At 66.0% G+C, this 55,858-nt stretch carries 59 protein-coding genes and 1 pseudogene (2 of these 60 cut by a window edge); 20 read left to right on the plus strand and 40 right to left on the minus strand.

Annotated features, from left to right (window positions below; translation table 11 throughout):
* A protein-coding gene (locus tag R3P95_RS24855; RefSeq protein WP_068053785.1) for a LacI family DNA-binding transcriptional regulator crosses the window boundary here: on the minus strand, positions 1–904 show its 5' portion. The gene continues 203 nt to the left of window position 1, outside the view; 904 of the gene's 1,107 nt are visible here — the first part of the coding sequence; its start codon is at positions 902–904; its stop codon lies off the left edge, out of view.
* 142 nt (positions 905–1,046) lie between these two features.
* On the opposite strand from R3P95_RS24855, the gene R3P95_RS24860 reads away from it, so the two are divergent.
* From R3P95_RS24860 to R3P95_RS24885, 6 genes are read left to right on the plus strand one after another with little or no spacing between them, the layout of a single operon-like run.
* Positions 1,047–2,060 carry a metal ABC transporter solute-binding protein, Zn/Mn family gene (locus R3P95_RS24860; RefSeq protein ID WP_068053783.1) on the plus strand — a complete coding sequence of 338 codons (1,014 nt, stop codon included), beginning with the start codon at positions 1,047–1,049 and terminating at the stop codon, positions 2,058–2,060.
* A gap of 31 nt (positions 2,061–2,091) precedes the next feature.
* The gene (locus tag R3P95_RS24865) at positions 2,092–2,925 is read left to right on the plus strand and encodes a metal ABC transporter ATP-binding protein (protein ID WP_094640928.1); all 834 of its coding nucleotides are present in this window, start codon (positions 2,092–2,094) and stop codon (positions 2,923–2,925) included.
* On the plus strand, positions 2,922–3,800 hold the full coding sequence (locus tag R3P95_RS24870; RefSeq protein WP_068053774.1) for a metal ABC transporter permease: 879 nt from the start codon (positions 2,922–2,924) through the stop codon (positions 3,798–3,800). Before R3P95_RS24865 ends, R3P95_RS24870 begins: the two co-directional genes overlap by 4 nt.
* A gap of 10 nt (positions 3,801–3,810) precedes the next feature.
* A complete protein-coding gene (locus tag R3P95_RS24875) occupies positions 3,811–4,569 on the plus strand; it encodes a LamB/YcsF family protein (RefSeq protein WP_317549799.1) in 759 nt (252 codons plus the stop codon).
* The gene (gene pxpB, locus R3P95_RS24880; RefSeq protein WP_317549800.1) at positions 4,569–5,171 is read left to right on the plus strand and encodes a 5-oxoprolinase subunit PxpB; all 603 of its coding nucleotides are present in this window, start codon (positions 4,569–4,571) and stop codon (positions 5,169–5,171) included. The genes R3P95_RS24875 and pxpB overlap by 1 nt, the downstream gene beginning before the upstream one ends.
* Positions 5,168–6,022: a 5-oxoprolinase subunit C family protein gene (locus R3P95_RS24885; RefSeq protein WP_317549801.1), complete on the plus strand. Its 855-nt coding sequence runs from the start codon at positions 5,168–5,170 to the stop codon at positions 6,020–6,022. Before pxpB ends, R3P95_RS24885 begins: the two co-directional genes overlap by 4 nt.
* Here R3P95_RS24885 and R3P95_RS24890 read toward each other — a convergent pair.
* Positions 6,012–6,848 (minus strand): shikimate dehydrogenase family protein, encoded by an 837-nt coding sequence (locus tag R3P95_RS24890; protein WP_317549802.1) that lies wholly within the window; start codon positions 6,846–6,848, stop codon positions 6,012–6,014. The genes R3P95_RS24885 and R3P95_RS24890 overlap by 11 nt on opposite strands.
* Positions 6,845–8,212, minus strand: a complete 1,368-nt coding sequence (shiA, locus tag R3P95_RS24895; RefSeq protein WP_068053766.1) for a shikimate transporter — start codon at positions 8,210–8,212, stop codon at positions 6,845–6,847. Before shiA ends, R3P95_RS24890 begins: the two co-directional genes overlap by 4 nt.
* 144 nt (positions 8,213–8,356) lie before the next feature.
* On the opposite strand from shiA, the gene R3P95_RS24900 reads away from it, so the two are divergent.
* Positions 8,357–9,130, plus strand: coding sequence for an IclR family transcriptional regulator domain-containing protein (locus tag R3P95_RS24900; protein WP_300518764.1), 774 nt, complete (start codon positions 8,357–8,359; stop codon positions 9,128–9,130).
* On the opposite strand, the gene rlmB is transcribed toward R3P95_RS24900, so the two are convergent.
* Genes rlmB through R3P95_RS24925 form a run of 5 tightly spaced genes read right to left on the minus strand, consistent with a single transcriptional unit; the run spans position 9,127 to position 13,183 of the window.
* Entirely contained in the window at positions 9,127–10,116 is a 990-nt protein-coding gene (rlmB, locus tag R3P95_RS24905; protein WP_317549803.1) for a 23S rRNA (guanosine(2251)-2'-O)-methyltransferase RlmB, read from the minus strand. The two genes, R3P95_RS24900 and rlmB, sit on opposite strands and share 4 nt — an antisense overlap.
* The gene (cysS, locus tag R3P95_RS24910; RefSeq protein ID WP_317549804.1) at positions 10,116–11,531 is read right to left on the minus strand and encodes a cysteine--tRNA ligase; all 1,416 of its coding nucleotides are present in this window, start codon (positions 11,529–11,531) and stop codon (positions 10,116–10,118) included. The genes rlmB and cysS overlap by 1 nt, the downstream gene beginning before the upstream one ends.
* A 23-nt stretch (positions 11,532–11,554) precedes the next feature.
* Positions 11,555–12,019: a 2-C-methyl-D-erythritol 2,4-cyclodiphosphate synthase gene (gene ispF / locus R3P95_RS24915; RefSeq protein ID WP_317549805.1), complete on the minus strand. Its 465-nt coding sequence runs from the start codon at positions 12,017–12,019 to the stop codon at positions 11,555–11,557.
* Positions 12,016–12,693 (minus strand): 2-C-methyl-D-erythritol 4-phosphate cytidylyltransferase, encoded by a 678-nt coding sequence (gene ispD, locus R3P95_RS24920; protein ID WP_317549806.1) that lies wholly within the window; start codon positions 12,691–12,693, stop codon positions 12,016–12,018. The genes ispF and ispD overlap by 4 nt, the downstream gene beginning before the upstream one ends.
* 1 nt (position 12,694) lies before the next feature.
* The gene (locus tag R3P95_RS24925; protein WP_027494344.1) at positions 12,695–13,183 is read right to left on the minus strand and encodes a CarD family transcriptional regulator; all 489 of its coding nucleotides are present in this window, start codon (positions 13,181–13,183) and stop codon (positions 12,695–12,697) included.
* 288 nt (positions 13,184–13,471) lie between these two features.
* Between R3P95_RS24925 and R3P95_RS24930 the strand changes: the two genes are divergently transcribed.
* From R3P95_RS24930 to disA, 3 genes are all read left to right on the plus strand, one after another.
* Complete coding sequence (locus R3P95_RS24930) at positions 13,472–14,080, plus strand: copper chaperone PCu(A)C (RefSeq protein WP_068053749.1); 609 nt, start codon at positions 13,472–13,474, stop codon at positions 14,078–14,080.
* Between the two features lie 43 nt (positions 14,081–14,123).
* On the plus strand, positions 14,124–15,521 hold the full coding sequence (gene radA / locus R3P95_RS24935) for a DNA repair protein RadA (RefSeq protein ID WP_068053746.1): 1,398 nt from the start codon (positions 14,124–14,126) through the stop codon (positions 15,519–15,521).
* Between the two features lie 155 nt (positions 15,522–15,676).
* Positions 15,677–16,762 carry a DNA integrity scanning diadenylate cyclase DisA gene (disA, locus tag R3P95_RS24940; protein ID WP_068053740.1) on the plus strand — a complete coding sequence of 362 codons (1,086 nt, stop codon included), beginning with the start codon at positions 15,677–15,679 and terminating at the stop codon, positions 16,760–16,762.
* On the opposite strand, the gene R3P95_RS24945 is transcribed toward disA, so the two are convergent.
* The 3 genes from R3P95_RS24945 to R3P95_RS24955 form a co-directional block, all read right to left on the minus strand.
* Positions 16,759–17,631: an SCO6745 family protein gene (locus R3P95_RS24945; RefSeq protein ID WP_317549807.1), complete on the minus strand. Its 873-nt coding sequence runs from the start codon at positions 17,629–17,631 to the stop codon at positions 16,759–16,761. The genes disA and R3P95_RS24945 overlap by 4 nt on opposite strands.
* 15 nt (positions 17,632–17,646) lie before the next feature.
* Positions 17,647–18,393 carry a hypothetical protein gene (locus tag R3P95_RS24950; protein ID WP_317549808.1) on the minus strand — a complete coding sequence of 249 codons (747 nt, stop codon included), beginning with the start codon at positions 18,391–18,393 and terminating at the stop codon, positions 17,647–17,649.
* A 92-nt stretch (positions 18,394–18,485) separates the two neighbouring features.
* The gene (locus R3P95_RS24955) at positions 18,486–19,112 is read right to left on the minus strand and encodes a carbonic anhydrase (RefSeq protein WP_068053727.1); all 627 of its coding nucleotides are present in this window, start codon (positions 19,110–19,112) and stop codon (positions 18,486–18,488) included.
* A 90-nt stretch (positions 19,113–19,202) separates the two neighbouring features.
* Between R3P95_RS24955 and R3P95_RS24960 the strand changes: the two genes are divergently transcribed.
* Positions 19,203–20,087, plus strand: a complete 885-nt coding sequence (locus R3P95_RS24960; protein WP_317549833.1) for an A/G-specific adenine glycosylase — start codon at positions 19,203–19,205, stop codon at positions 20,085–20,087.
* On the opposite strand, the gene R3P95_RS24965 is transcribed toward R3P95_RS24960, so the two are convergent.
* Positions 19,988–20,686 (minus strand): TetR/AcrR family transcriptional regulator, encoded by a 699-nt coding sequence (locus R3P95_RS24965; protein ID WP_317549809.1) that lies wholly within the window; start codon positions 20,684–20,686, stop codon positions 19,988–19,990. The two genes, R3P95_RS24960 and R3P95_RS24965, sit on opposite strands and share 100 nt — an antisense overlap.
* A 78-nt stretch (positions 20,687–20,764) precedes the next feature.
* On the opposite strand from R3P95_RS24965, the pseudogene R3P95_RS24970 reads away from it, so the two are divergent.
* Positions 20,765–21,238 (plus strand): annotated as a pseudogene (locus R3P95_RS24970) (MFS transporter); the annotation flags it as partial.
* A gap of 91 nt (positions 21,239–21,329) precedes the next feature.
* A complete protein-coding gene (locus tag R3P95_RS24975; protein WP_317549810.1) occupies positions 21,330–22,130 on the plus strand; it encodes an MFS transporter in 801 nt (266 codons plus the stop codon).
* Here the strand turns inward: R3P95_RS24975 and R3P95_RS24980 are convergent.
* Both R3P95_RS24980 and R3P95_RS24985 read right to left on the minus strand, forming a co-directional pair.
* Complete coding sequence (locus tag R3P95_RS24980; protein WP_317549811.1) at positions 22,124–22,933, minus strand: alpha/beta fold hydrolase; 810 nt, start codon at positions 22,931–22,933, stop codon at positions 22,124–22,126. The genes R3P95_RS24975 and R3P95_RS24980 overlap by 7 nt on opposite strands.
* 5 nt (positions 22,934–22,938) lie before the next feature.
* Positions 22,939–23,676: an alpha/beta fold hydrolase gene (locus R3P95_RS24985; RefSeq protein ID WP_317549812.1), complete on the minus strand. Its 738-nt coding sequence runs from the start codon at positions 23,674–23,676 to the stop codon at positions 22,939–22,941.
* 36 nt (positions 23,677–23,712) lie between these two features.
* Between R3P95_RS24985 and R3P95_RS24990 the strand changes: the two genes are divergently transcribed.
* Positions 23,713–24,024, plus strand: coding sequence for an antibiotic biosynthesis monooxygenase family protein (locus R3P95_RS24990; RefSeq protein ID WP_317549813.1), 312 nt, complete (start codon positions 23,713–23,715; stop codon positions 24,022–24,024).
* Positions 24,025–24,030: 6 nt separating this feature from the next.
* Here R3P95_RS24990 and R3P95_RS24995 read toward each other — a convergent pair whose 3' ends face one another.
* Together R3P95_RS24995 and R3P95_RS25000 are read right to left on the minus strand one after the other, a co-directional pair.
* Positions 24,031–26,343 carry a putative bifunctional diguanylate cyclase/phosphodiesterase gene (locus tag R3P95_RS24995; RefSeq protein ID WP_317549814.1) on the minus strand — a complete coding sequence of 771 codons (2,313 nt, stop codon included), beginning with the start codon at positions 26,341–26,343 and terminating at the stop codon, positions 24,031–24,033.
* A gap of 175 nt (positions 26,344–26,518) precedes the next feature.
* The gene (locus tag R3P95_RS25000) at positions 26,519–26,956 is read right to left on the minus strand and encodes an OsmC family protein (RefSeq protein ID WP_068053702.1); all 438 of its coding nucleotides are present in this window, start codon (positions 26,954–26,956) and stop codon (positions 26,519–26,521) included.
* 101 nt (positions 26,957–27,057) lie between these two features.
* Between R3P95_RS25000 and R3P95_RS25005 the strand changes: the two genes are divergently transcribed.
* Complete coding sequence (locus tag R3P95_RS25005) at positions 27,058–28,272, plus strand: lipase family protein (protein WP_317549815.1); 1,215 nt, start codon at positions 27,058–27,060, stop codon at positions 28,270–28,272.
* Positions 28,273–28,447: 175 nt separating this feature from the next.
* The gene (locus R3P95_RS25010; protein ID WP_317549816.1) at positions 28,448–29,773 is read left to right on the plus strand and encodes a serine hydrolase domain-containing protein; all 1,326 of its coding nucleotides are present in this window, start codon (positions 28,448–28,450) and stop codon (positions 29,771–29,773) included.
* Positions 29,774–29,962: 189 nt separating this feature from the next.
* Here R3P95_RS25010 and R3P95_RS25015 read toward each other — a convergent pair whose 3' ends face one another.
* The 19 genes from R3P95_RS25015 to dacB form a co-directional block, all read right to left on the minus strand.
* Positions 29,963–32,503 (minus strand): ATP-dependent Clp protease ATP-binding subunit, encoded by a 2,541-nt coding sequence (locus tag R3P95_RS25015; RefSeq protein ID WP_094640916.1) that lies wholly within the window; start codon positions 32,501–32,503, stop codon positions 29,963–29,965.
* Positions 32,504–32,778: 275 nt separating this feature from the next.
* Positions 32,779–34,302, minus strand: a complete 1,524-nt coding sequence (lysS, locus tag R3P95_RS25020) for a lysine--tRNA ligase (protein ID WP_317549817.1) — start codon at positions 34,300–34,302, stop codon at positions 32,779–32,781.
* Between the two features lie 36 nt (positions 34,303–34,338).
* Entirely contained in the window at positions 34,339–34,761 is a 423-nt protein-coding gene (locus R3P95_RS25025; RefSeq protein ID WP_149406462.1) for a rhodanese-like domain-containing protein, read from the minus strand.
* A gap of 11 nt (positions 34,762–34,772) precedes the next feature.
* Positions 34,773–35,342 (minus strand): cysteine dioxygenase, encoded by a 570-nt coding sequence (locus tag R3P95_RS25030; RefSeq protein ID WP_317534269.1) that lies wholly within the window; start codon positions 35,340–35,342, stop codon positions 34,773–34,775.
* Between the two features lie 137 nt (positions 35,343–35,479).
* Positions 35,480–36,280, minus strand: coding sequence for a type III pantothenate kinase (locus R3P95_RS25035; protein WP_269595900.1), 801 nt, complete (start codon positions 36,278–36,280; stop codon positions 35,480–35,482).
* A 4-nt stretch (positions 36,281–36,284) separates the two neighbouring features.
* A complete protein-coding gene (gene panD / locus R3P95_RS25040; protein ID WP_068053679.1) occupies positions 36,285–36,716 on the minus strand; it encodes an aspartate 1-decarboxylase in 432 nt (143 codons plus the stop codon).
* Between the two features lie 9 nt (positions 36,717–36,725).
* Positions 36,726–37,628, minus strand: coding sequence for a pantoate--beta-alanine ligase (gene panC, locus R3P95_RS25045; RefSeq protein ID WP_094670018.1), 903 nt, complete (start codon positions 37,626–37,628; stop codon positions 36,726–36,728).
* Positions 37,625–38,536 carry a Rossmann-like and DUF2520 domain-containing protein gene (locus R3P95_RS25050; protein ID WP_149406459.1) on the minus strand — a complete coding sequence of 304 codons (912 nt, stop codon included), beginning with the start codon at positions 38,534–38,536 and terminating at the stop codon, positions 37,625–37,627. The genes panC and R3P95_RS25050 overlap by 4 nt, the downstream gene beginning before the upstream one ends.
* A gap of 114 nt (positions 38,537–38,650) precedes the next feature.
* Positions 38,651–39,976 (minus strand): DUF6779 domain-containing protein, encoded by a 1,326-nt coding sequence (locus R3P95_RS25055; RefSeq protein WP_317549818.1) that lies wholly within the window; start codon positions 39,974–39,976, stop codon positions 38,651–38,653.
* A gap of 90 nt (positions 39,977–40,066) precedes the next feature.
* Positions 40,067–40,537 carry a DUF3180 domain-containing protein gene (locus tag R3P95_RS25060; RefSeq protein ID WP_149406707.1) on the minus strand — a complete coding sequence of 157 codons (471 nt, stop codon included), beginning with the start codon at positions 40,535–40,537 and terminating at the stop codon, positions 40,067–40,069.
* Positions 40,534–41,076, minus strand: a complete 543-nt coding sequence (gene folK, locus R3P95_RS25065) for a 2-amino-4-hydroxy-6-hydroxymethyldihydropteridine diphosphokinase (protein ID WP_317549820.1) — start codon at positions 41,074–41,076, stop codon at positions 40,534–40,536. Before folK ends, R3P95_RS25060 begins: the two co-directional genes overlap by 4 nt.
* Complete coding sequence (gene folB, locus R3P95_RS25070) at positions 41,073–41,477, minus strand: dihydroneopterin aldolase (protein ID WP_317549821.1); 405 nt, start codon at positions 41,475–41,477, stop codon at positions 41,073–41,075. The genes folK and folB overlap by 4 nt, the downstream gene beginning before the upstream one ends.
* Positions 41,474–42,322 (minus strand): dihydropteroate synthase, encoded by an 849-nt coding sequence (gene folP / locus R3P95_RS25075; RefSeq protein WP_317549822.1) that lies wholly within the window; start codon positions 42,320–42,322, stop codon positions 41,474–41,476. The genes folB and folP overlap by 4 nt, the downstream gene beginning before the upstream one ends.
* A gap of 19 nt (positions 42,323–42,341) precedes the next feature.
* On the minus strand, positions 42,342–42,941 hold the full coding sequence (gene folE, locus R3P95_RS25080; RefSeq protein WP_037195562.1) for a GTP cyclohydrolase I FolE: 600 nt from the start codon (positions 42,939–42,941) through the stop codon (positions 42,342–42,344).
* A gap of 219 nt (positions 42,942–43,160) precedes the next feature.
* Complete coding sequence (gene ftsH / locus R3P95_RS25085) at positions 43,161–46,052, minus strand: ATP-dependent zinc metalloprotease FtsH (protein ID WP_317549823.1); 2,892 nt, start codon at positions 46,050–46,052, stop codon at positions 43,161–43,163.
* Between the two features lie 298 nt (positions 46,053–46,350).
* Complete coding sequence (hpt, locus tag R3P95_RS25090) at positions 46,351–46,902, minus strand: hypoxanthine phosphoribosyltransferase (protein WP_032395535.1); 552 nt, start codon at positions 46,900–46,902, stop codon at positions 46,351–46,353.
* A gap of 11 nt (positions 46,903–46,913) precedes the next feature.
* Complete coding sequence (tilS, locus tag R3P95_RS25095; RefSeq protein ID WP_317549824.1) at positions 46,914–47,864, minus strand: tRNA lysidine(34) synthetase TilS; 951 nt, start codon at positions 47,862–47,864, stop codon at positions 46,914–46,916.
* Between the two features lie 41 nt (positions 47,865–47,905).
* A complete protein-coding gene (locus R3P95_RS25100) occupies positions 47,906–49,003 on the minus strand; it encodes a zinc-dependent metalloprotease (RefSeq protein WP_317549825.1) in 1,098 nt (365 codons plus the stop codon).
* The gene (dacB, locus tag R3P95_RS25105; protein WP_394855470.1) at positions 48,988–50,391 is read right to left on the minus strand and encodes a D-alanyl-D-alanine carboxypeptidase/D-alanyl-D-alanine endopeptidase; all 1,404 of its coding nucleotides are present in this window, start codon (positions 50,389–50,391) and stop codon (positions 48,988–48,990) included. Before dacB ends, R3P95_RS25100 begins: the two co-directional genes overlap by 16 nt.
* 142 nt (positions 50,392–50,533) lie before the next feature.
* Between dacB and R3P95_RS25110 the strand changes: the two genes are divergently transcribed.
* Entirely contained in the window at positions 50,534–51,025 is a 492-nt protein-coding gene (locus R3P95_RS25110; protein ID WP_068053642.1) for an inorganic diphosphatase, read from the plus strand.
* Between the two features lie 63 nt (positions 51,026–51,088).
* The gene (locus tag R3P95_RS25115; RefSeq protein WP_032395173.1) at positions 51,089–51,538 is read left to right on the plus strand and encodes a PAS domain-containing protein; all 450 of its coding nucleotides are present in this window, start codon (positions 51,089–51,091) and stop codon (positions 51,536–51,538) included.
* Between the two features lie 49 nt (positions 51,539–51,587).
* On the opposite strand, the gene R3P95_RS25120 is transcribed toward R3P95_RS25115, so the two are convergent.
* The 3 genes from R3P95_RS25120 to R3P95_RS25130 form a co-directional block, all read right to left on the minus strand.
* Positions 51,588–52,664 (minus strand): GGDEF domain-containing protein, encoded by a 1,077-nt coding sequence (locus tag R3P95_RS25120; protein ID WP_149406451.1) that lies wholly within the window; start codon positions 52,662–52,664, stop codon positions 51,588–51,590.
* A gap of 78 nt (positions 52,665–52,742) precedes the next feature.
* Positions 52,743–53,207, minus strand: coding sequence for a MarR family winged helix-turn-helix transcriptional regulator (locus tag R3P95_RS25125; protein WP_068053636.1), 465 nt, complete (start codon positions 53,205–53,207; stop codon positions 52,743–52,745).
* A 1-nt stretch (position 53,208) separates the two neighbouring features.
* Entirely contained in the window at positions 53,209–54,036 is an 828-nt protein-coding gene (locus R3P95_RS25130) for a crotonase/enoyl-CoA hydratase family protein (protein WP_149406450.1), read from the minus strand.
* 119 nt (positions 54,037–54,155) lie between these two features.
* Here R3P95_RS25130 and R3P95_RS25135 point away from each other — a divergent pair, with 119 nt between their 5' ends.
* Positions 54,156–54,653: a 2-oxo-4-hydroxy-4-carboxy-5-ureidoimidazoline decarboxylase gene (locus tag R3P95_RS25135; RefSeq protein ID WP_149406449.1), complete on the plus strand. Its 498-nt coding sequence runs from the start codon at positions 54,156–54,158 to the stop codon at positions 54,651–54,653.
* A 36-nt stretch (positions 54,654–54,689) separates the two neighbouring features.
* On the opposite strand, the gene R3P95_RS25140 is transcribed toward R3P95_RS25135, so the two are convergent.
* Together R3P95_RS25140 and R3P95_RS25145 are read right to left on the minus strand one after the other, a co-directional pair.
* Positions 54,690–54,914 (minus strand): DUF6480 family protein, encoded by a 225-nt coding sequence (locus R3P95_RS25140; protein ID WP_068283967.1) that lies wholly within the window; start codon positions 54,912–54,914, stop codon positions 54,690–54,692.
* Positions 54,915–54,942: 28 nt separating this feature from the next.
* Positions 54,943–55,587, minus strand: coding sequence for a TetR/AcrR family transcriptional regulator (locus R3P95_RS25145; protein ID WP_317549826.1), 645 nt, complete (start codon positions 55,585–55,587; stop codon positions 54,943–54,945).
* A 52-nt stretch (positions 55,588–55,639) separates the two neighbouring features.
* Here R3P95_RS25145 and R3P95_RS25150 point away from each other — a divergent pair, with 52 nt between their 5' ends.
* Positions 55,640–55,858, plus strand: partial view of an ABC transporter permease gene (locus tag R3P95_RS25150; protein ID WP_149406448.1) — the 5' portion only. The gene runs 786 nt beyond the window's last position; 219 of the gene's 1,005 nt are visible here — the first part of the coding sequence; its start codon is at positions 55,640–55,642; its stop codon lies off the right edge, out of view.

Genomic DNA, 55,858 nt, shown 5'->3' on the forward strand with positions numbered 1-55,858 from the left:
TGACCGAGAGTTGGCTCGGCACATCGATTCCGGAGACTCGGGCGAAGTTGAGTGCACCGAGGGCGATGACGTCGGTGGTGCACAGCAACGCCGTGGTTTCGCGGTTGGCCTGCAGTGCTTGGGCGGCGGCGGAGTGGCCTGAGCGAACGGTGTGGTCGAAGCGTTCGACCACGGTGAGGGTGTCGGGGTCGAGTCCGGCGTCGATCATGGCGGCCTGAACTCCGGCGATACGTTCGCGTTGGACGTGGAAGTGACTGTCCGCCAACCGCCCCGGGGGTACGACGCCATCGCGGCGGTCGCGTCCGAGCCGCATGCACAGTACCGCGAGGTGTTCGTGACCGAGCGCGATCAGATGTGCAGCAAGCATTTTCATCGCGCCGCGGTCGTCGATGGCGACGAGGGCGGCTTCGGGGATGTTGCGGGGCTGGTCGCACACGACGATCGGGAGGTGGCGTTCGCGCACTGCAGCGAGGTAGGGGTCGTCGTCGGCGACGGAGTAGACGACGAATCCGTCGACTCCGGCTTGTTGGACGACAGCGGCTGCTTGCACGTCGTCGCGTTCGGCTCCGGCGGGGATCAGCAGCAGGCCCTGTCCGGCGGCTTCGCAGGATTCGGCGAGTCCGGCGAGGAAGCTCATCGCGGCTGGGTCGCGGAAGGAGTAACTGAGCGCTTCGGTGAGGAGCAGCCCGATGGCACCTGCTTTACGGGTGCGCAACGATCGGGCGACCGGGTCGGGACCGGCGTAGCCGCGGCGTTTCGCGGCCTGGAGCACGCGTTCGCGAAGCTCCGGGGAGAGCTGATCGGGTCGGTTGTAGGCGTTCGAGACAGTGGTGCGAGAAACCTTGAGCTCGGCAGCGATCGACGCCAACGTCGCCTGACGTCGCGGTTCGCTTGACCTGGCCATAACCGGGACGTTAGTCCCACAACGCGGCGCAGAGAAACTCGAGGTCGCGTTCATCCGATTCGATCCGCCACCCCACTGCGCGCTAGAGTACAACGGTAACGGTTTCCATTAGCGTCAAGTTCCGCTCATCAGGAGTACATCGATGTCGTCCAACCATCGCGCGTCCCGGACCAAGCTCACGGCCGTACTGGGCCTGACCTGCGCCGCAGCGCTCACGCTCAGCGCGTGCAGCTCCACCGAATCCGCGAGCACCGAATCCGCACCGGCCACCGCCGTCGACGGACCGATCACGATCGTTGCATCCACGAACGTGTGGGGAAGCGTCGCCGAGGCAGTCGCAGGCGACCTGGCGACAGTGACATCGATCATCTCCGATCCCTCTGCCGACCCGCACTCCTACGAGGCCAGCCCGGCCGATGCCGCCGCCGTCGCCGAGGCGTCGCTGGTGGTCTACAACGGTGGCGGCTACGACGAGTTCATCGAGGACATCCTCGCCTCCGAGGGCCAGAACGTACCGTCCGTCGACGCGTTCACGCTGCTCGACGACAGCCATGATCACTCCTCCGACGAGCCCACCTCGGAAGCAGCAGCCGAACCGGCGAGCGAGGACGGCCATTCACACGGTGAGGTCAACGAGCACGTCTGGTACAACGCCGAGGTCGCTGCGCACACCGCCGAGGAAATCGCCGAGAAGCTCGGTCAGCTCGACCCCGACAACGCCGCGCAGTACACCGCCAACGCCGAGACCTTCCACGAGCAGGTGCACGCCATCACCGACGTGACGGCGCAGATCGCCGCCGATTTCCCGAACGCACCGGTGGCGCAGACCGAGCCGATCGCGCATTACCTCATCGAGGAATCCGATCTCGACGATCGCACTCCCGAGGACTTCAAGGATTCCATCGAGGAGGGCAACGATCCCTCGCCCGCTTCCATCGCTGCGACGCGAGATCTGTTCACGTCGAACTCGGTTCGCGCGTTGATCTACAACATCCAGACCGAGGATGCGGTCACCCAGGACATCCGTTCCACCAGCGAGGCGGCCGGCATCCCCGTCGTCGAGGTCACCGAAACGCTGCCTGCCGGCATGACGTACCTCGAATGGCAGACCAAGGCTGCAACGGATCTGCAGGCCGCGCTCACCACCGCCTCCTGACCCGAACCGGCGTGATGGAAAGCTGTAGTACATGCCTGCTGTAGAACTGCGCGATGCCGGACTGGCGTTCGGCGAGCGCACGCTGTGGCAGAACCTGGACCTGACGGTCGAGAAGGGCGAGTTCGTCGCCGTTCTCGGCCCCAACGGCTCGGGTAAGACCTCTCTGCTCAAGGTGTTGCTCGGCCAGAATCACCTCACGTCCGGCACGGCCGCGATCGACGGCAATCCCGTCCGTCGCGGCCAGTCGGGCGTCGGTTACATCCCCCAGCAGCGCAACATCGACGACGATCTGCCGCTGCGCGGACGCGACCTCGTGGGCCTCGGCTGGGACGGCCATCGGTGGGGCATGGGCCTGCGCGGCATACGAAGGCGCAAGGAGACGGTGCAGCGAGCGATCGATCAGGTCGACGCCAATTCGTTCGCGGGTGCGCCGGTCGGCTCCATGTCCGGCGGTGAGCAGCAGCGACTGCGCATCGCCCAGGCACTCGTCGGCGATCCGTCGGTACTGCTGTGCGACGAGCCCCTGCTCAGCCTCGATCTCGCCAACCAATCCCTGGTCTCGAGCCTCATCGATCGCCGACGGCGGGAGCACGAGACCGCCGTGTTGTTCGTGACGCACGAGATCAACCCGATCCTCCCCCTCGTCGACCGCATCGTCTACATCGTCGACGGCCGGTTCCGCATCGGAACTCCCGAGGACGTCATGACCACCGAGGTCCTCTCGGAGCTCTACGGCACCGAGGTCGAGGTCCTGAAGGTCCGCGGCCGGCTCATCGTCGTCGGAACCGGCGATTCCATCGATGCGCTCGGCTCGGCCGGCGCACACCACCCACCCGTGCCGCACGACAGAGAAGACAAGGCATGAACGAGAAGGTTCTCGACGCATTCTCGAAGATGCTCGACTTCGACACCACCGCCAACCTGCTGACATACGACTTCGTCCAGCAGGCACTCATCGCCGCCGCCATTCTCGGGCTGCTCGCCGGTGCCCTCGGCCCGTTGATCGTCAGCCGCCAGTGGGCGTTCGCCGTGCACGGATCCAGTGAACTCTCGCTCACCGGTGCGTCCGCTGCTCTGCTCGTCGGAATCACGGTGGGCCTCGGTGCCATCGTCGGATCCGTTGTCGCAGCGGTGATGTTCGCGCTGCTCGGCAGCAAGGCCCGCGACCGAGACTCGGTCATCGGCGTCATCATGTCTTTCGGCCTCGGCCTGTCGGTGCTGTTCATCTGGCTCTACCCCGGCCGAACCGGAACCAGCTTCTCGCTGCTCATCGGCCAGATCGTCGGCGTCGGACAGAGCGGTATCCAGCTGCTGCTGGTCTGCGCGGTGTTGGTACTGATCGTGCTGACCGTCGTCTACCGGCCGCTGCTGTTCGCCAGCACAGACCCCGAGGTGGCGCTGGCCCGCGGCGTTCCCGTTCGTGCCCTCTCGGTCGTGTTCGCCGTACTCGTCGGCGTCGCTTGTGCACTGGGCGTCCAGATCGTCGGCGCACTGCTGGTGCTCTCGCTGCTCATCACCCCGGCTGCCGCTGCCGCGCGAGTGACGGCCAGCCCGCTCAAGGCGACTCTGCTGTCCATTCTGTTCGCCGAGGTCGCCGCCGTCGGAGGCATCCTGCTCTCCCTCGCCCCGGGCCTGCCGGTGTCGACGTTCGTCACCACCATCTCCTTCGTCATCTATCTCGTCTGCCGCGCGATCGGCGGAACCCGCAAGGCCAATTCCGGACGGCTCGTCGCCGCCTAGGATGTCGAGGGTGACGTCCATCGATCTCAACGCCGATCTCGGCGAAAGCTACGGTGCATGGACTCTCGGCGACGACGACGCGATGCTCGCCCTGGTGTCGAGCGCCAACGTTGCGTGCGGCTTCCATGCCGGTGATCCCACCACTCTGCTGAGTACGTGCCGTTCGGCCTCGAACGCAGCCGTGCGGATCGGAGCGCAGGTGGGGTACCACGACCTCGCCGGGTTCGGCCGACGCTTCCTCGACGTCTCCCCCGCCGACCTCACCGCGGACGTGATCTATCAGATGGGTGCACTCGACGGCCTCGCCCAGGTCGCCGGATCGGCTATCGCCTACGTCAAACCACATGGGGCGCTGTACAACGCGATCGTGCACCATCACGGCCAGGCCAAGGCCGTCGTCGACGCCGTCCTCGCCTACGACCGCACGCTGCCGGTACTGGGGCTCCCCGGTTCGATCTTCCTCGAAGAAGCCGAGCGAGCCGGACTGCGCACCGTCGCAGAGGCTTTCGCAGACCGCGCCTACACCCCGCAGGGAACGTTGGTGTCCCGCTCGGAACCCGGCGCGGTACTGTCCGATCCCGACGCCGTCGCCCAGCGCGTGTTGACCATGATCACCGACGGCACCGTGCTGGCGGCGGACGGCTCGAGAATCGACGTTCGGGCCGAATCGATCTGCCTGCACGGCGACTCCCCCGACGCGGTCGCGATGGCCACTGCCGTCTCGGAGTTGCTCCGCGCCAACGACATCGATATCACCGCTTTCGTCTGATGCGCATCCTCTCTGCCGGCGAGGGTGCAGCACTCGTCGAATTCGACGGACTGAACGAGACGATGGCGTATTACCGGGCGCTCACGCTGGACCCACCCGCCGGCGTCGTCGATCTGGTTCCCGCTGCTCGGACCGTGCTGGTGATGTTCGACGGGCCGAAGCAACCGATACTGGACTGGATCGCGGCAGTGACACCCGCCGCGACGCCCGATGGAGATCACTCGGGGACCGTCACGATCCCGGTGGTCTACGACGGCGAGGATATCGACGACGTCGCCCGTCTGACCGGGCTGTCCACCACGGACGTCGTTGCGGCACATATCGATCAGACGTGGACCGTTGCGTTCGGTGGTTTCGCACCCGGCTTCGGCTATCTCGTCGGCACCGACGCGCGGCTACACGTCCCGCGCCGCTCGTCGCCGCGCACCAGCGTCCCAGCCGGTTCGGTGGGCCTGGCAGGCGAATTCTCGGGCATCTATCCGCGCTCCTCGCCGGGCGGTTGGCAGCTGATCGGCCGCACCGACACACCACTCTGGAACCTCGACCGCGACCCACCGGCGCTGCTCCGGCCCGGCACCACCGTCCGGTTCGAGCAGGCATGAGAGCCCTCACCGTTCTGCAGACGGGACCGCTGTGCACCGTGCAGGATCGCGGCCGCCCGGGGCATGCGTCGATCGGGGTCGGTCGCTCGGGGGCGGCAGACCTGCTCTCGCACGATGCAGCGAACAGACTGGTGGGCAACACTTCCGATGCCGCGACGCTGGAGGTGACCTTCGGTGGCCTTAAGGTCCGCGCCGAGTTCGACGCGATCGTGGCCGTCACCGGGGCGCAGGTGACCTGCCGCGTGGACGGCACAGAGCAGGGCCTGTTCTCGACCATCACATTCCGTGCCGGGCAGGTACTCGAACTGTCTGCGCCCACAAGCGGTCTGCGCAGCTACCTGGCCGTGCGGGGCGGAATCGACGTTCCTACCGTCCTCGGCAGTCGGTCGACGGACACGATGTCCGGTCTCGGCCCGGCTGTGGTCTCCCCCGGTACCGCCCTGCCCGTCGGGAACGACAAAGCCGACTGGCCTGCAGCAGAGTTCGTTCCACCGCCCGCACAACCCGGCGCACTGCGCATCACCTTCGGTCCACGTGCAGACTGGTTCACCGAGCGCTCCCGATCGATTCTGCTCGAGCAGTCATGGACCGTCACGCAGGATTCCGATCGCGTCGGGATCAGGCTGGACGGTGCCGAACCCTTGCGCCGCACGAGAGACGACGAATTGGCCAGTGAGGGAATGGTTCTGGGTGCACTTCAGGTTCCGCCGTCCGGGCAGCCGGTGCTGTTTCTCGCCGACCACCCCGTCACGGGCGGTTATCCGGTGATCGCGGTTGTCACTGCGGCAGACGTCTCCGCAGCCGCGCAGCTGACGCCAGGAACACAGATACACTTCCGCGCTATCGGTTGATCCCGGCTGCAGCGGGGCAGATCTCACGAATGCTGCGACGCAGTGCATCCGACATCCGATCCGGCAGGCCGAGCGGGCGAACCATGGCGTCGGCCTGGTGGAACAGGTGAGTCCATCCGTCGATCAGTTCGATTCCTCGGTCCGCCGCGTAGGACTCGGCGGCATTGCGCGTGTCGGCATAGACGAAGTCGTACACCGTCGCCGTTGGCCCGAGTTCACCTGCACCCCAGGCGAGTTGATCTTCCGAGCCGTCGCGGCCGATCGGCGTCGCGTTGATCACCAGGTCGTAGCACTCCAGATCCACTGCTCGATCCGACCAGTCGACGACCGAGGCGGAACCGTCGTACCCGTCGAGTTCGCCCACGAGGCTTTCCGCCGCACGACTGTCGACATCCGAGACCACCAGCCTCTCGATGTGGCCCCGCAGCGCGAACGCGGCCGCATGGGCGGCGCCACCTGCCCCGAGCAGGAGCGTCGAGCCGAAGGTACGTCCCGAGGTCGCCGCCCGTACCGCCGCGATGTCGGTGTTCATGGCGAACAGTGCACCCGATCGCAGGAACAACAGATTCGCCACCCCCGACACCACCACATCGGGATCCGCCTCGTCGGCAACCGTTGCAGCCCAATGCTTCCAGGGCATGGTCACGTTCGCAGCATCGGTACGGCCGCCCCGCAGGGCATCCTCGACATCGGGTAGGTCGGCAACATCGGCGACCTCCCAGGCGTCGTAGCGGGATGGCACGTCGGCGATCTCGAACGCACGCGTCCACAGCGCGGGTGACATCGCTGTGGACGCGTGCGAGCCGACCAGGGTCAGCGAGCTCATACCGACTTCGAGACACGCTCTGCAACAACGGCTTCTGCTGCAGGGGCGGCCTGATCGGAGATGGAGGTGACATCCGAGGAGCCCATGTTCTTCATCAGCGCTGCGACCACGGCCGAGATGATGCAACCCAGGGCCAGGTACGCCGCGACGTAGTGCCAGGAGCCGTCGTTCCAGCTGACCAGAGCGGCTGCGATGAAGGGGGTGAAGCCACCGGCGATCGCGCTGGCGACCTGGTAGCCGACACCTGCTCCGCTGTAGCGCAGTTCGGGGCCGAACATTTCGGTGAACAGCGGCTGCTGCACCGAGACCACCATGTCGTGCGAGACATTGACCAGGATGACGGCGAGGATCACGATGGCGACGACCGAGGCTGCCTGCAGGGAGAGGAAGAACGGTACGGCCGCCAGTGCGCCGACGACTGCACCGGTGACGAAGATCGGCTTGCGGCCGAAGCGGTCGGCGATGGCCGCGTAGGTCGGGATGCTCAGGATGCCGATGGCACCGACCAGCAGCGCGACGTTGAGCATGAACTGTCGCTCGTAGCCGAGTTCGTTGACGGTGTAGCTCAGGGCGAACGTGGTGACGATGTACATGGTGAACAACTCGGCCATGCGCAGCGCGATGATCTTGAGGAAGGAACCGGGGTGCTCGGTGATCGCCTGGATGACCGGCAGCTTCTTCTTCTCGCCGCTCTCCTCGACTGCCTGCTCGAACACGGGCGATTCTTCGACACCGGATCGGATCCACAGGCCGAACAGTACGAGCACGGCGCTGGCCAAGAACGGTACGCGCCAGCCCCAGCTGGTGAATGCGTCGTCGCTGAGCAGGTTGCTCATGATGGTGACCGCGCCGGTCGCGAGGATGAGACCGACGGAGTAGCCGACCTGGACGCCGCTGCTGTAGAACGCCTTCTTCTTCGCCGGCGCACTTTCGACGGCCATCAGCGATGCGCCACCCCATTCGCCACCGACCGCAAAGCCCTGGATCGCACGCAGCAGCACGAGCAGTAGCGGCGCGAACCAACCGATCGACTCGAAGTTGGGAACCAGGCCGATCAACGCGGTTGCGACGCCCATCAGCAGCATCGTCCAGATCAGCATGCGCTTGCGCCCGAGGCGGTCACCGAAGTGGCCGAAGAAGATCCCGCCGAGAGGACGGAAGAGGAAGCCGACGCCGAAGGTGGCGAACGCGGCCATCACGCCGACCGCGGGCGAGACGCTCGGAAAGAACTGGGAGTTGAACACCAGCGCGGCGATGATGCCGTACAGCAGGAAGTCGTACCACTCGACCACGGCACCGACGAAGCTGCCGATGGCAGCCTTCCGTGCTCTGGATCCGTCCGCGACTGCGACGTCAACGTTCACTTGTCGGCCCTTCGATTTTGTGCGGATAGCGCACAGTTGTTTGTTATTCGCACAACTGTAACCAGATGTGACATCTGTGGTCAAGACCACAAGCACCGAGCGATGTGATGCGGCGCGAACAGAGCAATGAGGCAGACTCGAACCATGACGGCCGAGATCGCTCCCGACGACCAACGCCCCGCCTGGTTCGTGCAGTCACTCGAACGCGGCCTGAGCGTGCTGCAGTGCTTCGACGACGCGCACCCGGCCCGCACCCTCACCGAGGTCGCCGAGGCTGTCGGAGTCACCCGAGCGACCGCCCGTCGACTGTTGCTGACGTTGGCAGAACTGGGATTCGTCCGCCAGGACGGCCGTCAGTTCACCCTCACCCCGCGGGTGATGAATCTGGGCTTCTCGTTCCTGTCCGGCATGGACCTACCCCGTCTGGCGGAACCCCACATCGAGGCGCTCGCACGACAATTGGGCGAAACGACCTCGGTGGCCATCCTCGACGGATTCGACATCGTCTATGTCGCGCGTGTTCCGTCCTCGCGCATGTTGCGGGTCGTCATCACGCTGGGCACTCGATTCCCCGCGCACGCGACGTCATCGGGTCGAGTGCTGCTCGCGGCCCTCCCCGAGAGCGACCTCGAACGCTATTTCGCCGACGCCCCCATCGAAGCCCTGACCCCGCGAACGCTCGTGGATCGAGATGCACTGCGCGCCGAGATCACTCGGGTACGCAACGCCGGCTGGTCCGAGGTGGTCGACGAACTGGACGTCGGAATGCGTGCTGCCGCAGTGCCGTTGCGCAACAGCAACGGCACCGTCGTGGCAGCACTGAACACATCACTGCACGCAAAGAACTACAGCGCCACCGACATGGTCGATATCGTCGTTCCCGCGATGCACGAGACCGCAGGCCGCATCAGAACCTAGGTCAATCCCCGGCGTTGCCGGGCGATGTCGGCCAATACGACGCCCGCCGCGACGGATGCGTTGAGCGATTCCACCGGTCCGGCCATCGGGATCGACAGGATGTGGTCGCAGGTTTCGCTGACCAGACGCGAGAGACCCTTGCCCTCGGATCCGACGACGATGACCACTGGGCCCTTGCCGTCGAAGGTGTCGAGTTCGGTGTCGCCGCCTGCGTCGAGGCCGACGACGGTCACGCCCTTGGACTGCCAATCCTTCAGTGTGCGAGTCAGATTGACTGCGCGTGCAATCGGCAGGCGAGCTGCCGCGCCGGCACTGGTTCGCCATGCCACTGCGGACACGCTCGCGCTGCGTCGCTGCGGGATCACGACGCCGTGGCCGCCGAACGCCGCCACCGATCGCACGACGGCACCGAGGTTGCGCGGGTCGGTGATGTTGTCGAGCGCGACGAGCAGCGCGGGTTCCTGGTGCGTGCGCGCGTTCGAGATCAGATCGTCGGGGTGCGCGTAGCGATACGGCGGCACCTGCAGAGCCAGGCCCTGGTGCAATCCGTTGGCGCTGAGCTTGTCCAGATCGGAGCGGGGAACTTCGAGGATGGAGATCCGCGCGTCGCCTGCACGCTGCACGGCTTCCTTGAGTCGATCGTCGCTGTCGGTACCGACGGCAACCCACAGGGCCGTCGCGGGGACGCCCGCACGCAGGCACTCGACGACCGGGTTGCGACCGAGCACCACCTCGGGACCGTCCTCGGCCTTGCGTCCTGCCGGTCGTCCACCCGCGCGGCCACCGGTGCTGCCGCCGCGGTTCTGGGAAGACTTCTCGGCGAGCTTGGCCCGACGCGCGGCAGGGTGCTTGGTGCGCTCGGAGGCGGGAGGCGTCGCGCCGCGGCCTTCGAGACCCTTCCGACGCTTGCCGCCCGATCCGGCGACCTGCCCCTTCTTGGTGCCGTCCTTGCGGATCGCGCCGCGCCTACTCGAATTGCCTGCCATCACAAACCTGCTTCGTCGGTCTTGCTCGTACCCAGCGACCATTCGGGCCCGTTGGGTGTATCTGTCACGTCTACTCCGGCCTTGGCCAGTCTCGTCCGTATCTCGTCTGCGGCGGCCCAGTCCTTGGTCGCCTTCGCCGTTGCCCGACGCTCCAGCTCGGCCTCGACGAGGACGCCGAGGGCACCGAGAGCTGCAGCGTCGGAACCACTGTCGCTGACCCAGTGCGGATCGAGTGGGTCCACGCCGAGGATGTCGAGCATCGCCCGGACGCTGCCTGCGTACTCCACCGCGGCCGGTAGGTCTCCGGATTCGAGTGCGGTGTTGCCGAGAGTGACGGTCGCGTGAATCTCGGCCAAAGCCTTGGGAACTCCGAGGTCGTCGTCGAGAGCTTCGGCAAATCCGGCGGTCCACTTACCCAGCGGCACCTCGCCGGCACGTTCGACGGCTCGTCGAACGAACCCTTCGATTCCCCGGTAGGTCACGGCCGCGGTGTCGAGTGCGGTGTCGGAATACTCCAGCATCGAGCGATAGTGCGCTCCACCGAGATAGAACCGAAGTTCTTGCGGCCGAACCTTTTTGAGCACATTGGGTACCGAGAGCACGTTGCCGAGAGACTTCGACATCTTCTCGCCGCCCATCGTCACCCAGCCGTTGTGCAGCCAGTACCGAGAGAAGCCGTCACCGGCCGCCATGGACTGGGCCCGCTCGTTCTCGTGGTGCGGGAACACCAGATCCAGTCCACCGCAGTGGATGTCGAAATCCGAACCGAGGTAGTTCTCCGCCATCGCGGAGCATTCGAGGTGCCAGCCGGGCCGACCGGGGCCCCACGGCGTCGGCCACGACGGCTCGCCCGGTTTCGCGCCCTTCCAGAGCGTGAAATCGCGAGGGTCGCGTTTGCCCTCAGCGACGCTCTCGCCCTGGTGCACGTCGTCGAGCTTGTGGCCGGACAGCGCGCCGTAGCTCGGGAAGCTCTGCACGTCGAAGTAGACGTCACCGCACTCGTCGGCGTAGGCATGGCCGCGTTCGATCAGTCGCTCGATCATCTGGACCATCTGGGTGATGTGCCCGGTGGCGCGTGGCTCGGCCGACGGCGGAAGCACTCCGAGTCGGTCGTACGCCCAGGTGAAGGACCGCTCGTACGTGGCAGCCCATTCCCACCACGGCCGGCCTGCGTCGCGTGCCTTGTTGAGGATCTTGTCGTCGATGTCGGTGACGTTGCGGACGAAGGCGACGTCGTAGTCGTGCGCCAACAGCCAGCGGCGCAGTACGTCGAACGCGACACCGCTGCGCACGTGACCGATGTGCGGTTCGCCCTGCACCGTCGCCCCACACAGGTACACCGATGCATGGCCAGGGACCAAGGGGGTGAATTCCCGCAGGGCCCTCGTCTCGGTGTCGTGTAGGTGAAGGGTCACGACCAGCAATGCTACCGGTGGTTTTACCTCGTCATGACAAGTGCGGTCGCGATGGCCGCGATTCCTTCGCCCCGACCGGTCAGCCCGAGCCCGTCGGTGGTGGTCGCAGACACCGATACCGGCGCACCGAGTACCCGCGAGAGCACTTCCTGGGCCTCGGCGCGGCGCGGTCCGATCTTGGGCCTGTTGCCGATGATCTGCACCGCAGCGTTGCCGATCGCGAATCCATCGGCGTCGAGCAGTCGTTTGACCTCGGTCAACATGGCAGCTCCGCCGACGCCGTCCCATTCCGGACGCCCCGTCCCGAACACCGATCCGAGATCGCCCAGTCCGGCCGCGGAGAGCAACGCGTCGCACAGGGCGTGGGATGCGACGTCGCCGTCGGAATGCCCGTCGAGTCCGTCCGCGTCGTCGAACAGCAATCCGGCCAGCCAACAGGGCCGGCCGGGGGCGATGGGGTGCACATCGGTACCGATGCCGACTCTCATGAATCGCCTCTCGTCAGAGCCTCGGCCAGCAGCAGGTCGAGGGGGGTGGTGATCTTGAACGCGAGGGCGTCACCGACGATGGTGTGCACAGTCTCACCGATGCGCTCGACCAGGCCCGCGTCGTCGGTGGAGATGTCGGTGGTCGCGTCGTACGCGCGGCGCAGGACATCGGCGTCGAAGCCCTGGGGGGTCTGTACCGACCGCAGGCACGCGCGGTCCGGGGTACCCACCACTGCGCCCATGATGTCGACTTCCTTGACGGTGTCGACGACCGGGAGAACCGGGATGACGGCGGAGCGGCCGGCGCGCACCTCGGCCACGACACGGGCGATCAGCGTCGGTGGGGTGAGGGCGCGGGCGGCATCGTGGACGAGCACGACGGCTGCGTCGCCCACGGCGGCGAGACCGGCGCGCACCGAATCGGTGCGTTCGAGGCCTCCGGCAACAACGGTGACGTCGTCGCCGACATGACGGCGGGCCGCGTCGAGCAGCTCGGTCGGCACGATGACGACGATGCGGTCGACGGCACCCGAGGCCCGGAGGCCGTCGACGGACCGCGTCAGGAGAGAGTCCGTACCCAGACAGACGAACGCCTTCGGCTCGTCGTATCCGAGCCGAAGGCCTTTGCCTGCAGCGGGTACCAGGGCGACCACGTCGCCGGAAGTACCGTTCACTCTAAGAAGCTGTAGCGAGAACTTCGTCGAGCATGGTGTCGGCCTTGGCCTGGTCGGTTCCTTCGGCCAGTGCCAACTCGCCGACCAGAATCTGCCGTGCCTTGGCGAGCATGCGCTTCTCGCCTGCCGACAGTCCGCGGTCCTGCTCGCGTCGCCAGAGATCACGGACGACCTCGGCAACCTTGTTCACATCACCGGAAGCGAGCTTCTCCAGGTTGGCCTTGTACCGACGCGACCAGTTGGTGGGCTCTTCGGTGTGCGGCGCGCGGAGCACCTGAAAGACTTTGTCGAGACCTTCTTGCCCGACGACGTCGCGAACGCCTACGTACTCTGCGTTGTCCGCGGGAACTCGAACGGTGAGGTCGCCTTGCGCGACCTTGAGAACCAGATACTCTCTCGGTTCACCCTTGATGGTGCGTGTCTCTATCGCTTCGATCAGCGCCGCTCCGTGATGGGGGTAAACGACGGTGTCTCCGACCTTGAAAATCATGTGACAAGTGCCCCTTTCGATTTATCAAGAATACCACGGCCAATATCAACGGTGCAGGTCAGGGGCATAGCGGTGCCGAATCAGGGGTTGACACAGAGGATTCGACGTGTATCCGACGCCACATTTTCGGTCGGTTCGTTCCACTGTCTCCATTCCCGACAGGCACCCTCACCTGGCGTCATCGGGCCGTCGGCAGACCCCACGAGCGGCCGGTGGACCAGAACTACTACTCTGCCTAGTGGACGAGAAGGACCGAGCCGGCCCGGCACCACATGGAGGACGACCGAAGTGACTGCAATCGACGCTGCGACACCGCTTGGCCGCCATCGCAGGACGGCCGCCGCCCTCGCTCTTCTCGCCGGTGGCGCGCTCGCCCTCACCGCGTGCGGCGCAGGTCAGATCTCCCAGACGGCCACTCAGGTCGCCGCGGTCAACGGTAACTCCGCCGACGTCGGAGACATCCAGCTCCGCAACGTGCACGTGGTGTACCCCACCTCCGAGGAGTACAGCATCGAGCCCGGCGGCACCGTCGAGCTCGGCTTCACGGCCATCAACGCCAACACGAGTGTGGCCGACGAGCTGACCGGCATCTCCTCCCCCGAGGCACAGGTCACCATCGTCGACGAGGCGGAAGCGGGCAGCAACGAGATCGCTCCGCAGACCGCGCTCGGCGCAGGTTCACCCGCCGACGTTCAGCTCGACGATCCACTGCTGCCGATCCAGCTGATCAAGGTCGAGATGGCCGACATCTCCGAGAACGTTCGACCGGGCCTGACGCTGCCGGTCACGTTCGAGTTCGCGAACGCGGGCGAGGTCGTCGTCAACGTTCCGGTCGATGCCGGTATCGAGCTCGAGCGCGACCCGTCCGCGGTCACCGAGCACAGCGAAGGCGAATAGCCGCCGCTCCAACCCTGTCGGTGCCGATCGTTAGGCTGCCGACGTGGTCAAACTGAAGTCGAGCTACCGCTGCTCTGCGTGCCGTCACTCGGTCTCGAAGTGGGTCGGTCGCTGTCCCGAATGCGGTGACTGGGGCTCGATGGAAGAGGTCCAGGCCACTGCGGCTCCGCTCGCGACGCGGGCAGGCGCATCATCCCTTCGCTCGGGCGGCGGAGCCATGATTCCCAGCACGCCCGCTGCTGCTCTGACGACCATCAGCAGTGCCACCTCGCAGGCCAACACCACCGGGATCGACGAGTTCGATCGCGTGCTCGGGGGCGGGCTCGTTCCCGGTTCGGTCGTCCTCCTTGCCGGCGAACCCGGAGTCGGCAAATCGACGCTGCTGCTCGAGGTGGTGCACCGATGGGCCCGCTCGGCACCGGATCGACGCGCGCTCTACGTCACGGGCGAGGAGTCGGCGGGGCAGGTGCGGTTGCGTGCCGATCGCACCGGCGCGGTACACGAACGCGTCTTCCTCGCCGCCGAATCCGATCTCGCCACCGTCTTCGGCCACGTGGAGCAGGTCAAGCCCAGCCTGCTGATCGTCGATTCGGTTCAGACGATGCTCGCCGCGGACGTCGACGGCGTCATCGGCGGCGTCACCCAGGTTCGCGCCATCACCAGCGCGTTGACCACGCTGGCCAAGACCACCGGCGTCGCGGTACTGCTCGTCGGGCACGTCACCAAGGAAGGCGCGGTGGCCGGTCCGCGATCTCTCGAGCATCTCGTCGACGTGGTGCTCAACTTCGAGGGCGACAAGCACTCCACCCTGCGGATGATTCGGGGCGTCAAGAACCGGTTCGGAGCCTCCGACGAGGTGGGTTGCTTCGAGCTCCGCGAGACCGGCATCGTCGGCATCAGCGATCCGTCCGGGTTGTTCCTGCATCATCGGAACGACGCCGTGCCCGGCACTGCCGTCACCGTCACGATGGACGGCAAACGGCCGCTGTTGGCCGAGCTGCAAGCGCTGATCGTCGACACCACGATGCCGTCGCCCCGGCGCGCGGTGAGCGGGCTCGATCACGCCCGCGTGGCGATGATCCTGGCCGTGTTGGAACGTCGATGCGGCGTCAAGGTGTCCAAGGCGGAGGTCTACGCGGCGACGGTTGGCGGGATGCGCACCAGCGAACCGTCCGCCGATCTCGCGCTCGCCGCGGCGGTGGCCTCGGCGGTTCGCGATCAACCACTTCCCGCGGGCATGGTGATTCTGGGCGAGGTCGGCCTGGCCGGAGAGGTGCGCCGCGTCGCCGGGCTGGGTCGCCGTCTCGCCGAGGCCGCCCGATTGGGGTTCAACTACGCCATCGTCCCCGAGGACGCCGGTCCCATACCCGACGGCATCAAGGTCAAGACCGTCACCAACGTCGGCGAGGCGTTGACCTACACGCGTATGCGGCCCGTATGACACCGGGCGGTATTCTTCGTCCGACCGCCCGCGTGTAGCAGCGCAGTATCCTTTGTCTGCCTGCCTGCACGTGGCAGCGCAGTACTCTTTGTTCGCACGCACAGAAATCCGCAGCCCGAGCCGTAGCCGCTGCCAAGACACGAGGGGGTTGGCCGATGGAGGGCACCACGCCGTCCCCAGCGTTGCGCGAGACCATCGCCCGGCTCGCACCGGGAACCGCACTGCGCGACGGTCTCGAGCGAATTCTGCGCGGCCGCACCGGCGGGTTGATCGTCCTCGGCTACGACGACGAGGTCGAGGCGATCTGCGACGGCGGGTTCGAGCTCGATGTCGAGTTCGCCCCAACCCGACTGCGCGAATTGTCGAAAATGGATGGTGCAGTGGTGCTTTCGACCGACGGCAAGCGCATCGTCCGATCCAACGTCCAGCTGGTCCCCGACCACAAGATTCCCACCGTCGAATCCGGTACCCGGCACCGCGCCGCCGAGCGAACCGCCATGCAGACCGGCTATCCCGTCGTCTCGGTGAGCCAGTCGATGAGCATCGTCAGCGTCTACATCGGTGGCATCAGGCACGTCGTGGAAGGCTCGGCCACCATCCTCTCGCGCGCCAATCAGGCCGTCGCGACTCTCGAACGCTACAAGGCCCGGCTCGACGACAACACCCGTCAACTCTCGGTGGTGGAGATCGAGGACTTCGTGACACTGCGCGACGCCCTGACCGTCGCGCAGCGTCTCGAGATGGTGCGGCGAGTGTCGGTGGAGATCGAGCAGAACGTCCTCGAACTCGGCACGGACGGCCGCCAGCTCGCCCTTCAGCTCGAAGAGTTGTTGGGCGACAACGACGTCGATCGCCAACTGATCGTGCGTGACTACCTGGCCGGCAACGAACCGTCGAGCACCACCGGAGTGGAGAAGGCGCTCGCCGCACTGGACAAGCTGACCGACGTCGATCTGCTGGATCTGACGACGCTGGCCCGCGCTTTCGGATATCCCGCGACCATAGAGGCCCTCGACACCCCGATGAGTCCCCGCGGGTACCGGGTGCTCACCCGAGTTCCGCGGTTGCAGTTCAGCCAGATTCACCGGCTGGTCGGCGCGTTCGGCACCCTGCAGGGGTTGCTCGCGGCCACCGCAGCCGACCTGCAGTCCGTCGACGGTATCGGTGGACTCTGGGCTCGTCACATCCGCGAAGGCCTGTCCAGACTGGCCGAGGCATCGATCTCGGGACCGTACGACTAGGACGCCTTCTTCGTTCCGGGGAGGAAGCCTGCGTCGATCACGGCCTTCACGTACGGTCGTGCGCTGGTGATCAACTGATCGGCGTCCTCGACGTCTCGCCATACTGCCGACGCCATGACGTCGGTCCGATCCTCGATGTGCCGATCGAGAGCGAGTCCGTCCTCGGTCAACGTCTCGCCGTCCGCCGAGGTGGTGAGCAATCCGCGAGTGGCGAGTCGTTCTGCAGCAGAGCCCCATTCGCTTTCGGACCACTGCCGGGTCAGCTGCGTGATGCGCTTGCCGAGTGCTCGACGGCCGGGCTGCGGGGTCGCGCGGTCGGCCTCGTGGAAGACGGCGGCTTCCGTCGGGTCGAGTTCTGCGTCGATCAAGGCGGCGAGGTGACCGTCGCCGCGCCACTCGCGTAGGACGGTGATCGAGTGCCAGAGCGCGAGATGCGGGACGTCGGGGTGCTCGGCCGAATGCCACGCTGCGGCGAGTGGCCGACCGGCGAACGAGGCTGCGTCGCCGATGACGCGGAGACGATCTGCGAGCGTGGCCAGGCCGGGGTCGGCGGCGAGTGAACCCAGCGCGGTGCCGAGGACGGAATCGAGCAGTGTCCACCGGCGATTCGACACCGAGTCCAAACCGACGGCAACAGCGGCAGGCCAGGCGCGTTCGATGAGCACCGGGTTGAAATTGTAGAACGCCGCTGCGACGACACTCGGCGCACACGGACCCATCGGGGCAGCTCGAGCCCCGACGTACCAGGCATGACCGTCGAGGCCGGTGTCCTCGTATGCCGCACCCAGTTCAGGGTTGAAGTACGCGGTGACGTGGAAGGGCTCGAATGTCTTGTAGGCGGAGCGGGCGAGTGCGGTCGAGGTGGTCATGAGATTCGACCGTACTCAGCCGGTGATGTTGAAGGGCTCCGGCACGCTCTTGAGCTCGCCGAGCTGGGCGATCGCCTGGTAAGCACCGACGCCGACGGGAATGCGCTCTTCGCCGCAGCCGGGTACCGAGTTGGTGCCGGACCACTTGACGGTGAAGCCCGCCTGCTCGCCGGGCTTGAAGGTACGCAGATCCGAGGCGGCGTTGGGGAAGCAATCGACGTTGGACCAGATGCGCTGATTGTCGAGGGTGTAGACGAGCGCCTGCTGCAACCCGGCACCGACGTCACGCTGGCATTCGGTGGAGCCGATGTTGGTGATGACCACGGTGAACACGGGCTCTTCACCCAGACGGTACGTGGCCTTCTCCGGCGTCACCTTGATTGCGAGCGATTGATCCGGGCACTGGTTGGAGATCACCGGGGCCGGAGCGCCGCTGGTGGTTGCAGCCGCGCCGCCACCGGCAGCGGAGTCGGTCGCCCCACCGGAGCCACCGGAGCCGCCGGATCCGCCCGCACCGTCGCCGGAGCCGCCCGAAATGCCGGAATCGGCGTCGGCGGCAGACGAGCTGGGTGACGGCAGGGCCGAAGTCGTTGCCGGAGCCGCAACGACGCCCGCGGGAGCAGCCTCGGTGTCGTCGGAACCGCCACTGAGCGAGGCGATGAACCACACGATCAGTCCAAGGACGACAACGGCCGCACCGATGGCGAGAGCGCGGCGTCGCCAGTAGATTTCGGGAGGCAAAGGCCCGGTCGGTTCCAACACGAATCAACCGTATGCGGCCGGAGCCACGCTATCCCTGAGCCCACGCGGCGTGTCGCGTGGGCGACCTCACCGAGGTTGGGGTTCGAGTCGGTTCAGGCGGGCATTTCGCCGATGTCGCCGATGACCTCACGCAACTGCGCATGCCCCTTCGACAGCTGGTAGGTGAGGCCGACGATCGCGAGTTCCCCGGCTTCGACCTTCTCGGCGACGATCCGCGAGCGCTGCATCAGCAGATTGCCGGTCTCCTCGACGTGGCGTGCCTCGAACTCGTCGACGGCCTGGTAGCCGTCGCGGCGGGCCGAGAGCACCGACGGGGTGACGCGTTCGACGACGTCGCGGATGTAGCCACCGGGCACGTCACCACTCTCGAGGGCGTCGACGGTCGCCTTGACTGCACCGCAGTGATCGTGGCCGAGCACCACGATCAGCGGCGCGTTCAGCACAGCAACGCCGTACTCGATGGAGCCGAGCACCGCGGAGTCCACCACGTGACCGGCGGTGCGCACGACGAACATGTCACCGAGGCCCTGGTCGAAGATGATCTCGGCAGCAACACGCGAGTCGGCGCAGCCGAAGAGGATGGCACTGGGGTGCTGAGCACTCTCGAGGCGGGCACGATCCTCGATGCCCTGCGACGGGTGCAGGACCTCTCCGGAGACAAACCGTTGGTTGCCTTCCTTGAGGGACTTCCAGGCAGCGATCGGATTCGAAGCAGGCATGAGTCTCATTGTGCACGTGGATCGAGTTACCGGCGAGTCGGGTTGACTACTGTTGGGACCGATCACAGACACGACGAGAAGGGCGACCAGTTGCCGATCGATGCCGACGCTCTGCTCGGGTGGTTCGACACCGACGGACGCGATCTGCCGTGGCGACGACCCGGTGTCAGCGCATGGCAGATCCTGATGAGCGAGATCATGCTGCAGCAGACGCCGGTGGTGCGGGTCGCGCCCATCTGGGAGCAGTGGGTGCAGCGTTGGCCGGTGCCGTCTGCGATGGCCGCGTCCTCGCAGGCCGAGGTGCTCCGCGCGTGGGGCAAGTTGGGCTATCCGCGTCGAGCACTGCGGTTGCACGAGTGCTCCCGTGTGCTCGCCGAGGAGTATGACGACGAGGTGCCCGGAGACGTCGAAACACTGTTGGGCCTGCCGGGCATCGGGGCCTACACCGCGCGCGCGGTGGCGACTTTCGCCTACGGCCAGCGAGTTCCGGTGGTCGACACCAATGTTCGACGCGTCGTCGCGCGTGCGTTGCACGGCAACGCCGAGCCTGGAAATCCCTCCACGACAAGGGATCTCGCCGACGTCGAACAGCTGCTCCCGGAGAACGTCCCGCGGGCCGCGCGCTACTCGGCGGCGTTGATGGAACTGGGCGCGCTGATCTGCACGGCCAAGAATCCGGCATGCCTGCTGTGCCCGCTCCCCGAGTGCGCCTGGATCGAGGCCGGCAGGCCCGCGCACACCGGCCCGGCCAAGAAGGTCCAGAAGTTCGCAGGCACGGATCGTCAGGTTCGAGGCAAGCTAATGTCGGTACTACGCGAGAGCACCGGCCCCGTCGAGCGGGCACAACTCGACATCGTCTGGCCCACCGACCCGACTCAACGCGACCGAGCTCTCGATTCACTGCTGACCGACGGCTTGATCGAACAAACGGAGTCGGGATTGTTCGCCCTCGCAGGTGAGGGTTCGGACGGCTGACTTACGACGGCTGCGTCGAACCACGTTCTGCCGAGCAGCAATCGGTCGACCAGATCGGCCGCCTCGATCTCGTCGATCTGCCCGACCATCGTCATCGTTGCCAAACCGTGCAACGCGGACATGAGCAGTCGAGCCTCCGCGACGGCGTCGATCCGATCCGAGCCGCTCTCCGCTGCGGCGTCGCCGATCATGCCGGCCAGAACCGATTCCAACACAGCAAGATTGGCGCGATACGCGGCCTGAGCCAGGTCAGGTTCCCGTATCGCCAGGGATGCGAACGACACTCCCAGCCGATGGAAGCGCCGGCCCTCGTCGTCTGTCGGCAACACCGAACGGGCGAACATCCGCAGGCGTCGAGCTGCCGAAGTGTCGGCGATCGCATCGATCCGGGATCGAGAGTCCGCATAGCCGCGCTCGGAGAAGCGCGTCAGAACAGCGTCGAGCAGCCCTGCCTTGGAGTGGAAGTAGTACTGAACCAGACGCAGCGACACCCCGGCTGCCGCGGCGGCGCTCCGCATCGTCAGCGCCTCCAGCCCATCGACGGTCGCGACCCGCTCTGCGGCCGCCAGAATCTGCTCTCGTCGATCTTCGCCGGCCATCTTCCGCCCACTTCCCACTGTTTGATACAACTGTATCAAGCGACTGTTATACACCTGTACCAACCGAGGGGGTCGAGCATGACGCGGGAGCGTTCGTGGGGCGTTCTGACCGTTGCGTGCCTGGCCCAGTTGCTGGTGGTGCTCGACTCCTCGGTCGTCAACATCGTTCTGCCCCAGATCGCCCGAGCACTGAACATCGACGATCGAGACGTGCAGTGGGTCGCCAGCGGCTACACCGTCGCGTTCGCGGCGGCACTGCTCGCCGGAGCCCGCGCAGCCGACACCCGGGGCATCCGCGGAGTTTTCCTCTTCGGCGTTTCCCTGTTCGTCGCCGCCAGCGTGGTCGGCGGACTGGCCCCGACCGGATGGGTGCTGGTGGCCGCACGTGTCGTCCAAGGCCTGGCGGCAGCGGTCGTCTCACCCGCGACGTTCACTCTGCTGACCGTCACCTACGCCGAGGGACCCTTGCGCACACGTGCAGTCGCGGTGTGGACGGCAGTGAGCGTTGCCGGCGGCGGAATCGGCAACATCGTGGGCGGTGCGCTGACCGAATACGTTTCGTGGCGATCGGTGCTGCTGATCAACCTGCCCATCGGCATCGTCCTGCTGATATCGGCTCGTCGATACCCTCGACGTTCGGCGAGTGGGCACCGAGGCGCATCGGCCCGGGCTCGACATCATCGGTGCGGCCTTCGGAGCATTGGCCCTCGGCGCGTCCACCGTGGCGGTCACCCGACTCGGAGCCGGCGACTCGCAAGCGTTGTCCCTGTCGACGGCCGTTCTCGCCGTGGCCGGATCGATCGGATTCGTACTCCGACTGCGTCGATCGGCAGCACCACTGATCCCGTTGCGGCTGTTCGCCGATCGCACCGTGGTCGCGGGAAATCTGCTGACACTGCTCACCGGTGCGGTGTTCCAGATACCGATCTGGTTGTACCTGACTTATCAGATGCAACAACGCCTGCAGCTCTCCCCATTGCGGGCGGCGGTGGGGTTCTTGCCGCTGACCACCGCTCTCGTGGTGGTCGGCATCGGCGTCACTCCGCGTCTGATGCGCAGATGCCCCTCGCACCTGGTTGCCGCTGCCGGCGCGACCCTGGCCGCCGCCGGCCTGCTCGGCCTCGCTGCGGCCTCGAACTCGCAGGGCTACTTCGCGGCAGTAGGGCTACCTGCGCTTCTGATCGGACTCGGCGGCGGTCTGCTCAACACCCCGCTGGCCACGGCGGTGACCAGCGGGGTGACGAACTCCGACGCCGGGGCCGCGTCGGGATTGATGAACACGTCCAAGCAGTTCGGTGGCGCGATGGGGTTGGCACTGCTCACCATCGTCGCCGGGCTCACGGACTTTCGATTCGCCTACTCGGCAATGGCAGCGGCGATGGCGCTGACTGCGGTGTGCTCTGTGGTCTTCCTCCGCACACCGTCATCGAAAGTTCGCTACTGAGCGAGAAATTCGACGAGAGTCGCGTTGACTGCGTCGGGGCGTTCGAGGTAGCCGAAATGACCGGTATCGGCGATTTCGACGTATCGAGCACCAGGTATAGCGTCGGCGACGTCGCGGCACTGCTGCACGGGGATCATGCGGTCGTCGGCGAATCCGATCACCAGAGATTTCGCCCTGATTGCCCGGTATGCAGCCAATCGGTCTGTCCCCGCTCGCATTTCGAGTCCGATCTGCGCTCGCATGCCCGCCGTCTTCTTGCCGCCCGAGTATTCGAGGATCGCCAGCCAGTCACCGATCGCGCTGTCGTCGGCCAGCGTCTTGGGCGAGAAGTTCTGCATTGCAGTCATCGCAGCCCGGTACGACGCGGGTAGTTCGACCCCGGCGTCGTGAAGGTCCTTCTCGCCCTTCGACATCTGCGCACGAAAGGTGGTGGTCCTGCCGAACGTGGCCATCATCACTGCATGCGACACCAGATCCGGCCTGGCCAAGGCCAATTCCTGGGTAACGCGGGCACCCATGGAGGTGCCGACGACGCGTGCTGCGCCGCCACCGAGGTGCTCGACGAGGGCAGCGGTGTCGGCGACCAGGTCGTCGAGTGTCATCCCGCTCGCACACTCGGAAGACGGTGCGATACCGCGATTGTCGAACGTGACGACCCGGTACCCCTGCTTCACCAGGACCGGGACCTGATGGGTTCGCCAGACTCGTCCTGGGCTACCGGTGCCCATCACCAACACCACGAGCGGGCCGTCGCCGGTGACGTCGTAGTTGAGGTCGATTCCGTTGAGCTTCGCGAGCGGCATTCGGATCATCTTAGTGCGCGCAGGAACTCCTCGACCGCCGTGCGATACCGCTCGGGAGCCTCGTCGTGAATCAGATGGCCCGCCTTCTCGATCCGAATGTGAGTCGATTCGGGCTTGTCCGAGTGCATCTGCTGCATCTGGCCGGCCGGGGTGATGGTGTGCTCACCTTCGATCAGCAACACCGGAGCGGCGACGGCCTCCCACTCGCCCCAGAAGTGCCGCGTCCCCCATTCCTGCGAGATCGCCTCGAAGAAGTCCACCTCGCCGTGCAATCGCCAGCCGTCTTCGCTGCGAACGAAAGAGTCCAGAAAATATTGTCCCGCAACATCTCCGAAGAATGCGAGTACTGCGTCGGCGTCGGGAAAGGGCTGGGGCCAGGCCCGCATCATGGCGGCCCAGTCGCCTGCGGTGCGGCCCCGAAAGTCCGGGGCGATGTCCTCGACCACGAGCCCAGTTACGAGGTCGGGTCGCTGCGCGGCCGCACACCACCCGTGCAGTGCGCCCATCGAATGACCGATCAGCACGCTGGGACCCAGCCGGTCGAGATGCTCGAGCAGGTCGGCCACGAAGTACTCGGTGGTGGGCTCCGGCGGCGGAGGGCGACGATGCCCCGGTGCGTCGTAGGTGTGCACGTGCCCGAATTCTCGAAGCCACGGAACCTGCCTACGCCAGGTGGCAGCACTGCCCATCAGCCCGTGCAGCAGCAGAATCGAACGGCCGGATCCACCCTCGTCGTAGAGCATCACCGCCGAGCATAACGGCGGAGTAATCTCGCGAGCATGGCCATTGTGAAGATCAATGCGATCGACGTACCCGAGGGCGCAGGCCCCGAACTAGAGAAGCGCTTCGCCGCGCGCGCCGGGTCGGTCGACGGCTCCCCCGGCTTCCTCGGGTTCCAACTGCTGCGGCCAGTCAAGGGCGAAACGCGCTACTTCGTCGTCACCCAGTGGGAGAACGAGGAGTCGTTCCAGGCGTGGTCGGCAGGACCGTCGCGGGAGGCTCATGCCGGTGCCCGTTCCCCGAAGCCGGTGTCGTCCGGAGCGTCGCTGCTCGAATTCGAGGTCGTATTGGACGTGCCTGCTTCTTCGTGACGCCGCTCAGATGTGTTGGCGCGCGAGCTTCCACTCGAGTTTCGTCGGCATCTCCGAATCCAGTTTTTTCACGGCATCGGCCAGGAATTCAGCGGGCATCGGTCTTCCCAGGAAGTAGCCCTGGGCACCGTCGCAGCCGAGTTCGCGAAGCGCATCCAGCGTGCCCGCGTCCTCGACCCCCTCTGCCATGACCCGTACCCCGAGGCTTCGAGCCAGGTCGATGGTCGAGCGCACGATCGACGCGTCGGTGTCGTCGGTGTTCATCTTCGACACGAACGAGCGGTCGATCTTGAGAGTCTGCACCGGCAGACTCTGCAGATAGGCCAGCGAGCTGTAGCCAGTGCCGTAGTCGTCGATCGCGATGGTGACGCCGAGGCCACGCAGAGACGTCAGCGCATTCACCGAACGCACCGGATCGGTCATCGCAGTCGTCTCGGTGACCTCGAATTCCAAGGCATGAGCGGGAACCGCGTATTTCGCCAGCGCCGCTGCGACCTGCTCGGTGAGTGTCTCGTCGAGTAGGTTTCTCACCGAAAGATTCACCGACACAGACAGATCGACACCGCGTCGACGCAATTCGCTGCACTGTGCCAAGGCCTCGTCCAGCACGAGCGCGGTGATGGCGGGCAACATGCCGGTGCGCTCGGCGTCGGGCAGAAACATCGAGGGTCCGATCAGGCCCTCACGCGGGTGCTGCCACCGCAGCAACGCCTCGACGCGGTCCACGCTGCCGGATTCCAGATCCAGGCACGGCTGAAAGAACACTCGAAGCTGGTGGTCACGAATGGCTGTGTCGAGTTCACCCAGCAACCGCATCTGATCGTGGCGGTCGCGATCCATGTCGGGTTCGTAGCGGCCGACTCGAGTGTGGCCGGCCTTCGCGGCCGTCAACGCCACGTGGGCGCGCTGAAGCATCGCCTCACCGTCGACCGGATTGGCCTCCGGATTCTCGATGCCGCTTCGACTGACGTCCGGCTCCTCGGTCGACGCGATTCCGACGACCGCGTCGAGTGCAACGTTGATGTCGTGCACGAACATCGTTCTGCTGACTGCGAATTGGAGCCGCTCAGCGGTATCCGACACGTCGATCTGGGCGGGACGCCGACGCATGGCGACGACGAACTGATCCCCACCGAGCCGACCCACCAGGTCATCGGATCGCACCGATGCGACCAGACGGTGACCGATCTCGCGCAGCACACTGTCTCCCACGCTGTACCCGAAGGTCTCGTTGATCTGGGCGAAGCGATCGATGTCCACCACGAGCGTGAAGACGTCCGACTCACCACGCGTGGCGAGCATCGTGTCCAACCGCTCTCGGAGCAGCCGTCGACTGGCCAGTCCGGTGACCGCGTCCGTGCGAGCCACGTCCTCGAGCACTGCGGCCTGCAGGCGCAGCGTGGTCAGGAAGCACGCCATGCGGCACCCGACGAGGGCGATGACCAAGGCCGACGAGGCCACGATCACCCAACCCCACTGATCGACGGGTATCCCACGGGCCAACTGAACAGCCATCACGAAGGGCGTCACGGCGACCGCGACACTGAGTCCGAGAAATCTCACGCGCCCGAATCTGAACGGGCTGGACCGGTCCACACGCGAGACCGTTCTTTCCGGAATGTGCAGGGCGATCACCCCGAAACACACGTAGGCCGCCAGCCACAGCGTGTTCAGGAGAGTCGAACGGTAGAGCTCGTGGCTGCCGACCGCCGCATAGGACGCGAAATCGGCAGCCACGAGCAACACCACTCCCGCCGTGGCTGCCAGGAACGGCACCGTGGTCGCCCGGGTCAGCAGGTACAGACTGCCGACGAGCGTCAGCAGAAATGCGTCGACGGTGAGGTAGATCGTGGCCGGCCACAGTTCCAGCGCCGACGAAAACGACCACGACGAACCGTCGGAGATGACGAAGACCCAGGTGGCGAGGCCGAAGCCGACTGCAACCACCAGACATTCGAGGAGCTCCTCGATCCCGAACACGAGCCCGTTCTCGTCGGCGGCTCGGGCGAAGCCGATGGCGATCACCAGATAGCCGATCAGGTAGAAGACGTCGGACGAGGAGAACGTCGATACTCGGCCGCCGCCGACCTGCGCCATCGACACCAACGCGTCGCCGATGCCCCAGGAGCCGACACCGACGGCCATGTACTTCCAGGTCCGCTTGTCCGGACCGGGTTCCCGACGGTAGCGGTACACGAACGCAGCGACTGTGGCCAGGAGCACGATTGCGTACAACGCACTCTGGGGTATTCCCGAAGGGGCAATTGCGTACGCCGCCACGGCGAGTGCACCGAGGCCCAGGAAGCGCGTCCACAACATGGTGGGGCTGATCCTTCCTAGGCCGGTCGGTGCATACCCCGAACGTACGCATCAGCCGATCGAACCCGACGTTTGATCACGATTCGTTGCTGATCCACCCTGCAGATGGGTCGAGAAACGAACTATTTCAAACCTGACGATTGTTCGCCAGTCTCACTTCGGGCGGTTTGTCCGTTCAGCCCTCGAGAGCCGCGTCCAGTGTGATGTCCACGCCGGTGAGAGCCTTGCTGACAGGACAAGTTTCTTTTGCCGCCTGAGCCGCTTTGGCGAAGCCGTCGGCGTCGAGACCCTCGACCTCGCCCCGCACGGTCAGCTTGATGCCGGTCAGCTTGAAACCCGGCTCGTCGGGCCCCAGCGAGACATCGGCGGTGACCTCGAGGCTCTGCGGGGTGCCGCCCGCCTCCGCGATCAACGCCGACAACTGCATCGCGTAGCAGCTCGAATGAGCCGCGGCGATCAGTTCCTCGGGACTGGTGGTGCCGTCTGCGTTCTCGGCGGCGCGCTTGGGAAACGACACATCGAAAGTCGCTGCGCCGGAACTGGACAGCTCCACCTGACCGGAACCCTGTTCCAGCGTTCCGTTCCAAGCTGTGCGTGAGGTGCGAGTTGGCATCGAACCGAATCCTTTCGTTGTCGACCCTGTGTAGGCCTGTTTCTCAGGCTAACGTCAGCGGGGTGACCGGGCTACCGAGTGCGAGGATGTCGACACGACGGGTGCGACAAACGAAAAAGTTCTCGCGCAAGGCGACGATCGCGGCAATCGCGATGCTGTCGATCGTCGGATTCTCGACGCCGACGGCCGAGGCAGGCCCCCTGACGGACTTCTACGACGCGCCGGTCACGACGGTCGGTGCCGCGTCGCCGGGCGAGGTACTCAGAACCCTTCCCGTCAACTCACCCAAGGGGTTCGGACTCGGATTCGACATCGAACGCATTCTCTATCGCTCCACCGACACCCACGATGACCCCATGGTCGTCTCCGGCTACTCGATGACACCCACAGCTCCGTGGACCGGCCCCGGACCGCGACCGGTGATCGCCTATGCGCCCGGCACTTCCGGGATGGCGGACCGTTGCGCCGGTTCGGTAGTTCTCGGGACAGTCGGCTCGTCACCGGCCATCCTGCCGCTTCTGCTCGCCGGATATCGCGTCGTCGCAACCGATTACCAGGGACTGGGCACCCCAGGCGGACACACGTACCTCAACCGAATCGCCTCGGGCCGAGCTCTGCTCGACGCCGCCAGAACCGCAGACGATGACGCCCCCGTGGTGTTGTTCGGTTACTCGGAAGGCGGATTCGCGTCGGGGGCCGCTGCCGAACTCGCCGCCACCTATGCCCCGGAGCTCAGCATCCGGGGAGCGTATGTCGGTGCGCCACCGGCAGATCCGACGCTCAACATCGAGACACTCGACAACACCGGCCTCGGCAGCGCCGTGCTCTTCGCCGTCGATGGAATGATCAATGCCTACCCGGATCGGGCGGACAGCATCCGCAGCCTCTTCGACTCCGACGGAATCGCCGCACTCGACGCCGCGCAGAATTGGTGTACCACCGACTCCGCGGCCACCGCGACAGTGCGCACGACCGAACTGACCCGCGACGGACGACCCCTCGACGATCAACTGAGCAATCCGGTTCTGGCCGAGATCATCGAGACCAACACCGTCGGGCGCATCGCCCCTGTCATGCCGGTGTATCTCTCGCACGCAGTCGAGGACGACACCGTGCCGATCGAGCAGAGCCGCACCCTGCTTCGACGCTGGAGCGATCTGGGTGCCGACATCACCTACCGCGAATACGACCTCCCGGCCATACCGGTCGAGGGCGCGAACCACCTGCCCGGAGCTCTCGCGGCCTACTCCGACGTGATGCCCTGGATCGCCGGGCTGATTCTCGCAGGAGTGGAGCCTGCAGGAACGACCCGATAGGCAGGAGTGGAGCCTGCAGGAACGACCCGATAGGCGGGAGTGGAGCCTGCGGGAACGACCCGATGGGCAGGAGTGGAGCCTGCAGGAACGACCCGATGGGCAGGAGCTGATCTCAGGTGTGAAATCAGGGTGATCACCGAGGCGTCGGCCACGATGAGGTTGGTTCACTCCAACCATGCGCATCGTCCACGCCCTGCTCACCGTCGCAGCAGTTCTTACTGCGGGCTCCCCCACCCCACCGGATCCCGGCATGGCGTCGGACATCGAGATTGTCGCCGAGGAACTCGGATTGCCGGGGGTTGCGTTCCGCGTCGTCTCCGAGGACGAGGTGTTGGAGGACGTCGAGTACGGGGTGGACGGGGACGGGGTGCCGATCGACGAGAGCACGCCGTTCGTGTGGGGTTCGGTATCGAAGTCGGTGACGGCGGCGACGGTGTACTCCCTCGCCTCGCAGCATCGCCTCGATCTGAGTGGAACGGTGAATTCGATTCTCCCGGAGTTCGATTGGATCTTCCCCGGCGATGTCACGATCGACGACCTGATCCACCACACCAGTGGACTCCCCCACGACGTCACCGAACTGGACGTGTGGGGACGTTCCGAGCGAGCACTCGACGTCGTCCCCACCCTGGACGTCACCGTCGGCGAACGCGGCACCTTCCGCTACTCGAGTCTCAATTACTTACTGCTGCAATCGATCGTCGAGAAGGTCGCCGCCGTACCCTTCGCCGACGTCGTAGCCCGCGAGACCGGAGTGCACACTGCCGGTGCCGTCACACCCGGCCACGTACCGTTCTTCACCTTCCCGCGCAGCATCGAGACCGGCATCGACTCCGCGGGATTGGGCTACGGCTATCTGAGCGGATCCATCGCCGAGCTCTCCCGCTACGCATCCAGGCAACTGACCGCTCCGGCGTCGAACAGTTCGGATACGGTGCCGAAGGGTTCGGGCACGGCGTACGGATACGGGTGGTACGTCGAAACGCTGCCCGACGGTACCGAGATGCGATGGCATTCCGGGGCCGTCCCTGGCTATTTCACTCACGTCGCACTCGTTCCGGAACGACACCTGGCCGTGGTGTTCGCAACCAACCGATACGGCGAACTCGACGCCGACAACCTTGCCTCCGCGGCCCGCTCCCTCGTACTCACCCGACTCGGTATCGACGAACCCCGCGCCGCCGGACTCGGTCTCTACGAGATAGCCCTGATCGGATCGATTGCACTCGCGATGTTGTTGGCGATATGTGTCACGAGAACCCTGCTCGGATTCGGAGCCGCTCCCGGACGATGGGCACTCGCGCGTGTTCTGACTGCCCTCGGCGCAGGCGGACTGCTGTACTTCTCACTGCCCGCACTCGCCGGAGCACCGATCTCGACCCTGGCCCGCTGGGCTCCTGACATCGCGCTGCTGTTCTGGATTCTGCTCGCCGAACTTGCTGTCATCGCTGTTGCCCTCGGCGCTCGGGTCTTCCGTCAATGGACCACTGCACACGTCTGAGCGGTGCAACGGTCCATTCACGCCCGTCCATGAGCTGCGTGAATGGACCGTTGCATACGTCTGGGCAGTGCAAGGGTCCATTGACGCGAACGGGGGGACGGGCGAACGGTGAGCGAACACGCGACGGGCGGACACACGACAACGGGCGACCCTCCGAAGAGGATCGCCCGTTGTCGTGAACTGTGAAACTTACTCGCTGTCGCTGTCTCCGGTGGCCTTGGCCAGGTCGACCGGGACCTCGTCGGGGACGATGATGGCTTTCTTCTCGCCGCGGAACGTGAACTTCGCGTCCTCGCCTGCGCCTTCGCCGTCCCAGTTCTCGACGTCGACCAGGATGATCTGGCCGGCTTCGATTTCGCCGAAGAGGATCTTCTCCGACAACGCGTCCTCGATCTCGCGCTGGATGGTGCGACGCAGTGGCCGCGCACCCAGGACGGGGTCGAATCCGCGCTTGGCCAGCAACGACTTGGCCTTCTCGGTGACCTCGATCGCCATGTCCTTGTTCTTGAGCGCACCTTCGACTCGGTTGAGCATGAGATCGACCATCTGGATGATCTCGTCTCGCGTGAGCTGGTGGAACACGACGATGTCGTCGATGCGGTTCAGGAACTCGGGGCGGAAATGCTTCTTCAGCTCGTCGTTGACCTTGAGCTTCATCCGCTCGTAGTTCGAGCCGGTGCCTTCACCCGAGGAGAAGCCGAGGCCCACTGCCTTCGAGATGTCTGCGGTACCGAGGTTCGAGGTGAAGATCAGCACGGTGTTCTTGAAGTCGACCGTGCGTCCCTGGCCGTCGGTGAGACGCCCGTCTTCGAGCACCTGCAGGAGCGTGTTGTAGATCTCCGAGTGGGCCTTCTCGATCTCGTCGAACAGCACGACGGAGAACGGCTTGCGGCGGACCTTCTCGGTGAGCTGGCCACCCTCTTCGTAGCCGACGTATCCGGGAGGAGCACCGAACAGACGCGACGCGGTGAAGCGGTCGTGGAACTCGCCCATGTCGATCTGGATCAGCGCGTCGTCCTCGCCGAAGAGGAAGTTCGCGAGAGCCTTCGACAGCTCGGTCTTACCGACGCCGGACGGGCCGGCGAAGATGAACGAGCCCGACGGACGCTTCGGGTCCTTCAGACCTGCACGGGTACGACGGATCGCCTTGGAGACGGCCTTGACTGCCTCGACCTGGCCGATGATCCGCTTGTGCAGCTCGTCTTCCATGCGGAGCAGACGAGTGGTCTCCTCCTCGGTGAGCTTGAAGACGGGGATGCCGGTCCAGTTGCCCAGGACTTCGGCGATCTGCTCGTCGTCCACCTCGGCAATGACGTCGAGGTCGCCCGAGCGCCACTGCTTCTCGCGCTCGGCACGCTGACCGACGAGGGTCTTCTCCTTGTCGCGCAGGTTCGCAGCCTTCTCGAAGTCCTGTGCGTCGATGGCCGATTCCTTCTCCCGGCGCGCGTCGGCGATCTTGTCGTCGAACTCACGCAGGTCTGGCGGCGCGGTCATCCGGCGGATGCGCATCCGCGCGCCCGCCTCGTCGATGAGGTCGATTGCCTTGTCGGGCAAGAACCGATCGTTGATGTACCGGTCGGCCAACGTGGCGGCCGCGACGAGGGCACCGTCGGTGATCGAGACGCGGTGGTGTGCCTCGTAGCGATCGCGCAGACCCTTGAGGATCTCGATGGTGTGCTCGACGGTCGGCTCGCCGACCTGGACGGGCTGGAAACGACGCTCGAGGGCGGCGTCCTTCTCGATGTACTTGCGGTACTCGTCGAGGGTGGTGGCACCGATGGTCTGCAGTTCGCCACGAGCCAGCTTCGGCTTGAGGATCGACGCTGCGTCGATGGCACCTTCGGCGGCACCTGCGCCGACGAGCGTGTGCAGCTCGTCGATGAACAGGATGATGTCGCCGCGGGTGTTGATCTCCTTGAGCACCTTCTTCAGGCGCTCCTCGAAGTCACCGCGGTAACGGCTGCCGGCCACGAGCGAGCCGAGGTCGAGGGTGTAGAGCTGCTTGTCCTTGAGCGTTTCGGGAACCTCGCCGTTGACGATGGCCTGCGCGAGGCCCTCGACGACCGCGGTCTTACCGACACCGGGCTCACCGATGAGGACGGGGTTGTTCTTGGTACGACGCGAGAGCACCTGCATGACGCGCTCGATTTCCTTCGCGCGACCGATGACCGGGTCGAGCTTGCCCTCGAGCGCGGCCTGCGTCAGGTTGCGACCGAACTGGTCGAGGACCAGCGACGTCGACGGGGTGCCCGCCTCGCCGCGGCCACTGCCGGACTCGCTGGGCTCCTTGCCCTGGTAGCCCGAGAGCAGCTGGATGACCTGCTGGCGCACGCGGTTGAGGTCGGCTCCGAGCTTGACCAGAACCTGAGCTGCGACGCCTTCGCCTTCGCGGATCAGTCCCAGCAGAATGTGCTCGGTGCCGATGTAGTTGTGGCCGAGCTGCAGTGCTTCACGCAGGCTGAGCTCGAGTACTTTCTTGGCGCGCGGGGTGAACGGAATGTGACCGGACGGAGCCTGCTGGCCCTGGCCGATGATTTCCTCTACCTGGCTGCGTACTCCTTCGAGGGAGATGCCCAGCGACTCGAGAGACTTGGCTGCGACGCCTTCGCCCTCGTGGATGAGGCCGAGCAGAATGTGCTCCGTGCCGATGTAGTTGTGGTTGAGCATCCGGGCTTCTTCTTGAGCCAGGACGACAACACGCCGCGCGCGATCGGTGAACCTCTCGAACATCGCTCTCCCTCACTTCTTGGCGGGTGGTTGCTCGCCCGCCAGTTCTTCTAGCGCTGCAGTGTCCATAACACTGCGGTCGCTTGTGCATTTGAAGGTAAGACTGCTTCTCACTGTAGTTGGCCGACGTTACGAACGCCGACCCTCCACCCCTGAAATGCTGCGCAACCGCCCACTCGAACGGACTTCCGTGGCTGCTTACTGTTCATAACGCAGGCACTATGCAAAACGTTTCCCATCGGCTGTCCGCTGCTGGCGAACAGTCCTTTACCGTCCGATCAGGTCTGGGACGGCTTGACGATCGGAAACAGGATCGTTTCGCGGATGCCGAGGCCGGTCAGCGCCATCAGCAAACGGTCGATGCCCATGCCGGTTCCGGTGGTCGGCGGCATGCCCTGCTCCATCGCGGCGAGGAAGTCCTCGTCCAGCACCATGGCCTCGTCGTCGCCGGCGGCGGCCTGACGCGCCTGGTCCTCGAAACGCTCGCGCTGGATGATCGGATCCACCAGCTCCGAGTAGCCGGTGGCCAGCTCGAATCCGCGAACGTACAGATCCCATTTCTCGGTGACGCCGGGCTTGCTGCGGTGCTGACGCGTCAGCGGGGACGTCTCGACCGGGAAGTCGCGGACGAACGTTGGCTCGGTCAATGCGTCGCCCACCTGGTGTTCCCACAGCTCCTCGACGAGCTTGCCGTGGCCGTAGATCGGGACGCCGTCCTTGCGCGGCACCTCGACGCCCACCTTGTCGGCGATCGCGAGCAGTTCGTCGACGGTGGTGTCGGGAGTGACCTCGAATCCGAGCGATTCCGACAGCGACGGGTACATCTCGAGCGTCGTCCAGTCGCCGCCGAGGTCGTAGGTGGTGCCGTCGGGCAGCGTCACGACCGTGGATCCGAGCGCGGCCATGGCCACTTCCTGGACCAGCTCACGGGTCATCTTCGCCGAATCGTCGTACGTGCCGTAGGCCTCGTACGTCTCGAGCATCGCGAATTCCGGCGAGTGGGAGGAGTCGGCACCTTCGTTGCGGAAGTTGCGGTTGATCTCGAAGACCTTCTCGATGCCGCCGACGACGCAGCGCTTGAGGAACAGCTCCGGTGCGATGCGGAGGTAGAGATCGGTGTCCATCGCGTTCGAGTGGGTGACGAACGGTCGGGCAGCCGCACCGCCGTGCAGCGTCTGCAGCATCGGCGTCTCGACCTCGAGAAAACCACGCCGTTCGAGTGCATTGCGCAGTTCACGAACGACGGCGATGCGCTTGCGGGCGGTCTCTCGTGAGACCGGGTTGGTGATCAGGTCCAGGTAACGCTGCCGGATGCGCGTCTCCTCGTTGAGCTCCTTGTGCGCGACGGGCAACGGCCGCAACGACTTCGACGCGATCTGCCAGCCGTCGGCCATGACGGACAGCTCGCCGCGACGGGAGCTGATGACCTCGCCGTGCACGAACACGAAGTCGCCGAGATCCACATCGGACTTCCACTCCGCCAGAGCGTCCTCGCCGACGCCGGCCAGGCTGATCATCGCCTGCAGTTGAGTGCCGTCACCCTCCTGCAGCGTCGCGAAGCACAGCTTGCCGGTGTTGCGCACGAAGATGACGCGGCCGACGACTCCGACGATCAGGCCGGTCGTCGTATCGGGTTCGAGCTCGGGGAATTCGGTTCGGATCTTGAGCAGCGAATGGGTGCGCGGAACCGACACCGGGTACGCCTCGACCCCGCGCTCGAGCAACGAAGCGCGCTTGGCGCGACGAATCCGTAGCTGCTCCGGGGTGTCGTCGGCCGGCTGGGTAGAAGCTGTATCACTCACGCGCAGACACTTTACAGTCCAGGACTGTCAGGACGATCAGTGCGCTGCGACGGCCTCGGCTTCACGAACGCAGTGCTTGGCCTGCGTCAACACCCCGAGCAATCCAGCCGTTTTCAGGGCCTGGTAGCCGCCGACCAGATCGGTGGCCTTGTGCAGACCCAGCAGCTTGAGCGACGCTGCCGCGAGCGAGGAGGTGTAGCCCTCCGAGCAGATGACGACCCACTCCACGTCGTGATCGACGGCGATCGCCAGGCGCGCATCGCTCGTCGGGTCCAGACGCCATTCGAGGACGTTGCGTTCGATGGCGAGCGCTCCGGGCAGGGTCCCCTCGACGGCGCGCTGCGCCTGCGGGCGGATGTCGACGACGACGGCTCCGCGGGCGACGGCGTCGCGCAGCTCGAAGACGGTCATGCGATCGATGGTCTCGCGCGCGGATTCGAGCATTTCGACGATGGTCATGGTCTGGATGGTCACAGCGTGGCCTTTTCGGGTGCGTCGGTGAGCTCGCTGCGGGTACGACGCAGCGTGGACCGTTCGGTCACTTCGTAGTAGGACATCGCCGTCAGCGGCGGCGAGTAGGCGTGCACGCTGAGGGTGGGCCCGGTCGTCGCCGACGTCGGATCGTGCATCACGTCGTGCACCCAACCGAGCGGGAACGACGCCTGATCACCGGCGTCGAGACGACGCTGCTTCAATCCTGTTCCAGCCCAACGATATTCGAGTAGCGAGCCACTCAGAACGGTCAGCGCGCCGAGCGAGCCCGCATGGTCGTGCAGTTCGGTGGAACGATCGGGAACCCAACTGATCAGCCAGACGTCGAGATCGTCATCGGAATGCAGCCTGGCGGCCCAGCGCTCGTCGGTCGGCCAGCGGCCGCCATCGGGAAGCAGGTGGTCGAAGCGGCCCTCGAGGACGTCGGATGCGCCCTGGTCGGTGATCCGCAGCAGGTCGGGTGGACGCAACCGAGTCGGCAGCGTCGAGACCGAACGCGACGACAATCGGGTGCGGGAGGGTGCAGAAAGTACAGGTGTGGAAAGCATGAAGCTCTACTCCAGGGGTGTGTTACGAACGAGGCAGGGTTCAGCCTCGACAACACTCCTGGGTGGCCATGCACGTCATCACGCCGACGATTCTGACACACGAACACCCGATGCGCTACCCCACACCACCGAAACACTCAGCGCGGACGTCGTTTTGCCATGTTGCGTTCGTAGACCAGACGCAGGCCCTCGAGGGTCAGGTCGGGTTCGTGGTGCTCGATGGTGGTCGACTCGGGCAGGATCAGCGCGGCGATGTCGCCGGTGCCGATGATCGCGACATCCGTTCCGGTCACCTCGGGAACCTCGCGTCGAATTCGCCCGACGAGGCCGTCCACCAGTCCCGCGAACCCGAAGATGGTGCCCGACTGGATGCACTCGACGGTGTTCTTGCCCAGCACCGAACGAGGCCGAACCATCTCCACCTCGCGCAACGTGGCCGTGCGAGTCGACATGGCCGACGCCGACATCTCCAGTCCGGGAGCGATGGCACCGCCGAGGAATTCACCCTTGGCCGAGACGACGTCGACGCAGGTGGTGGTACCGAAGTCCACCACGATGCATGCCGAGCCGTACAGGTCGTGTGCGGCAAGGGTATTGACGATGCGATCGGCACCGACCTCTTTGGGGTTGTCGACCAGCAACGGCACGCCGGTCCGCACACCGGGTTCGACCATCACGTGCACCACGTGATCCCAGTAGCGCGCGAGCATCGTCCGCATCTCCCGCAGCACCGACGGCACGGTGGACAGCGCAGTGACTCCGGTGATCCGTTCGGCGTCCTCACCCAGCAGACCGCGCAACATCAGAGCCAGCTCGTCGGCCGTCACATGCGGGTCGGTCCGAATTCGCCAATCGCGCAGCAGTTTCGAGTGATCACCTGTGCCGGTGAACAGTCCTACCACGGTGCTGGTGTTGCGCACATCGATCGCGAGGAGCATCGAATCAGACCAGCACGGAATCGGCCCGCAGATCGCGCGGCGTGATCAGACCCGAGCCCGCAGGCGCATGGGCCGGGTCGCTGCCGAGTTCGACCGGACGGTTCTTCTCGTCGACGAACACCACCCGCGGCGCATAGTCGGCAACCTCCTGCTCGTTCATCACCCCGTAGGCGATCAGAATGACCAGATCGCCCGGGTTCACCAGATGCGCTGCGGCTCCGTTGATTCCGATGACACCGCTGCCGCGCTGTCCGGTGATCACGTAGGTTTCCAGTCGAGCACCGTTGTCGATGTCGACGATGGTGACCTGCTCGCCTTCGAGCAGATCGGCTGCCTCCATCAGATCCTGGTCGACGGTCACCGAGCCCACGTAGTGCAGGTCTGCATGCGTGACGGTGGCGCGATGGATCTTGGACTTCATCATCGTTCGAAACATGCTGTGCCCTCAGCTCTTCGGGTCGTCGGGGTACTCGAGGAAACCGGTGCCGACGGCGACACCGACGTTGTCGATCAATCTCGTGGTGCCCACCTTGGCGGCCACGAGCAGTCTTCCGTCTCCACGTTCGGGAGCGGGGCCGAGATGCGGGTCGCGTACCTCCAGGTAGTCGACCTGCACCAGCGGTGCCTCGTCGAGGACGGCACGCGCGGTGGCGATGATGGCCTCGGGACCGCCCGCCGCAGCGTGCGCCCCGGCCACCAGCGCGGCCGACAATGCCATCGCCGCGTCGCGCTGCTCGGCATCGAGATATCGGTTACGCGAGGACAGTGCGAGGCCGTCCTGCTCGCGAACCGTCGGCACCCCGATGACCGCGACGTCGAAGTTCAGATCGCGCACCATCTGTCGGATCAACGTCAGTTGCTGGTAGTCCTTCTCCCCGAAGTACGCGCGATGGGGAGCCGCGATCTGCAGCAGCTTGGCCACGACGGTGAGCATTCCGGCGAAATGCGTTGGCCTGCTCCGTCCTTCGAGTTCAGCGCCGAGCGGACCGGGATTGACGGTGGTGCGCGGACCCGACGGATACATGTCCGACGCCGACGGCGCGAAGACCAGCTCGACGCCCTCCTCACGCAGCAGCGCGACATCGGCGTCGAGAGTCCGTGGGTAGGAATCGAGGTCCTCACCCACACCGAACTGCAACGGGTTGACGAAGATCGACACGATCACCACGGCACCGGTGAGCTTGGCCTGCCGCACCAACTGCAGGTGCCCGGCGTGCAGCGCGCCCATGGTCGGGACCAGAGCGACCTGCTTCCCGACGCCTCGCAGCGCTTTCGACACCGACGTGATCACCGCGGGATCGTGGTGAACCGTCAACTGCCCCTTGGTGTAGCTGCCCGCGAGGGTCATCGATTCCCTTCCAGAAGTTCGATCAGGTCTGCCTTGGCACCGATGCGCTGCGCCGAACGCAACGACAAAGCGCGGTATCCGGCTGCGATCCGCGCATCCACGGATTCGAGTACGTCGAGATGCTTGCCGACTGCAGCGGTGTCGCCGCGAGCCACCGGTCCGGTGAGCGCCGACTGGCCGTTGCGCAGCGCGTTGTCCAGCGCAGCTTCGAGCAGTGGAGCCAGAACCCGCTCGGGTACACCACGTTCGGAGTCCGAACCGGGAAAACCTGGTCCCGCCAAGGCAACCCGGAGCGCTTCGACCGCGTCGACCACCAGAGTGACGAGGTGATTGCTGCCATGAGCGAGCGCGGCGTGGTAGAGCGCTCGGTTGTTCTCGGGCACGTGCACCGGCTCGCCGCCGATCTCGAGGACGAGAGCCTGCGCCACCGCATAGCCGATCTCGTCGCCTGCAGTGATGCCGAAACACGCCGCCGTCATCCGGTCGGTGTCCTCGACTCCGCCGCTGAACGTCATCGCCGGATGGATGGCCAACGGCACGGCACCGAGGGCAGCCAGGGGCTCGAGCACCGAAATCCCGTTCGCGCCGGAGGTGTGCACCACCAACTTTCCCGGTGCAACCGCCCCTGTGGACGCCAGGCCCGCGACGATCGACGCCAACTCGCTGTCCGGTACGGCCAGAACGAGCAGCTCTGCTCGACGAGCAACCTCGTCGACGGGCAGAACCTGGGACTCGGGAAGTCGCTCACGCACTCGCGCGAGGGACGCATCGGACACCGCGGCAGCACCGACGACGACATGCCCGACGCGTTCGAGCGCCTCACCGAATGCGGTACCGACCCGTCCCGCCGAGACGACACCAACCGTCAGGCGAGCCGGAGACAGACCACCGGTGCCAGAAAAGGTCACCGAAAAATTCCTCTCGTTCGTTCCAGTCCCGCTCGGCGGGTACCAGACGTCCTGCACGGAACAATAGCGACCGCGACCCCTCGCAGGCCATGGGAGAGCAGTGTGATCTGGTTCTCAGTCTGCGCGACGACGACGGCGACGTGTACCCGGATCGGTCACGGCCGCATCACCAGACCCTCCGCCTTGCAGACCGGCCATGATCTCGGCAACCGATCGACCGTTCGAGTGTGCGCCCGACGCATCCTCGTCGTCGGCCGATTCCGCGCGCCTACGACCTCGCCGGGACGAGACGGCAGTGTCCTCGGCCGGTGTCTCGTAGTCCTGATCGGCCGTGAAGAACGCGTCGGCCGATTCACGCAACGAGGCGCGCGAGGCAGAGAAGGCGTCGTCGCTCGGTTCCGCTTCAGGCTCGGTTTCGTACTGTTCGGCCGGCTCCGCCGCAAACGACTGCGTGGAAAACGACTCCGTGGAATACGAACCGGCCGCATCGACGTCCGCGTGTCCGGTCTCGTAGGTCTCTTCCTCGACCTGTGGCTCGGGCTCCGCCGCCGGTTCCGGCTCGGCAACGGGTCGACGCGTCTGCTCGAAGTCGTATGCGGTGAAAGGCGAGCTGGGCGGAGTGACGCGCCCCGCAGGCCTCGGTGCGCCGTAAGGACGTGCCTGCGCCCCGGTTCGTTCGAACGAGTCCGCATCGGAGGACTCGGTGTCGTAGCTCGTTTCCGCGAACGAATCCTCGGCGTACCGATCCTGATCCGCCTCGGCGGCCGCCGCCGGTGCGGAGGCTGTGGCCTGCGGCATCTCGTCCGGATCCTCGGGGTACACCACCGAGGTCTCGGCCGTGACCGGCTCGTCGTAGGGCGTTCCGACACCGTTGAGGCCGGTTCCCGGTGCCATCGCACCGTTGCCGTTCCCGCGACCGGGGACGTACAGGCCGGACGGCGCAGGCTGGTAGCTGTCGTATCCGCGTCCGCCGAGTTCTTGCATCCTCATCGCTTCGGCCCGCAGTGCGACACGTTCGGTGGGCAGATTGCCGTCGAAGAGCACCTGGAGATTCTGGCGAAGGGCAGCGAGTTCGTTGCGCAGCGCTGCGACCTCGTCGATCTCGAGCTGCGATTCGCCACGAACCCGAGCTTCGACGCTCATCTCGTACTCGCGTCGCGCCGAGATCTCCCGAGCCAACTGCAGCTCGTAGACCGTCTGCAGGTCTTTGGCCTTCGTTTGATCTGCGGCCGCCTCACGCCGGTACTTGGTCATCGCGAACGCACCGATCACCGCAGCCCACAGCGCCGAGAGAACACCGACTCTCATCCACTGCACGCTCTCGGTGAAGAGCAACAACACACTGGCGATGATGCCGAACACGACGAGCGCCGCGAGGAACAGCTGGCTCGCACTACGCCTCTTACGGCGTCCCTTCTTTGCGCGAGTCTGATCTGTCATGTCCACAAGGGTAACTGGCAAATCGTTCGCAAATAGTCATCCTCGACCGATCACTTACACAACCGAGGTAACAATCAAATGTTTCGAGGGTTACCGAGAACGCTCGTCGTCACGGTCTTTCGGGGCACGGCAGCACTGTTCGAGCCACACCGCAGCAGCGACGACGGCCAGTCCGGCCACGAGCGCAACGACGGCTCCGGCCCGATCCGACGACGCTGCACGTATCGTCGCCGCACGCGGCAGCACGTACACCAGAAATCCGACGCACACGCCGACGACTGCAGTCCCTACCAGCATCGATGCCTTCGCCAACACCAACGCCCTGAACACCGTCAGCGGATGCAGATCGTGCAGACCGGTGCCCACCCGGTGCTCGGCGATGCGATTGCGCACGATCACCGCAGTCACCACTTGCACCACTGCCACCAGATACAACGACGCCCCGGCGTACACCGGAATCGGCGGCAACGAGCCGTAGAAGACCCGAACCAACAGCCACGTGCCGATCGCGGCCACCAGGAAAAGACCCAAGACATCCCAGACCTTGGTGGGATTGGTCACCACGACCCATCACCGACGCCGTCGTGCTCCACAGGTCGTTCCTGCAGGCTCCACTCCTGCTTCGTCACCCCGGCCCGCTCCTCCGGACTCAGTCGCGCGAGCAACTCGGACACCGAAATGTCGTCGTCGCCGACACGCAGGGTGGCGTCCGGTTCGACGTCCAGCCACGGCAGCAGGACGAACGCTCGTTCGTGCGCGCGCGGGTGCGGGAGGATCAAACGAGGGTCGTCGCTGATCGTGTTCTCGCACACCACCACGTCGACGTCGAGGCTCCGCGGCCCCCACCGCTGCACTCGAACGCGATCGGCCGCCTCCTCCAGGCGCTGACCGAAGCGCAACCAGTCCCAGGCGTCGAAGTCATCGTCCTCGGCCACCACGACCGCATTGAGGAAGTCCTGCTGCTCGACGCCACCCCAGGGAGCCGAACGGTACACCGGCGAGCAGGACACCACGCGCGAACCCAATTCGGTTGTGACAGAACGCAAGTGGGCGAGGGAGTCACCGATGTTGCTGCCGATGGACAGCACCGCGCGGGTCACACCCGCTCCCGGTACGCCACCACGGCAACGTCCCCGAACGTCAGTGGGATCGGGGCCGACGGCTTGTGCAGCACCACTTCCACCGCGTCGACGCGTGAGTCGTACGCCAACACGACCTCGGCGACCTCGGCCGAGACCGTCTCGATCAAATCCCTGGACGGGCCCGCGACGACGGCCGCAGCGTGCTCGGCCAGTTCTCCGTAGTGCAGCGTTCGGGTCAGGTCGTCGGTCTCGGCCGCGGGCCGCAGATCCATCCACACGGTGATGTCGACGACGAAGTCCTGTCCGTCTCGCTTCTCGAAGTCGAAGACTCCGTGATTGCCGCGGACCGTCAGGCCCCGCAGTTCGATGCGGTCGCCGCGGCGCGTCCCCGCGCCGGCGCGGCTGCTGATCTCGCTCATGCCCGATCACCCTGCCATGCCCGTACGACGGCGACCGCGTCGAGTGATGCGCGGGCGTCGTGCACGCGCACACCCCATGCTCCCCCGGCGACCGCGAGCGCCGACACCACGGCGGTGGCGATCTCTCGCCCGTCCGGCGGTCGCGGAGTACCGTCGTCGTCCGCCAACAGCGAGCCGAGAAAGCGCTTCCTGGAAGCACCGACGAGTACCGGGAAGCCGGCCGACACCAAGTCCGGCAGGCCCCGCAGCAGTTGCCAGTTGTGCTCGGCGTTCTTGGCGAATCCGAGGCCTGGATCGAGCACGAGCATCGCCGTGTCCACGCCCGCGGCCACCGCGTGATCGACCTGTTCGAGCAGTTCGCTGCGGACATCGGCGACCACGTCGTCGTATCGATCGGCCGGGCCGGCGTGCCGATACTCGGATCCGGCAGCTCGCCAGTGCATCAGGATCCACGGCAATCCGCCGTCCGCAACGACCCCGGCCATGGCCGGATCCGCGCGACCACCCGAGACGTCGTTGACGATCGAGACCCCGGCCTCGATCGCGGCCTCGGCGACCGAGGCACGCATGGTGTCGACGCTGGTGGCAACACCTGCTGCGGCCAGCGCGGCGATGACCGGCACGACGCGTTGCGCCTCGAGAGTCGGATCGATCCGGTCTGCTCCGGGACGTGTCGACTCGCCACCGACGTCGACGATGTCGACTCCGCGACGGTGCATCGCCAACCCGTGTTCGACGGCGGCATCGACATCGAGGTATCGACCGCCGTCGGAAAACGAATCGGCGGTGACGTTGAGGACACCCATGACGACCGGTGCCGGGGGGATGCTGCGCGCCGGGTTCATCGGGACTCGACCGGACGCGTCATTTCCGCAGGATCAGGTCCAGAGCTTCCGAACGCGATGCCGCGCTGGACTGCAACAGACCCCGCACCGCCGACGTGGTGGTGCTGGCACCCGGCTTGCGAATCCCGCGCATGGCCATGCACAGGTGCTCGGCCTCGATCACGACGATCGCACCGCGCGGGTCGAGCTTGCGCATCAACGCGTCGGCGATCTGGCTGGTCAGCCGTTCCTGAACCTGCGGGCGCTTGGCGTACATGTCCACCACGCGCGCGAGCTTCGACAGGCCGGTGACCTTGCCGCTCTTGCCCGGGATGTACCCGACGTGTGCGACGCCGTGGAACGAGACCAGGTGATGCTCGCACGTGGAGAACATGGGGATGTCGCGGACGAGAACCAGTTCCTGGTGCCCCTCGTCGAACGTCGTGTTCAGCGCCGTGTCCGGGTCGGTGTACAGCCCGGCGAAGATTTCACGGTAGGAACGCGCTACGCGGGCCGGCGTGTCGAGCAGGCCCGGACGGTCTGGATCCTCGCCGACGGCGATCAACAGCTCACGCACTGCGGCCTCGGCACGGGGCTGGTCGAAGACCGCGCCGGTGGCGTAGGCCACTGTCTGTTCCACTGCCCGCTGCTGCGCTGCTGGGACTTCTGCCGAGTCGATTGCCGACTCGTCGGTCCGGTTGACTGACACGAGAACGTACCTCCGGTTGGGCTCCGCGAATGTGACAGCTGGGCCGAACCGCACCTGTTCCTCACGGAGCAGCTGCGCCGACCTGCAGCACGGTTCGAACGACGGACTGGGCCGACCGAAAGGGTCGACCCAGCCAGCCTAATGACCGACCTAGCGGTACGAACCGCCCGGCCCTTCCCAGCGTTGGGTGCGTGGACCTTCGTCGCCGTCGTCCTCTGCTCGCTCGTCTCGGTGCGAGTCCTCGGACGGGTTGTGCGAGGGACGATCGTCTCCGGGCAGCGGATAGCTCTGCGATGGAGTCGGAACCTCCCACGTGGGTGGCGACGCCTCGGCCGGTCCGGCATCGTCCTGGTGCTGGCCGTACGGGGGCTCGTGCCGAGAGTTACGACCCTGGTCCCGAGTGTCCGGCCGGAACGGATCCGGCTGATACTGCGGCGGCTGATATCCCGGCTGTTGATTCGTCGGCGGTTGGTTCGACGGCGCAGCGGTCGGCGGCTGGTATGCCTGCGGCTGCTGGTAGGTCGGGTGCTGTCGGTACGTCGGAGGCTGACCCTGCGGCGGCTCGTACCGATTCTGGTCCGATCCCGGCTGCTCGCGGTTCGGCTGATCGTGAACCGGCGGCGTTGTCGGTCCCTGGTACCGGGGAACCGCAGGCTGGTCGCGCGGGGGCCACCCCGGAGCCGACCATCCGGCCGGGGCACCGTAATCGGGACGCGAGCCCTGGCCGGGGCCGCTCGGGCGAGGTTCCTGCCGACGCTGGCCTTCGGAGTATCCGCCCCCGTTGGGAGCGCCTCCGTTGGTCGGGCCGCCGTAACCACCGTTGTAGCCACCGCCGTTGTAACCGCCGGTTGCGGGGGCGCTGCGTCGGCCACCACCAGTGTTCGGCGCATCGACGTCCCCGGCGCTCGGTGATCCGTTGACCGGGCCACCGTTGGTCGGAGCACCGTTCGACTGGGCGCCGTTGGTGGGCACGCCGTTGGTCGGTCCGCCGTTGTATCCGTTGCTTCCGTTCGGGTAGCCACCCTTGGTCAGCTGCGGAGAACCGGCGTAGCTGGGCTGCGGAAACTGTTGCGGCGGAAGCTGCTTCGGGGCCGGCGGTACCGGAGGCCACGGCTCGCCGCGCTCGGCGGCGAGTTCGCGGGGAGTCTTGACCGGCGGCTTGTCCGAGGGCTTGCGATCACCGAAGTCGTTGAACAGGGTGATGCGCGGACGCTTGGTGACGCTGTGGAAGATCTTCTCGAGGTCCTTGCGGGTGAGCGTCTCACGTTCGAGCAGCTCCGAGGCAAGGGTGTCGAGCAGGTCGCGGTACTCGTTGAGGATGGCCCACGCCTCGGTGTGCGCCGCCTCGATGAGTTTGCGCACCTCCTCGTCGATCTCGCGGGCTACCTCGTGCGAGAAGTCGGACTGCTGGCCCATCGAACGGCCGAGGAACGGATCGCCCTGTTCCTGCCCGTACCGAACGGCTCCGAGCTTGCTGCTCATGCCGTACTCGGTGACCATCGCGCGGGCGATCTTGGTCGCCTGGTCGATGTCCGAGGACGCACCGGTTGTCGGCTCGTGGAAGACGAGTTCCTCCGCTGCGCGGCCACCCATGGCCATGACGAGACGAGCGATCATCTCCGACCGCGTCATCAGGCCCTTGTCGTCCTCGGGCACCGTCATCGCGTGGCCACCGGTGCGACCGCGAGCGAGGATGGTGACCTTGTAGACGGGCTCGATGTCGGGCATCGCCCACGCGGCGAGAGTGTGACCACCCTCGTGGTACGCGGTGATCTTGCGCTCGTGCTCACTGATGATGCGGCTCTTGCGGCGCGGGCCACCGACGACGCGGTCGACCGACTCCTCGAGCGACGCCTCGGTGATGACGGTGCCGTTCTCGCGAGCGGTGAGCAGTGCTGCTTCGTTGATGACGTTCGCCAGGTCGGCACCGGACATCCCGACGGTTCGCTTGGCGAGACCTTCGAGGTCGGCGTCCTGAGCAACGGGCTTGCCTGCCGAGTGCACCTTCAGGATTGCTCGACGGCCGGCCAGGTCGGGGGCACCGACCGGGATCTGGCGGTCGAAGCGGCCCGGACGCAGCAGGGCGGGGTCGAGGATGTCGGGGCGGTTGGTGGCGGCGATGAGGATGACGCCGGTGCGCTCACCGAAGCCGTCCATCTCGACGAGCAGCTGGTTGAGCGTCTGCTCGCGCTCGTCGTGTCCGCCGCCCATGCCCGCGCCGCGCTGGCGACCGACGGCGTCGATCTCGTCGACGAAGATGATGCAGGGGCTGTTCTGCTTGGCCTGCTCGAAGAGGTCGCGCACACGGGATGCGCCGACACCGACGAACATCTCGACGAAGTCCGAGCCGGAGATGGTGAAGAACGGCACTCCGGCCTCGCCTGCGACGGCGCGCGCGAGCAGCGTCTTGCCGGTTCCGGGAGGGCCGTACAGCAGCACGCCGCGCGGGATCTTGGCACCGAGCGCCTGGTAGCGCGCCGGGTTCTGCAGGAAGTCCTTGATCTCGTAGAGCTCTTCGACGGCCTCGTCCGCGCCTGCGACGTCGGCGAACGTGGTCTTGGGCATGTCTTTCGTCAGCTGCTTGGCCTTGGACTTGCCGAAGCCCATGACCCCGCCGCGGCCGCCACCCTGCATGCGGCTCATGACGAAGATGATCACGCCGAGGATCAGCACCATCGGAAGAATCAGCAGCAGGAACGAGCTGAACCAGCTCTCCTGGGTGACGGTGGTGTTGTAGCTCGCCAAGCCCTGCGAGTCGACCTTGTCGAAGATCTGCTCCGACGCCGAGTCCGGGTACTTGGCGATGATCTGCGTCTCGTTGTCGGTGGCGTCGGACGCTTCCCGCAGAGTCAGCCGGATCTGCTGCTCACGGTCGTCGATCTGCGCGGACTCGACATTGCGATCGTCGAGCTGGGCGATCGCCACCGAGGTGTCGACCGTCTTCCAGTCCCGCGTGTCGTTACCGAAGTAACTGAAGGCATAGATCACCAACAGAATGCCGAAAACGATGGCAAGATTTCGTATTACTGTCTTCCGATTCATACAGCTTCAGCCGAGTCGGCCGTGTCCTTTCAGTCCGCTCCCGCGCGCTGGCTGCTCCCTGCCCGCCGGATACTCCAGGCTAGCGCGAGACTCGGACATCTGACTCGCTCATACCTGGCGCTGTGCGTCCACGCACCTGTTTGCGTCGACGCTTCTTCCCCTCCAACGACTGCACTCCCCCGGCAGTTCCCCACCTGTCGGGCACACTATCCGCATCGATGGACCCTTGCACACGTCTCGGCGCGGCAATGGTCCATTCACGCGAACAGGGTGGACCGGACGAACCGAAGAAACCAGCTCAGCTGTAGACCTTGGGATCGAGCAGACCGATGTAGGGCAGATCTCGGTAGCGCTCGTTGTAGTCGAGGCCGTAGCCGACGACGAACTCGTTGGGGATGTCGAAGCCCACGTTCGCGACCTCGACGTCGACCTTGATGGCGTCGGGCTTACGCAGCAGCGTCACCACCGACAGCGAGGCAGGCGAGCGGGTCGCGAGGTTGCGCTTGAGCCAGCTCAGCGTCAGACCGGAGTCGATGATGTCCTCGACGATCAGCACGTGGCGTCCGGTGATGTCGCGGTCGAGGTCCTTGAGGATTCGAACGACACCCGACGACGAGGTGGACGAGCCGTAGGAGCTGACCGCCATGAACTCGAGCTGCGCCGGGATGGGCAGGGCCCGGGCGAAGTCGGTCATGAACATGATCGCGCCCTTGAGGACACCGACCAGGAGCAGGTCACCTTCGGGTGAGCCTTCGGGATACCGCTGGGCGATCTCTTCTGCGAGTTCCGCAGTGCGCGCTTTGATCTGTTCCTCGGAAATGAGAACCGATTCGATGTCGCCCTCGTACACGGGGTTTCCCTTCATTCGTTCTCCAGGCCGACGCTCAGCCTGCCATGCCGACGCGAGCACACCAACCTGGCGTCGGGCGTACCTCCCGGCAGCGCAACCCCGCCCTGGCCGGTCCACCGTCCGACGAGGGCGTCGACGGCCCGGATCTGCCGGTCGGTCAGCGACGTCACACCCCGGCCGAGCAACCATCGGCGCAGTACGCGGCGACGAATCGCGATGTCGAGCGAGTCGATCGAGGACACCTCCAGTTCCGACGCACCCAACCCGACGACGGATTCGGCCATCGCGTCGAGCACCCGGCCGTCCTCGCGCAACTGCTCGGCGGTCCGGGCGAGCGCAGCGGCGACACCACCGCCGAGCACGTCCTCGAGCAGGGGTAGCACCTCGTGACGCAACCGCACCCGAGTGAAATCGGGGTCGGTGTTGTGCGGATCCTCGAACGGCTCCATCCCCAACTCGACGCAGGCAGCCCTGGTCACGCTGCGTCGAATCCCTAGCAGCGGCCGACCCCACGGCGCATCGAACGCCGCCATGCCCGCGATCGACCGCGGGCCCGATCCGCGCCCCAGCCCGAGCAGCACCGTTTCGGCCTGATCGTCGAGGGTGTGCGCCACCAGCACCGACGCGTCGCCGCGCTCGCGATCCAACGCGTCGTACCTGGCCCGGCGGGCGGCGGCCTCCGTCCCACCCGAGCCGGTCACCTCCACCGGCAGCACGCGCGCATCGACCACTCCCAAGTCCGACGCCCGCGCCGCAGCCGTCGCCGCAACCTCTGCCGAGCCGGCCTGCAGGCCGTGATCGACGATCAAGGCGCGCACGTTCGGGGCCTCGGCCACGGTCGCCGCGGTCAACGCCAACGAATCCGCTCCACCGGACAGCGCGACGGCCACCGGCCCCGGATAGGCCGACAACCAACCACGCACCGCACGCCTGACCTCCAACAGTGCGGGCCCCTCGGGCATTTTGGGTCGTTCCGCAGGCTCCACTCCCTCAGGCAGGAGCACTAGCCCAGAACTCGGGCGATCCAGGCGTCCGGGTCCTCGATCTCCGACAGCAACGGCAGCGTGTCGGGCCCGGTCCACACGGTGTTGAAGCGTTCCATTCCCACCGTGGCGACGACGTGATCGACGAACGCCTTGCCGCGCACGTACTGCGCCATCTTCGCGTCCATGCCGAGCAGGGCTCGGATGACGCGTTGGAGCGGGTTCACCTTGCGTTGCCTGCGCTGATCGAAGGCGCCGCGTATCTGCGTCACGGTCGGCACGACGGCCGGTCCGACGGCGTCCATCACGTGGTCGGCGTGACCCTCGAGCAGGGTGCCCAGCACGAGGAGCCGGTCGATGGCGTCGCGCTGGGGCTGCGGTTGGGTGGCGCGCAGCAGACCGACGATGCCTGCGTCCTCGGACTTCGACGCCCCGTTCGGATTCTTGCGGGCCTTGAGCGCGCCGGTCAGCCGGTTGGCGACATCGGTGAGCGGCTCGTCCGTACCGTCGGAGAGCACCCCCACGTTCTCGCGCATGTAGCCGCCGAGCCAGGGAGCGGAGGAGAACTGCACTCGGTGCGTCACCTCGTGCAAGCACACCCACAGCCGGAAGTCGCTCGGCGACACGCGAAGCGCCCGCTCGACGGCAATCACGTTGGGCGCGACCAGAAGCAGCGTTCCGTTCTCGCCGGTGAACGGGTCGTACTGTCCGAGAATGGCGCTGGAGAGGAACGCCAGCATCGCTCCGGCCTGCAGTCCGGCCGGCTTTCCGCCGAGCAGACCCGACGGCGGCGTGCCGTCGTCGTCTCCGGTCAGGTGCTTCATCGACGACGCGGCCGCGGCGATCCAGCCGGCGCGATCGACCACCTGGGCGTCGGGCACGGGGAGTCCGTCGGCCAGACCGGTGGTCTCGCGAACCGGCCCCTCGGCCCGAATGGACGCGGCGGCAAGCTCTTCCACGGCTGCAGCGGCAGTGTAGCGAGAGGTGGCCGGGCCCTTGCGGGCCAGCTTCGCTCCGGTCTTGGCCGCAACGGACCAGTCGACGGCTCCGGCGAAACCGGAGGTGGCTGCGCTGTCGTCGGCCTTCGTTGCTGCATCCGTGTTCACTGGCAACCACACAATCTCAGGGTCGATGCGACGGCATCGAGGGCGGGGCGACTGACGTCGGGCGGCCGGTCGTTGGACATCAGGGCGAAGGTCAGGATTCGGCCGTCGACGTCGACGACATATCCCGCCAGAGCGCTTGCAGCAGAAAGGGTTCCGGTCTTGGCTCGAACCCACCCCGCTCCGGTTCGGTTCCCCGAGGCGTATCGATCCGTCAGGGTTCCGGTGGCACCGGCGACGGGAAGGTAATCGAGCATCGGACGCAGCGCCGGCTGCTCGGTTCCGGCTGCCGACGTCAACACCTGATCGAGCAGCCTGGCCGGAATCCTGCCGTCGACCGACAGCCCGCTGGCGTCCTCGAGCGTGAGTCCGGTCATGTCGAAACCTGCGGAGTACAGGGTCTGCCCGATCGCCGCCGTTGCACCGGAAAAACTTGCGGCCGTGTTCATCTCGAGTGACAGTTCGCGTCCGATGGCCTCGGCGAGGACGTTGTCGGAGCGATAGATCATCTGCTGCAGGCGGTTTCGCAGCGGCGCGGATTCGACGGATGCGATCTGATCGGCCCCGTCGGCCGCCCTGCCGGTCGTCACCGCCGCCGGGTCGACGCCCAGTCCGGCGGCCAGTGCGCGGCCCGCGTCCAGTGCCGGGGTGGTGCTGCGCGGGGACTCGTCGACCAGTGGGTTCGATCGTCCGCCGTCGAGCATGATCGGTTCGATCGGAGTGATCGAACCGGCGGCGATATCGGCGGGAAACCAACCCTGCGCCATCGTGTCACCGGAGTAGATCGAGGTGTCGACGCCGATGCTGCGCACCACCGTTCCGCTGCGCCGAATCTGCTCCACCAGGTCGTCGATGCGCGCCGCCCCGGGATAGAACCCGTCGGTGCCGACCGGCAGCGCGGTGAGGGTGGGGTCGCCGCCCGCGATCAGCACGATGTCGCCCTCGCCACTGCCCTGGACCACGCGAGTGGTGACGCGATGATCCGCCGGGAGCCCGAGCATCGCAGCCGCCGCGGTGAGCACCTTGGTGGTCGAGGCAGGTGTCATCGGGGTGTCGGGGTTCTGGGACCAGAGCACCTGCCCGGTCTTCGCGTCGGCGACGGTTCCGGTGAACGTGCCGAGGGCTGGATCGTCGACCACCTGGGCCAGCGCCGCTGCCAGACCTGCCGCGTTCGGCATCGGTGCCGATTCCGGAAACGGGGTGATAAGCGGGTTGGGCAGCACCGTCTCGGGTGGAGGCTCGATGGCGGTCTCGGCACCGTCGGACACCGACGGCAGCACCAGCGCGGCGGTCGTCGCAGCGAGGATCACCACGAACAGCGCACACAGCGTCAGGATCACGCGCTTCTTCCTGCGCCGTCGACCCGCTGTGGGGCCGAGGAACCGCCGTGTCAGCCCCGCCACCGTTCCTCCGTAACTGCCGTGGTCGTACCCATGATCGTCCAGTCAACAGTATCCTCGGGTCCGGTAGCCTTGCGCCGCCACCATCGACACATTCCCAACGACTCGAGCCGTTCCGGCTCGACGACGACAGTGAGGACTGCACGTGCCGTTCGACGTCACCATCGAGATCCCCAAGGGGCAGCGCAACAAATACGAGGTAGACCACGTCACCGGACGTGTTCGCCTCGATCGCTACCTCTACACCGCGATGGCGTATCCAGCCGATTACGGCTTCATCGAGAACACGCTCGGCGAGGACGGCGACCCGCTCGACGCACTGGTGCTGCTGCCCGAGTCGGTGTTCCCCGGCGTCATCGTCGAGGCCCGCCCCGTGGCGATGTTCAAGATGGTCGACGAGGCCGGCGGCGACGACAAGGTGCTGTGTGTTCCGGCCGGTGACACCCGCTGGGATCACATCCAGGACCTGAGCGACGTCTCGACGTTCGAGCTCGATGCGATCAAGCATTTCTTCGTCCATTACAAGGATCTCGAACCCAACAAGCACGTCACCGGGGCAGACTGGGTGGGGCGCGCAGAGGCAGAGGCCGAAATCGCTGCATCATTCAAGCGCTTGGCGGACAATCCGGGTCACTGATCGTTTCGGCACCACACACCTCGTCTCGGCCGTGGGCCGACGAAACATAGTTTGGGGAGACGTATGACCGACAGCACTTCCAACGGTGATCGGCGCAATCTCGATTCGCGACCGATTTCGGATCCGACTCAGTTTCCCGATCTGCCGGTGACGGTCGTCCTCGACCGGATCCCGGTGCCGATCCTCGCGGTCGACCCCACCGGTGCCATCGTGTTCGCGAACGAGGCCTTCGACGATCTGTTCGGTCTCGACCGCACCGAGCGGGAGGACTTCCACCTGCACGACATCTTCCCCGACCGGGCTCCGGAGGGTGTCAACGTCGCTGACATGTTCCTCACGACGGTGGCTACCCGCGCGGATTCTCTGTGGCGGATGACCGACAAGACCGGCGATATCGTGCAGGTGCGCGCCAGCAAGTCGATCCTGCGCCGTACCGAGGACACCATCGTTCTCGTCGCGTTGGAGGACTTCACCGATCAGCTGTGGAACGACCCCAAGAGCGCCTTGCGCTGACGCACGGAACACGTTCTTCCCCGAACGACGAACGGTGTACGCCGGCGGATCATTCGCCGGCGTACACCGTTGCTCTGTTTCCGCCCGCGTGCTTGGACTCGTACATCGCCGTGTCGGCGTCGAGCAGCACGTTGTGGACCAGACCGGCACTGTCACCGGACTCGCTGGCGGTGAACCATCGGCTGCCGTCGAGCAGGGCCACCCCGACACTGACCGTCACCGGCACGTCGTCGGCTGGGTCGTGAATCGACTCGAGGATCTCGTGGGCGATCCGGTGCGCGGCGGCATCGTCGACCGGTAGCGCGATGGTGAACTCCTCACCGCCGGTGCGTGCCACGCACGGCCTCGTGCCCGTGACCGCGGTCAGCCTGCGGGCCGTCCGGCGCAACACTCGGTCCCCCACCGCATGACCGTAGGTGTCGTTGACTCGCTTGAACTGGTCCAGATCGACCACCATGAGTGCGACGGAACGGTGCTCGTCCAGCGAGTTCATCATGCGTTGGAGCCGCAATTCCAGGCCGCGTCTGTTGAGCAGTCCGGTCAGCGAGTCCGTGTTGGCGAGATCGAGCTGGCGCTGGATCACTGCGCGGAACGCGAGTACCGAGTTGACCACCAGAACCGTCACGAGGGTGCGGGCGAGGATCGACGCCGGATCCTCCGGCCGCTCGACCAGGGCGAGCACTGCGAGTAGCAGAATGACCGCGTTGACGAATGCCGTGTGGAACTTGAGCACCGTTCGCCGCGAGAAGTACGCGATGTAGGTCCCGATCACGGCGAACAGGGCAGCGCCGTACAGCGCGAGATCACGGTCGTCGAAGGTCAGCAGCATCGTCGACACGCCCACGTCGGCGTACACGACGAACCATCCCGGCATGTGGGAGGCGTCCGCCGAGCGCAGCCACCACCATGCCCCTACCGGGAGAGTCGACAGCAAGACCACCAGGCACACGACAACAGCCGTCGGTCCAACAGGACCGTCCGAGGACAGCATCGCTATCGCCCCGATGAGACCGAACGAGGGCACCAGCACGGCGATTCCTCGCGCCACCCGGCGTTCGAGTCGTACCGAGTTCCGACGGGTCCCGGCATCGGACGCGAGCGACGGCTTGTCACGACCGATCGGCACAGCATCCCCTCCGTCCGCGCTTGCTCTACGAGCGACTGCGCACTGCCTCGATCGCCCCGATCGTGGATCGCCCGCCGATCAGACGCTACCTGCGCGGCGGTCGGGCAGGTCCGGCCTGATGGTTTCGTAATCGGTCAAGAATCGATCGAGCAACGTCACGAGCGATTCTCGGTCCTGCCGTGTCCACCCCTCGATCACCCGTCCGAGATTGTCGGTTCGTCGTTGCTGGATCGCTGCCGCCGCTTCCTGACCCGACGCGGTCACCGCGAGCACGAACGCTCGACCGTCACGTTTGTCGGGCAGCCGCTCGACGTGCCCCCGTTCGACCAGCTGAGCCACCTGCCTGCTCACCGTCGACGGATCGGAATTCACCATGGCGGCGAGTTCACTCGACCGCATCGGTCCGTCGCGCAGGAGCCGGAACAAGCATACGTACGCGGCACCGTCGACACCGCCCGAGGACGAGATCGCAGCGATGTTGCGCTCACGCAGGCGTTGCAGCCGAACCAGCTGCGTGCCCAGCTCCTCGGCGAACTCGACCACGTCAGTTACCGGTGAACTGCGCCGGTCGCTTCTCGAACACCGAGGTGATCGCCTCGGTGAGGTCGTGCGAGGCGAGGAAGGCGGCGTTCCAGGCCGCGACGTAGCGCAGGGAATCATCGACACCGGAGGATCGAGAATGATCCAGCACGGTCTTGATGCCCTGCACCACCAGGGGCGGATTGGCGGCGATGGCGGCGGCGCATTCGCGAGCAGCGGCGATGGCGGCGTCGTGGTCCTCGAACACGTCGTTGACCAGGCCGATCTTCTCGGCGCGCGCGGCGTCGATGTCCTTGCCCGTCAGTGCCAGCTCACGCATGTGCCCATCGCCGATGATCGCGGGCAGTCGAGCCAACGACCCCATGTCCGCGACGATCGCGACCCGCACCTCGCGCACGCTGAACTTCGCGTCGGCACTGGCGTAGCGCACGTCCGCGGCGGTGATGAGGTCGACGCCACCGCCGATGCACCAGCCCTGCACGGCCGCGACGACGGGCTTGCGGCAGTCCGCCACGGCGTTGATGGCCTTCTGCATCGTCTTGATGGTGTCGTGGAACGTCGTTCGGGGACCGGCCAGTGCCTTGTCCGCCATGAGCGGACCGAAGGTTCCTGCCATCGCGGCGAGGTCGAGTCCGTAGGTGAAGTTCTTGCCCGAGCCCGCGAGCACGACTGCACGAACCTCGGGATCGGCGTCGAGCTGAGCGAACAGCTCGGGGCTCTCGCTCCAGAAGTCCGGGCCCATGGCATTGCCCTTGCCCGGTCCGAGGAGGGTCACTTGCGCGATGTGGTCGGCGATCTCCACGGAGAAGGCTTTCCAGGTTCGTTCCGTCATGCCTGCGAGCCTAGCGGCAGAGTCGCCCATCCCCGCACCGCATGTTACGGCGCGTAACGTCTGCGCTAAGTCCCTGCTCAGCTCTGGTGCATACGCCGAATGAGGCTCACCATCTATCCATGCTGATGCATCAGGGACTCGGCCTGGAGACGTTCAACGATCTGCCGCGCCGCAAGGCGGTGCATGCGTTGTACGAGTGTTGTTGCTCGGTGGCGTGGGCGTCCAGGGTGGCGGACGGCCGCAGGTATCGCTCGCGGGCAGAGCTGTTCTCGGCAGCCGACGCGGAACTGGCGGAGCTGTCGGACGGCGACATGGACATGTTGGCCGCGACGCGTCCCGAGCCGAGCAAGGTGTGCGCAGCCATGGACGCGGATACGCGAGGCGCTCTGGTGACCGCGGCGCGCGCGTACTGCGAGCGGTTCGGCTATCCGTACATCTGGAGCGGGTTGTTCGAGCCCGAGGGCTTCGAGCCGCGCGACATCCTGGTGGATCTGGGCCATCGACTCGACAACGACGATCGGACCGAACGCAAGATCATGCGCGACGAGCTGGCGAAGATCAACCACATCCGATTGGATCGCCTGCTCGGGCCCGAGGGCGGCTGGCCGCAGTACTGACTGTTCGCCGAGTACGGACGGGCCGCCGACCCGGGATCAGCCGAACAGACCGACGACGCGACCGATCAGTCCACCGGCTATCAGGATCGCCAGCAAGGCCACCACACCGATGATGAGGATCGGCATGACACGGCTGCGCTGCGGAGGTTCGTGATTGGGGCCGCCGACTCCCGTTTCGGCGGGCGGGGTGTCTCCTGGCGTGACGCTGCCACCCGCTTCGAGTCCTGCGGTGACGTCGGGATCGGGATTCTGAGCATTCATCTCTCCCGGTTACCCGGTGCCGTGTCCCTCAATCGAGATGTGCCCTAGCTATCGCTCCCGCGAACAGTTCGGAGACCGCGTCGGCGATCGCTCCCTCGTCGATTTCCTCCGGATCCACCGAATGTTCGACGGCCAATCCGGAGATCAAGGCCGCCAGTGACGTCGCGAGGCGTCGGGCATCGAACTTCTCGCCGACTCCCCAGTCGTCCGCTCGCTCGGCGATGAGGCGTTCGAGCTCGCGCCGCAGTGCTCGACGGTCGGTGCGATAGCGCTCCGCGACGGCCGGGTCGCGTCCGGCGAGAATCCCGAATTCGACGGTCAGCAGCGGCCAGCGGGGTTCGGCGACCACCCACGACGCGATCTCTCCGCCGCCCGCTCCGGCTGCCGCGCCGGGGTCCAGATCGGAAATGTGAGCCAGTACGCGGGCCGCGAGGTCGAGGGACCGCCTGGCCAGCAGCTCGGCGAACAGCGCTTGCTTGGACTCGAAATTGGAGTAGACGGCTCCCTTGGTGAAGCCGGCGCGGTCCGCAATGTCGGTGAGTTTGGCTGCGGCATAGCCGTTTTCGGTGAACTCGTCCGCTGCGGCGGCGAGCAGTCGGTCTCGAACGTCGGCACGCTGCGGTCGTCGCTGCGACTGTGTCGACCCCCACTTTTCTTGCTCGTCGGCATTCACGATACCTAGAGTATTGAATACCTCGGGTATCGACAAGATTCAGGAGTCACCCATGCGCAAGATGTCACTGCTCGCCGCCGCGGTGCTGATACTTCAGCTCGGCTTCATCCTCAGCTACGTCTCGGCGTTTCATCAGCCGACTCCGCATACGATCCCCATCGCGGTGGTGACCGAAGCCGGCCTCCCCGAGGGGCTGGACCAGCAGACGACCGATCGCCTGAACGCCATCGACGGTGCCCCACTCGAGGCACGCACCGCGGCCGATACCGCC

The sequence above is a fragment of the Rhodococcus cercidiphylli genome (genome assembly GCF_033042225.1).
Taxonomy (GTDB): domain Bacteria; phylum Actinomycetota; class Actinomycetes; order Mycobacteriales; family Mycobacteriaceae; genus Rhodococcoides.

Coding starts and splice junctions, on each gene's coding strand:
- R3P95_RS24885 (WP_317549801.1), top strand. CDS start 5,168: ATGAGAGCCCTCACCGTTCTGCAGACGGGACCGCTGTGCACCGTGCAG.
- R3P95_RS25130 (WP_149406450.1), bottom strand. CDS start 54,036: ATGACGGAACGAACCTGGAAAGCCTTCTCCGTGGAGATCGCCGACCAC.
- R3P95_RS24900 (WP_300518764.1), top strand. CDS start 8,357: ATGACGGCCGAGATCGCTCCCGACGACCAACGCCCCGCCTGGTTCGTG.
- tilS (WP_317549824.1), bottom strand. CDS start 47,864: ATGCCCGAGGGGCCCGCACTGTTGGAGGTCAGGCGTGCGGTGCGTGGT.
- folP (WP_317549822.1), bottom strand. CDS start 42,322: ATGAACCCGGCGCGCAGCATCCCCCCGGCACCGGTCGTCATGGGTGTC.
- R3P95_RS24955 (WP_068053727.1), bottom strand. CDS start 19,112: ATGCCTGCTTCGAATCCGATCGCTGCCTGGAAGTCCCTCAAGGAAGGC.
- R3P95_RS25010 (WP_317549816.1), top strand. CDS start 28,448: ATGCGCATCGTCCACGCCCTGCTCACCGTCGCAGCAGTTCTTACTGCG.
- R3P95_RS25015 (WP_094640916.1), bottom strand. CDS start 32,503: ATGTTCGAGAGGTTCACCGATCGCGCGCGGCGTGTTGTCGTCCTGGCT.
- R3P95_RS25140 (WP_068283967.1), bottom strand. CDS start 54,914: ATGAATGCTCAGAATCCCGATCCCGACGTCACCGCAGGACTCGAAGCG.
- R3P95_RS24865 (WP_094640928.1), top strand. CDS start 2,092: ATGCCTGCTGTAGAACTGCGCGATGCCGGACTGGCGTTCGGCGAGCGC.
- folB (WP_317549821.1), bottom strand. CDS start 41,477: ATGAGCGAGATCAGCAGCCGCGCCGGCGCGGGGACGCGCCGCGGCGAC.
- R3P95_RS24995 (WP_317549814.1), bottom strand. CDS start 26,343: ATGTTGTGGACGCGCTTCCTGGGCCTCGGTGCACTCGCCGTGGCGGCG.
- ispF (WP_317549805.1), bottom strand. CDS start 12,019: ATGAGAGTCGGCATCGGTACCGATGTGCACCCCATCGCCCCCGGCCGG.
- disA (WP_068053740.1), top strand. CDS start 15,677: ATGGAGGGCACCACGCCGTCCCCAGCGTTGCGCGAGACCATCGCCCGG.
- R3P95_RS24980 (WP_317549811.1), bottom strand. CDS start 22,933: ATGCCGCTCGCGAAGCTCAACGGAATCGACCTCAACTACGACGTCACC.
- pxpB (WP_317549800.1), top strand. CDS start 4,569: ATGCGCATCCTCTCTGCCGGCGAGGGTGCAGCACTCGTCGAATTCGAC.
- R3P95_RS25030 (WP_317534269.1), bottom strand. CDS start 35,342: ATGCTTTCCACACCTGTACTTTCTGCACCCTCCCGCACCCGATTGTCG.
- panD (WP_068053679.1), bottom strand. CDS start 36,716: ATGTTTCGAACGATGATGAAGTCCAAGATCCATCGCGCCACCGTCACG.
- R3P95_RS25055 (WP_317549818.1), bottom strand. CDS start 39,976: ATGACAGATCAGACTCGCGCAAAGAAGGGACGCCGTAAGAGGCGTAGT.
- R3P95_RS25115 (WP_032395173.1), top strand. CDS start 51,089: ATGACCGACAGCACTTCCAACGGTGATCGGCGCAATCTCGATTCGCGA.
- R3P95_RS24985 (WP_317549812.1), bottom strand. CDS start 23,676: ATGCTCTACGACGAGGGTGGATCCGGCCGTTCGATTCTGCTGCTGCAC.
- R3P95_RS25025 (WP_149406462.1), bottom strand. CDS start 34,761: ATGACCATCGTCGAAATGCTCGAATCCGCGCGCGAGACCATCGATCGC.
- ftsH (WP_317549823.1), bottom strand. CDS start 46,052: ATGAATCGGAAGACAGTAATACGAAATCTTGCCATCGTTTTCGGCATT.
- R3P95_RS24890 (WP_317549802.1), bottom strand. CDS start 6,848: ATGAGCTCGCTGACCCTGGTCGGCTCGCACGCGTCCACAGCGATGTCA.
- R3P95_RS24925 (WP_027494344.1), bottom strand. CDS start 13,183: ATGATTTTCAAGGTCGGAGACACCGTCGTTTACCCCCATCACGGAGCG.
- R3P95_RS24990 (WP_317549813.1), top strand. CDS start 23,713: ATGGCCATTGTGAAGATCAATGCGATCGACGTACCCGAGGGCGCAGGC.
- R3P95_RS24870 (WP_068053774.1), top strand. CDS start 2,922: ATGAACGAGAAGGTTCTCGACGCATTCTCGAAGATGCTCGACTTCGAC.
- rlmB (WP_317549803.1), bottom strand. CDS start 10,116: ATGGCAGGCAATTCGAGTAGGCGCGGCGCGATCCGCAAGGACGGCACC.
- R3P95_RS24860 (WP_068053783.1), top strand. CDS start 1,047: ATGTCGTCCAACCATCGCGCGTCCCGGACCAAGCTCACGGCCGTACTG.
- R3P95_RS25000 (WP_068053702.1), bottom strand. CDS start 26,956: ATGCCAACTCGCACCTCACGCACAGCTTGGAACGGAACGCTGGAACAG.
- R3P95_RS24945 (WP_317549807.1), bottom strand. CDS start 17,631: ATGACCACCTCGACCGCACTCGCCCGCTCCGCCTACAAGACATTCGAG.
- R3P95_RS24965 (WP_317549809.1), bottom strand. CDS start 20,686: ATGGCCGGCGAAGATCGACGAGAGCAGATTCTGGCGGCCGCAGAGCGG.
- R3P95_RS25135 (WP_149406449.1), top strand. CDS start 54,156: ATGCTGATGCATCAGGGACTCGGCCTGGAGACGTTCAACGATCTGCCG.
- R3P95_RS25035 (WP_269595900.1), bottom strand. CDS start 36,280: ATGCTCCTCGCGATCGATGTGCGCAACACCAGCACCGTGGTAGGACTG.
- panC (WP_094670018.1), bottom strand. CDS start 37,628: ATGACCCTCGCGGGCAGCTACACCAAGGGGCAGTTGACGGTTCACCAC.